The sequence below is a fragment of the Streptomyces olivoverticillatus genome (genome assembly GCF_014203555.1).
Lineage (GTDB): Bacteria > Actinomycetota > Actinomycetes > Streptomycetales > Streptomycetaceae > Streptomyces > Streptomyces olivoverticillatus.
The window spans coordinates 170544-227318 of record NZ_JACHJH010000007.1 but is presented as its reverse complement, the minus strand read 5'-3'; the positions used below and the strand labels follow the sequence as shown (position 1 = coordinate 227318).

Annotated in this window: 50 protein-coding genes (1 of these 50 cut by a window edge); 26 read left to right on the top strand and 24 right to left on the bottom strand. The window is 71.2% G+C overall.

The features are described from left to right. The 3 genes from pigE to FHS39_RS22720 form a co-directional block, all read left to right on the top strand. Window positions 1-1792: the 3' portion of a prodigiosin MAP biosynthesis aminotransferase PigE gene (gene pigE / locus FHS39_RS22730; RefSeq protein WP_221463096.1), read on the top strand. Its footprint begins 728 nt before the window's first position; only the last 1792 of its 2520 coding nucleotides appear in the window; its start codon lies off the left edge, out of view; it ends in the stop codon at window positions 1790-1792. Window positions 1793-1862: 70 nt separating this feature from the next. Then, window positions 1863-2135 carry an acyl carrier protein gene (locus tag FHS39_RS22725; protein WP_184351271.1) on the top strand — a complete coding sequence of 91 codons (273 nt, stop codon included), beginning with the start codon at window positions 1863-1865 and terminating at the stop codon, window positions 2133-2135. Then, window positions 2132-3373 carry a beta-ketoacyl-[acyl-carrier-protein] synthase family protein gene (locus FHS39_RS22720; protein ID WP_184351270.1) on the top strand — a complete coding sequence of 414 codons (1242 nt, stop codon included), beginning with the start codon at window positions 2132-2134 and terminating at the stop codon, window positions 3371-3373. The genes FHS39_RS22725 and FHS39_RS22720 overlap by 4 nt, the downstream gene beginning before the upstream one ends. A 69-nt stretch (window positions 3374-3442) precedes the next feature. Here the strand turns inward: FHS39_RS22720 and FHS39_RS22715 are convergent, their stop codons facing one another. From FHS39_RS22715 to FHS39_RS22700, 4 genes are all read right to left on the bottom strand, one after another. Further along, a complete protein-coding gene (locus tag FHS39_RS22715; RefSeq protein ID WP_246470422.1) occupies window positions 3443-3889 on the bottom strand; it encodes a hypothetical protein in 447 nt (148 codons plus the stop codon). A gap of 148 nt (window positions 3890-4037) precedes the next feature. Beyond that, the gene (locus tag FHS39_RS22710; RefSeq protein ID WP_184351268.1) at window positions 4038-5282 is read right to left on the bottom strand and encodes a GH25 family lysozyme; all 1245 of its coding nucleotides are present in this window, start codon (window positions 5280-5282) and stop codon (window positions 4038-4040) included. Then, on the bottom strand, window positions 5279-6184 hold the full coding sequence (locus FHS39_RS22705) for a hypothetical protein (RefSeq protein ID WP_184351267.1): 906 nt from the start codon (window positions 6182-6184) through the stop codon (window positions 5279-5281). The genes FHS39_RS22710 and FHS39_RS22705 overlap by 4 nt, the downstream gene beginning before the upstream one ends. 102 nt (window positions 6185-6286) lie before the next feature. Next, entirely contained in the window at window positions 6287-6652 is a 366-nt protein-coding gene (locus FHS39_RS22700; RefSeq protein WP_184351266.1) for a peptidase inhibitor family I36 protein, read from the bottom strand. A 221-nt stretch (window positions 6653-6873) separates the two neighbouring features. On the opposite strand from FHS39_RS22700, the gene FHS39_RS22695 reads away from it, so the two are divergent. Further along, on the top strand, window positions 6874-8070 hold the full coding sequence (locus FHS39_RS22695) for a sensor histidine kinase (RefSeq protein WP_221463095.1): 1197 nt from the start codon (window positions 6874-6876) through the stop codon (window positions 8068-8070). 10 nt (window positions 8071-8080) lie between these two features. Here the strand turns inward: FHS39_RS22695 and lysA are convergent, their stop codons facing one another. The 3 genes from lysA to FHS39_RS22680 all read right to left on the bottom strand — a co-directional run bounded on the left by lysA (window position 8081) and on the right by FHS39_RS22680 (window position 10876). Further along, a complete protein-coding gene (lysA, locus tag FHS39_RS22690) occupies window positions 8081-9427 on the bottom strand; it encodes a diaminopimelate decarboxylase (protein ID WP_425507809.1) in 1347 nt (448 codons plus the stop codon). Between the two features lie 32 nt (window positions 9428-9459). Next, on the bottom strand, window positions 9460-9819 hold the full coding sequence (locus FHS39_RS22685; protein WP_184351265.1) for an SAV_915 family protein: 360 nt from the start codon (window positions 9817-9819) through the stop codon (window positions 9460-9462). A 229-nt stretch (window positions 9820-10048) separates the two neighbouring features. Then, a complete protein-coding gene (locus FHS39_RS22680; protein WP_184351264.1) occupies window positions 10049-10876 on the bottom strand; it encodes a helix-turn-helix transcriptional regulator in 828 nt (275 codons plus the stop codon). 188 nt (window positions 10877-11064) lie between these two features. Between FHS39_RS22680 and FHS39_RS22675 the strand changes: the two genes are divergently transcribed. Both FHS39_RS22675 and FHS39_RS22670 read left to right on the top strand, forming a co-directional pair. Beyond that, window positions 11065-12750 carry an AMP-binding protein gene (locus FHS39_RS22675; RefSeq protein ID WP_184351302.1) on the top strand — a complete coding sequence of 562 codons (1686 nt, stop codon included), beginning with the start codon at window positions 11065-11067 and terminating at the stop codon, window positions 12748-12750. Continuing rightward, complete coding sequence (locus FHS39_RS22670; RefSeq protein WP_184351263.1) at window positions 12747-14390, top strand: AMP-binding protein; 1644 nt, start codon at window positions 12747-12749, stop codon at window positions 14388-14390. The genes FHS39_RS22675 and FHS39_RS22670 overlap by 4 nt, the downstream gene beginning before the upstream one ends. A 230-nt stretch (window positions 14391-14620) precedes the next feature. Here FHS39_RS22670 and FHS39_RS22665 read toward each other — a convergent pair whose 3' ends face one another. The 4 genes from FHS39_RS22665 to FHS39_RS22650 form a co-directional block, all read right to left on the bottom strand. Then, the gene (locus FHS39_RS22665; protein ID WP_184351301.1) at window positions 14621-15331 is read right to left on the bottom strand and encodes a hypothetical protein; all 711 of its coding nucleotides are present in this window, start codon (window positions 15329-15331) and stop codon (window positions 14621-14623) included. Between the two features lie 161 nt (window positions 15332-15492). Then, entirely contained in the window at window positions 15493-17199 is a 1707-nt protein-coding gene (gene gcl / locus FHS39_RS22660; protein WP_184351300.1) for a glyoxylate carboligase, read from the bottom strand. A gap of 14 nt (window positions 17200-17213) precedes the next feature. Next, entirely contained in the window at window positions 17214-18104 is an 891-nt protein-coding gene (locus FHS39_RS22655; RefSeq protein WP_425507808.1) for a 2-hydroxy-3-oxopropionate reductase, read from the bottom strand. A 32-nt stretch (window positions 18105-18136) separates the two neighbouring features. Further along, on the bottom strand, window positions 18137-18955 hold the full coding sequence (locus FHS39_RS22650; protein WP_343069689.1) for a TIM barrel protein: 819 nt from the start codon (window positions 18953-18955) through the stop codon (window positions 18137-18139). Window positions 18956-19084: 129 nt separating this feature from the next. On the opposite strand from FHS39_RS22650, the gene FHS39_RS22645 reads away from it, so the two are divergent. The 8 genes from FHS39_RS22645 to FHS39_RS22610 all read left to right on the top strand — a co-directional run bounded on the left by FHS39_RS22645 (window position 19085) and on the right by FHS39_RS22610 (window position 26169). After that, window positions 19085-19336, top strand: coding sequence for a thiamine-binding protein (locus tag FHS39_RS22645; protein WP_184351260.1), 252 nt, complete (start codon window positions 19085-19087; stop codon window positions 19334-19336). 44 nt (window positions 19337-19380) lie between these two features. Then, window positions 19381-19683 (top strand): helix-turn-helix domain-containing protein, encoded by a 303-nt coding sequence (locus FHS39_RS22640; protein ID WP_184351299.1) that lies wholly within the window; start codon window positions 19381-19383, stop codon window positions 19681-19683. A gap of 150 nt (window positions 19684-19833) precedes the next feature. Beyond that, window positions 19834-20349 (top strand): 2-oxo-4-hydroxy-4-carboxy-5-ureidoimidazoline decarboxylase, encoded by a 516-nt coding sequence (gene uraD / locus FHS39_RS22635; protein ID WP_184351298.1) that lies wholly within the window; start codon window positions 19834-19836, stop codon window positions 20347-20349. After that, window positions 20346-20708 carry a hydroxyisourate hydrolase gene (gene uraH / locus FHS39_RS22630; protein WP_184351259.1) on the top strand — a complete coding sequence of 121 codons (363 nt, stop codon included), beginning with the start codon at window positions 20346-20348 and terminating at the stop codon, window positions 20706-20708. The genes uraD and uraH overlap by 4 nt, the downstream gene beginning before the upstream one ends. A gap of 4 nt (window positions 20709-20712) precedes the next feature. Next, on the top strand, window positions 20713-21612 hold the full coding sequence (gene pucL / locus FHS39_RS22625; protein ID WP_184351258.1) for a factor-independent urate hydroxylase: 900 nt from the start codon (window positions 20713-20715) through the stop codon (window positions 21610-21612). A 51-nt stretch (window positions 21613-21663) separates the two neighbouring features. Continuing rightward, entirely contained in the window at window positions 21664-23043 is a 1380-nt protein-coding gene (locus FHS39_RS22620) for an 8-oxoguanine deaminase (protein WP_184351257.1), read from the top strand. A gap of 126 nt (window positions 23044-23169) precedes the next feature. Beyond that, window positions 23170-24567 (top strand): solute carrier family 23 protein, encoded by a 1398-nt coding sequence (locus FHS39_RS22615; protein ID WP_184351256.1) that lies wholly within the window; start codon window positions 23170-23172, stop codon window positions 24565-24567. A gap of 72 nt (window positions 24568-24639) precedes the next feature. Beyond that, window positions 24640-26169, top strand: a complete 1530-nt coding sequence (locus FHS39_RS22610) for a YfcC family protein (protein WP_221463124.1) — start codon at window positions 24640-24642, stop codon at window positions 26167-26169. 16 nt (window positions 26170-26185) lie between these two features. Here FHS39_RS22610 and aceB read toward each other — a convergent pair whose 3' ends face one another. Next, window positions 26186-27781 carry a malate synthase A gene (aceB, locus tag FHS39_RS22605; RefSeq protein WP_184351254.1) on the bottom strand — a complete coding sequence of 532 codons (1596 nt, stop codon included), beginning with the start codon at window positions 27779-27781 and terminating at the stop codon, window positions 26186-26188. 221 nt (window positions 27782-28002) lie between these two features. Further along, entirely contained in the window at window positions 28003-28644 is a 642-nt protein-coding gene (locus FHS39_RS22600) for a nucleotidyltransferase family protein (protein WP_246470409.1), read from the bottom strand. A gap of 158 nt (window positions 28645-28802) precedes the next feature. Between FHS39_RS22600 and FHS39_RS22595 the strand changes: the two genes are divergently transcribed. Beyond that, on the top strand, window positions 28803-29180 hold the full coding sequence (locus tag FHS39_RS22595; RefSeq protein WP_184351253.1) for a DUF5955 family protein: 378 nt from the start codon (window positions 28803-28805) through the stop codon (window positions 29178-29180). Between the two features lie 21 nt (window positions 29181-29201). Here FHS39_RS22595 and FHS39_RS22590 read toward each other — a convergent pair whose 3' ends face one another. Then, window positions 29202-29984, bottom strand: a complete 783-nt coding sequence (locus FHS39_RS22590) for an IclR family transcriptional regulator domain-containing protein (RefSeq protein ID WP_184351252.1) — start codon at window positions 29982-29984, stop codon at window positions 29202-29204. Window positions 29985-30184: 200 nt separating this feature from the next. Between FHS39_RS22590 and allB the strand changes: the two genes are divergently transcribed. Together allB and alc are read left to right on the top strand one after the other, a co-directional pair. Continuing rightward, on the top strand, window positions 30185-31522 hold the full coding sequence (gene allB / locus FHS39_RS22585; protein ID WP_184351251.1) for an allantoinase AllB: 1338 nt from the start codon (window positions 30185-30187) through the stop codon (window positions 31520-31522). Then, entirely contained in the window at window positions 31519-32667 is a 1149-nt protein-coding gene (gene alc, locus FHS39_RS22580) for an allantoicase (protein WP_184351250.1), read from the top strand. The genes allB and alc overlap by 4 nt, the downstream gene beginning before the upstream one ends. 7 nt (window positions 32668-32674) lie before the next feature. Here the strand turns inward: alc and FHS39_RS22575 are convergent, their stop codons facing one another. From FHS39_RS22575 to FHS39_RS22565, 3 genes are read right to left on the bottom strand one after another with little or no spacing between them, the layout of a single operon-like run. Beyond that, the gene (locus tag FHS39_RS22575; protein WP_184351249.1) at window positions 32675-33334 is read right to left on the bottom strand and encodes a thiaminase II/PqqC family protein; all 660 of its coding nucleotides are present in this window, start codon (window positions 33332-33334) and stop codon (window positions 32675-32677) included. Between the two features lie 25 nt (window positions 33335-33359). After that, window positions 33360-33500 carry a DUF6126 family protein gene (locus FHS39_RS22570; RefSeq protein WP_158705859.1) on the bottom strand — a complete coding sequence of 47 codons (141 nt, stop codon included), beginning with the start codon at window positions 33498-33500 and terminating at the stop codon, window positions 33360-33362. After that, the gene (locus FHS39_RS22565) at window positions 33497-34144 is read right to left on the bottom strand and encodes a helix-turn-helix domain-containing protein (RefSeq protein ID WP_045932723.1); all 648 of its coding nucleotides are present in this window, start codon (window positions 34142-34144) and stop codon (window positions 33497-33499) included. Before FHS39_RS22565 ends, FHS39_RS22570 begins: the two co-directional genes overlap by 4 nt. A gap of 189 nt (window positions 34145-34333) precedes the next feature. Here FHS39_RS22565 and FHS39_RS22560 point away from each other — a divergent pair, with 189 nt between their 5' ends. From FHS39_RS22560 to FHS39_RS22520, 9 genes are all read left to right on the top strand, one after another. Beyond that, window positions 34334-34756 carry a guanyl-specific ribonuclease gene (locus tag FHS39_RS22560; RefSeq protein WP_184351248.1) on the top strand — a complete coding sequence of 141 codons (423 nt, stop codon included), beginning with the start codon at window positions 34334-34336 and terminating at the stop codon, window positions 34754-34756. A 400-nt stretch (window positions 34757-35156) separates the two neighbouring features. Next, window positions 35157-35792 carry a bifunctional 4-hydroxy-2-oxoglutarate aldolase/2-dehydro-3-deoxy-phosphogluconate aldolase gene (locus FHS39_RS22555; protein ID WP_184351247.1) on the top strand — a complete coding sequence of 212 codons (636 nt, stop codon included), beginning with the start codon at window positions 35157-35159 and terminating at the stop codon, window positions 35790-35792. 128 nt (window positions 35793-35920) lie between these two features. Beyond that, complete coding sequence (locus FHS39_RS22550) at window positions 35921-37150, top strand: cytochrome P450 family protein (protein ID WP_184351246.1); 1230 nt, start codon at window positions 35921-35923, stop codon at window positions 37148-37150. A gap of 82 nt (window positions 37151-37232) precedes the next feature. Continuing rightward, entirely contained in the window at window positions 37233-37982 is a 750-nt protein-coding gene (locus tag FHS39_RS22545) for a UTRA domain-containing protein (protein ID WP_184351245.1), read from the top strand. Between the two features lie 221 nt (window positions 37983-38203). Further along, on the top strand, window positions 38204-39214 hold the full coding sequence (locus FHS39_RS22540) for a sugar ABC transporter substrate-binding protein (protein ID WP_484600450.1): 1011 nt from the start codon (window positions 38204-38206) through the stop codon (window positions 39212-39214). Beyond that, window positions 39211-40248: an ABC transporter permease gene (locus tag FHS39_RS22535; protein ID WP_045932718.1), complete on the top strand. Its 1038-nt coding sequence runs from the start codon at window positions 39211-39213 to the stop codon at window positions 40246-40248. Before FHS39_RS22540 ends, FHS39_RS22535 begins: the two co-directional genes overlap by 4 nt. Next, window positions 40215-41057 carry an ATP-binding cassette domain-containing protein gene (locus tag FHS39_RS22530; protein ID WP_045932717.1) on the top strand — a complete coding sequence of 281 codons (843 nt, stop codon included), beginning with the start codon at window positions 40215-40217 and terminating at the stop codon, window positions 41055-41057. The genes FHS39_RS22535 and FHS39_RS22530 overlap by 34 nt, the downstream gene beginning before the upstream one ends. A gap of 128 nt (window positions 41058-41185) precedes the next feature. Continuing rightward, window positions 41186-42307, top strand: a complete 1122-nt coding sequence (locus tag FHS39_RS22525) for an ROK family glucokinase (RefSeq protein ID WP_045932716.1) — start codon at window positions 41186-41188, stop codon at window positions 42305-42307. 5 nt (window positions 42308-42312) lie between these two features. Then, window positions 42313-42870: a hypothetical protein gene (locus tag FHS39_RS22520; protein ID WP_045932733.1), complete on the top strand. Its 558-nt coding sequence runs from the start codon at window positions 42313-42315 to the stop codon at window positions 42868-42870. Window positions 42871-43455: 585 nt separating this feature from the next. Here the strand turns inward: FHS39_RS22520 and FHS39_RS22510 are convergent. From FHS39_RS22510 to FHS39_RS22485, 7 genes are all read right to left on the bottom strand, one after another. Beyond that, window positions 43456-44937 (bottom strand): NsdA family TPR-like regulatory protein, encoded by a 1482-nt coding sequence (locus FHS39_RS22510; RefSeq protein WP_246470408.1) that lies wholly within the window; start codon window positions 44935-44937, stop codon window positions 43456-43458. A gap of 426 nt (window positions 44938-45363) precedes the next feature. Further along, window positions 45364-45894 (bottom strand): ATP-binding protein, encoded by a 531-nt coding sequence (locus FHS39_RS22505; protein ID WP_246470407.1) that lies wholly within the window; start codon window positions 45892-45894, stop codon window positions 45364-45366. 91 nt (window positions 45895-45985) lie between these two features. Then, the gene (locus tag FHS39_RS22500) at window positions 45986-46900 is read right to left on the bottom strand and encodes a hypothetical protein (RefSeq protein ID WP_184351244.1); all 915 of its coding nucleotides are present in this window, start codon (window positions 46898-46900) and stop codon (window positions 45986-45988) included. Between the two features lie 324 nt (window positions 46901-47224). Then, on the bottom strand, window positions 47225-53527 hold the full coding sequence (locus FHS39_RS22495) for a type I polyketide synthase (protein WP_184351243.1): 6303 nt from the start codon (window positions 53525-53527) through the stop codon (window positions 47225-47227). Between the two features lie 20 nt (window positions 53528-53547). Continuing rightward, entirely contained in the window at window positions 53548-54861 is a 1314-nt protein-coding gene (locus tag FHS39_RS22490) for a beta-ketoacyl synthase N-terminal-like domain-containing protein (RefSeq protein WP_184351242.1), read from the bottom strand. Window positions 54862-54882: 21 nt separating this feature from the next. Beyond that, window positions 54883-55092 (bottom strand): DUF5988 family protein, encoded by a 210-nt coding sequence (locus FHS39_RS25185; protein WP_158705858.1) that lies wholly within the window; start codon window positions 55090-55092, stop codon window positions 54883-54885. A gap of 192 nt (window positions 55093-55284) precedes the next feature. Continuing rightward, window positions 55285-55722, bottom strand: a complete 438-nt coding sequence (locus FHS39_RS22485; protein ID WP_184351241.1) for a hypothetical protein — start codon at window positions 55720-55722, stop codon at window positions 55285-55287. Window positions 55723-56775: the final 1053 nt, after the last annotated feature.

Here is a 56775-nt window from a genome sequence, read left to right as displayed (position 1 = left end):
GGTCGTGGTCGACGTGGCCCTGCCCCGCGACGTCCAGGAGCCGCCGCCACCCGGCAGCGACGTCCTGGTCATCGACGGCGGGCTGGTCAGCGCCACCGACGCGGTCACCGTCGGCGACGGCTCGCTGCCCTCACCGGGCCGCCAGCTCAACGGCTGCCTCGCGGAAACCATGGTGCTGGCGCTGGAGGGCCGCCCCGAGTCCTTCTCCCTCGGCCGCGAACTCGACCTGGAGCGCGTACGGACCATCGGCCGGCTGGCCGCCCGGCACGGCTTCCTGCCCACCCCGCTCGCCTCCTTCGGCCGCACCGTCCCGGACGCCGCGATCGAACGGCTCGCCCGCCACCACGGCCGCGGCGCGCACGGCCGCACCGAGGACGTCACCGCGCTCACCACCCGGCGGTTCCGCGAGCACGTCAACCCGCCCATGGCCCGGCTCTTCGCCGCCCACGGCCTGGACCGGGTCTTCACCAGCGCCAAGGGCACCACCCTCACCACCGCCGACGGCACCGACTACCTCGACTTCATCGCCGGGTACGGCTGCCTCAACCTGGGCCACAACCACCCGGAGGTCACCGCCAGGCTGCGCCGCTTCCTCGACGACGGCTCGCCGACCTTCATCCAGTACGTCTCCATGCCCGCCCAGACCGCCGAACTCGCCGAGCGGCTCACCGCTCTGGCCCCCGGCCGGCTCGGGCGCGTCTTCTTCGGCAACTCCGGCACGGAGGCCGTGGAGGCGGCCCTGAAACTGGCCCGCGCCGGAACCGGCCGCACCCGCCTCGTGTACGCGGAGAACAGCTACCACGGCAAGACCCTGGGCGCCCTGTCGGTGACCGGCCGTGACGCCCACCGCGGCCCCTTCGGACCGCTGCTGCCCGACACCGTCGCCGTGCCCTACGGCGACCTGACCGCGCTCGCCGAGGCCGTCGAGGGGGCGGCGGCCTTCATCGTCGAGCCGGTCCAGGGCGAGGGCGGCGTCGTGCTCCCGCCCGAGGGCTATCTGCGTGCGGCCCGCGAGCTGTGCCGCACGGCGGGCGCCGCCTTCGTCCTGGACGAGATCCAGACCGGCCTCGGACGCACCGGCGCCCTGTTCGCCGCCGACCACGACGGCCTCGACCCCGACATCCTGTGCCTGGCCAAGTCGCTCTCCGGCGGCCTCGTCCCGATCTCGGCGACGCTGTGCCGCGACGATCTGTGGGACGCCGCGTACGGGACCACCAACCGCTCCATGCTGCACTCCTCGACCTTCGGGGGCGGCAACTTCGCGGCCGCCGCCGGGCTGGCCACGCTGGACGTCCTCACCGAACGGGACCTGCCGGGCCACGCCCGCAAGGTCGGCGACCACCTGCGCGCCAGGCTGCGCGAGGCGACCGCCCCGTACGGCTTCGTCAAGGAGGTCCGTGGCATCGGCCTGATGACCGCCCTCGAATTCGACGGCGACTTCTCCGGCGCCGTCGGCTCGATCACCGACGAGGTGCTCACCCGCCTCCCCGGCGATCTGCACACGCTCGTGGACTGGCTGCCCGACGACCTGCGCAGCGCGCTGTCCGGCGTCGGCAAGGCCGTCGAGTCCACGCTGGGCGACCTGATGTGCCTGCGGTTCGTGGGCAGCCTGGCCCGCGACCACCGGATCCTCACCTTCGTCACCGCCAACCACAACCGCGTGCTGCGCATCCAGCCGCCGCTGATCCTCGAGACGGCGGAGGCGGATCGTTTCGCCGACAGCGTGGCGGCGGTGTGCGCCGGGCTCGCCCTCCACGCCGACCTGGCCGCCTGGCGGCCGTCGGCCGCCTGACACGACCACCTGACCATTCCCAGTCCGTACCGAAGTTCCGCACCGAAGCCACACCGAAAGGGCCAACACCATGACCAGCAGCACCGTCGAGCAGCAGATCACCGACTTCCTCGTCGACCGCCTCGGCCTGCTCCCCGAGGAAGTCACCCCGCAGGCCAGGCTCAAGGAGGACCTGGGCCTGGACTCGCTCGACATGGTCGAGCTCGTGACCATCGTCGAGAGCCGGCTGGGCTTATCCGTCGACGACGAGGCCGCCGAGTCCCTCCGCTCCCTGGGCGACGTGGTTTCGTACATAGAGGCACAGGAGCCGGCACCGGCCGCATCCGCCGAGGACGCGGCATGAGCGGCCACCGGGTCGTGGTCACCGGGCTCGGCCCGGTGACCTCCGTGGGGGTGGGGGCCAAGCGCTTCCACGTCGGCCAGTCGGAGGGCCGCAGCGGCGTCCGCACGATCAGCCGCTTCGACCCGGCCGGGCTCCCGGTCCGGATCGCCGCCGAGGTGGATCTTCCGCCGGAGCTCGAACTCTCCCGCCGCGACACCCGGGCCACCGACCGCTGCACCCAGCTCGCCTCCGTCGCCGCCACGTTGGCGCTGCAGGACAGCGGCCTCGACCTGGAAGCCGAGGACCGCAGCAGGATCGGCGTGGCCATCGGCTCGGGCGCGGGCGGCACGGAGACCACCGAGCACAACCTGCGAGCGTCCTTCGAGCGCGCCGACGGCCACAAGGGCCTGTCCGCCCGGTTCATCCCGTCGTCCATGGTCAACAGCGCCGCCGCCTGGGTCACCATCCAGTACGGTCTGACCGGCCCGAGCAGCGCGGCGGTGACCGCCTGTGCCTCCGGCGCGGACTCCCTCGTCGCCGCCCACCAGATGATCGCGACGGGCGAGGCCGACGTCGTCCTCGCGGGCGGCACCGAGGCGCCGCTGGCCTCCCGCATGGTGGGCGGCTTCGCCAAGATGCGGGCGCTGTCGACCCGCAACGACGAACCGGAGCGGGCCAGCCGCCCGTTCAGCGCCGACCGGGACGGCTTCGTCCTCGGGGAGGGCGCGGCCGTGCTCGTCCTGGAGTCCGCCGAGCACGCCGCGGCCCGCGGCGCCGTCCCGCTCGCCGAGTTCCGGGGCTACGGGCGCTCGTCCGACGCCTACCACGTCACCGCCCCCCGCCCGGACGGCACCGGCGCCGCCCGCGCGGTCACGGCGGCCCTGCGCTCGGCGCGGCTCGACGCGGCGGATGTCGGTTACGTCAACGCCCACGGCACGGGCACGACCTTCAACGACGCGGCGGAAGCCCAGGCCATCCGCCTGGCCCTGGGCGACGCCGCCGCCCGGGTGCCGGTCTCCGCCACCAAGTCGCTGACCGGCCACACGCTGGGCGCCTCGGGCGCCATCGAGGCGGTGGCGAGCGTCCAGGCCCTGATCCACAACCTGGTGCCCCCCACCGCCAACCTCGACGAGCCCGATGCGGAGCTGGGCCTGAACGTGGTGGGCGCGCACGGCCTGGAGACCGGGGTCGACGCCGTGCTGTCGAACTCCTTCGCGTTCGGCGGGCACAACGTGGTGCTCGCCTTCACCCGGGGATGACCGCCCACGACGGCGAGCGGGCCGGGACGCGTGTGCGTCCCGGCCCGCTCGCCGTCGTCCGTGGCGGACTCACGCCTGGTAGGTGATGTCCCAGTGGGTGGACTCACGGGCGTAGATGTTGCCCGCGGACGACTGGTACTGCGCGGCGCCGTCACCGCGCTGGCCGATGTACTTGAAGTTGCGCTTGATGTAGTCGGTGACGCAGGCCGTCGGGTTGACGTCGACCTTGTAGCCGTTCCAGTGACTCTTGGAGCCGGACGCATGGCCGGTCTCGGTGCCACCGGTGATGGTGATCGAGCAGCCGCTGGCCCTCTTGAACGTGATGATGCCGTTCACGGTCGAGACGTTGATCTGCTCGAACGAGGTGCAGTTGGAGTGGTTGCGGTTGGTGCAGTGACCGCTGGAGGTCCAGGAGATCCCGGCCGCACGGAGCCTGGCCTCCGCCTGGGACTGGGTGAGCTTGGCGACGGCGAGGGTGGACGAGGCGGGGGAGGAGGCGCGGGCGGTCTCGGCCATGGCCGGAGTCGCCAGGGCACCGGCGAGCAGAACGGTGCCACAGGCCGCCAGTACGGCGGTGGGAGCGAAGCGGGTCACAGTGGATTCCTCTCGTGGGTCCGACTGGTGTGGTGGTTCCGACGGAGATGCTGCGCGATCTCCCGCGTGTTCACGAGAGCAACGCCAGCCATGTATTGGGGCCGATGACGCCGTCGGCGGTGAGGTGGTTGGCGTTCTGGAAGGCGATGACGGCGTCGCGTGTGCCGCCGCCGAACTGTCCGTCGACGTTCAGGGACGAGCCGTGGGAGTTCAGCAGTGACTGCACGGCCTTCACGGCCGGGCCGCTCGCACCCGACTGCGTGGTGACGACCAGGGCCTTCCAGGTGTTGGGCCCGATGACGCCGTCGGCGGTAAGGTGGTTGGCGTTCTGGAAGGCGATGACGGCGTCGCGTGTGCCGCTGCCGAATTGCCCGTCGACGTTCAGGGACGAGCCGTGGGAGTTGAGCAGGTACTGCGCGGCGGTCACCTGGGGGCCGCTCTGCCCCTGCTGCACGGCGGGCCAGTCGGGCGTCGTCGGCGGGCTGTAGTCACCGTTCGCGAACTTCTTCAGGTCCTGCAGCGAGCCGTTGAAGACGTCCTGGTCGCCCGGGAAGGGGCCCTTCTCCGCGGTCTGCCAGATCGCGTAGCCGGACCAGCCGTGGGGAAGGGGGCGGGGCGAGCCGTTGAAGTTGGCTATCCACAGCGGCGACTTCTTCGCGAAGGCCGCGGTGTTGCCGGTGCACTTGGACCACCAGTCGGTCGTCGTGTAGATGACCGGGTACCGCCCGGTCCGGGCGTGGTAACGGTCGACGAAGGCGCCGATCCAGCCGACCATCTGGCTCTGCCCGAGCCCGTAGCAGGCCGGCGCCCCGTGCACCGGGCTGTACTCGATGTCGAGCGCGCCGGGCAGCGTCTTGCCGTCCTTCTTCCAGCCGCCGCCCTGGTTGACGAAGTTGTCGGCCTGCGCCGCGCCGCCGGAATTCTCGGGCCGCGCGAAGTGGTAGGCGCCTCGGAGGAGACCGGCGGCGGCCGATCCGTTGTACTGCTGGGAGAAGTACGCGTTCTTGTAGGTCAGCCCCTCGGTCGCCTTGACGTAGGCGAAGGAGGCGCCGCCGGAGCGTACGGCGGACCAGTTCACGTTCCCCTGGTAGGCGCTGACGTCCAGGCCGCGCAGGCCCGTCTTCACCTGCGGCGCGACGGATCTGGCGGTCAGGGCGGCCAGGCCGGAGCCGGCGTGGTGGGCGTCCTCGGCGGTGGCCGTCGCGCCGGGCGGCACCGGCTCGCCCGCATGGGCGGCACCGGGCTGGGCGAAGGCGATCAGGGCGAGCGCACCGGCCGACAGGGCCAGGCAGCGGCGGCTCGTGAGCGTGCTCAATGCAGGTCATTCCCTTCGTGGTCGAGGGACATCCGGTGTGCGGTGTCGAGCGCGTGGCGGCGCAGCTCGCGCAGGTGAGCGAGGTCGGTGCTCCGGGCGCCGCGCAGGACGCCGTTGCGCGCGTCCTTCTGCGCGGCTGTCACGGCTTCGGCGAGCCGGGCGCGGTTCTGGCAGGCGGCGTCCTGTACGGCCATGGCGCGCAGGTCCTTGCGGACCGTGGCGGTGGCTTTCGCGTCCCCGTGGACGCTCTCCAAGACCTTCACGGCGTGGGGCGCCATCGCGTCCAGGGTCGTCACCGGGTAGTGCGCGCTCCGCAGGCATTCGGCCCACGAGCGCTGGGCCGCCGTGAACCGTGAATCCTTCTCGACTTGCGTGACGACGTCGTAGGAGAGCGTCTCGAAGGTGTGACGGAGGGCTTTCCAGTCCTTGCCGTAGAGCTGGTCCTGCGCCGTGTTGTAGCAACTGTCCGTGCGGACGGCGATTTCTCCGCCCAGCGGAAGGGGGATCGACTTCTGGTGCGCTTCGGTGCCGAAGAGGGCGGTGTTTTCGCGGTCGGGCAGTTCCGGGTCAGGGGACGGTTCAGATTCCTCGGGCAGCAGATAGCCGTCCGCCGACGCTGCCGATTTTGTGAGGAGACCGTAGGGATTCGACTGGACATCGGGCTTCCAAGAACCGTTCGGCACGCGGTAGGTGATCCCTTTGTCGCGCATGCAGCCTTCGACGAGCCGGTCCTCTGCCTGACGCAGCGCGGTCTGCTTGTCTGGCGAGAAGTCGATTTCCGGGAACGGTACGGGAAGTGCTTCCGCCGTCTCCGGGGCGGTGGCCGACGGCTTGTCGTCGCTGCTGGACAGTGCCCAGGAGCCGAGCGCGGCGCCGGCCCCGGCCAGCACGACGGTCGGCACTACGAGCGTACGCAGGGCCTTCCGCACTGGCGCGTCCTTCCGTTGAGCGAGTTCGAGGGGCGGCGTGCACCAGTGCCCGATGCGCGCCGCCCGTCAGGCGGTTCAGGTGTGGCACCACCGGTTGCTCTGGACGCCTGTGCTGCGGTATTCGGGAATGGCGTTGAGGTTGGGGTATCCCTCGTTGACGCTCAGCGTGTGCTTGACGCCGGAGTAGTTCCTCCCCCCGTACAGGTATGCGGTGCACTGCTTGCCCGAATTCCAGAGAGACTTCACGTACCGGAACTTCCAGTAGCCCGTGAGGTCCTTGTTGTTCTGCTGCACCTTCGCCGGACTGCCGCCGTAGTTCTCCGATCCGAAGGCACACAGGTACGTGCTGGGGCAGCCGTCGGCATGGGCCGGGGCGACGGAGACGCCCACGCCGATGGAGGTGGCAACTCCCAGGGTTGCGGCCAGAGCTCGAATCCTCATGCTCTTCTCTTTTCTTTCGAGAGGGTCCCGACACAAAGGAAGTTACCGACGGCTGTATGCGCCCGGAATCCGGTGCGGGGTTGAACTGCTTTCTGATACCGGTGTGGTGGTGCAAGCGGCCCGTATCAACCCAACGGTTGACGAACACCTCGTGCGGAAGACGCCGCCTCAACCCTGCGGTGTAGTCGCGACGTTCCCGTGCGCTCTGGCAAGCTGCGCGGATGCGCAACGTCGCAGCGTCACCGGTCCGGCGGCAGGTCATCGACGCGGTCATCGCCGTATCCGTGGCCGCCGTGACGGTGGCCTTCGCCCGGCAGTACCACCCCGACGGCTGGCGCCGGTTCGACCAGTACGCCGTCCTGATCAGCCTTGCGGTCAGCCTCCCGCTGGCACTTCGCCGCCGCGTCCCGTGGACCGTGCTCCTGGTCTCCACCGCCGGGCTCACCGCCTACACGGCGGCCGGCTACCAGCCGTCGATCAACGCCTGGGGTCCGGTCCTGGCCTTCTACACCCTCGCCACCGTCCTGCCACCGCGCCGCGCGGCACTGGGCGCGCTGCTGGTCGGCGGCGTTCAGGAGTACGCGGTCGTCGCCGCCCATGTCGTCAGCATCTGGACGGCCACCGGGCAGACCCTGGTGGTGATGGGCCTGGCCTGGGCCTTCGGCACCAACGTCCGTCGTGTGCGCGACCGCAACGACCGACTCACCGAGCTCACCCGCCGCCTCCAGGTCGAACAGGCGGCTCGCGCCCGGCACGCCGTGACCGAGGAGCGATTACGCATCGCCCGCGAGCTCCACGACGTGGTGGCGCACCACCTCTCCGTGATCTCCATCCAGAGCGGCCTCGCCCGGTACGTCTTCGACTCCGCCCCCGACACCGCCCGCACCGCCCTGGACACCGTCGCCGACACCGCCCACCGGTCGCTGGAGGAGATGCGCGGACTCCTGCAGGTGCTGCGCGTCCCGCCCGATGGCGGCGACGCCTCCGGGACGTCCACGGGCGAGGCCGGCACGGGCCTGGCCAAACTGCCGGAGCTGACCGAGCGCGTGAGCGCCTCGGGCGTCCCCGTGGAGATCGAGACGACGGGCGCGGCACGCCCGCTGCCGCCGGGGCCGGACCTGTGTGCCTACCGGATCGTCCAGGAAGCCCTGACCAACACCCTCAAACACGCGGCCCCGACCCGGGCGAGGGTCTCCCTGGTCTACTCCGCGGACCTCCTCACGGTCCACGTCACGGACGAGGGCCCGTCACCAGCCCGGGGTGCCGCGACCGAGCGCGTCCCGGGCAGCGGCCAGGGCCTCGTCGGCATGCGCGAACGGGCCCACCTCTACGGCGGCACGTTCGAGGCGGGCCCGCAGCAGGGAACGGCAGGCTACGAGGTCCGCTTCACCCTGCCGCTCGGACCTGCCGCCCAGTGACCGGCAACGGTCACTCACCCACATCCCGGACCCGCAGATCCTCCAGCGTCTCCCGCCGTATCAGCAGGCGCGCGCGGCCCTCCGATACCGCCGCGACCGGCGGGCGGCCCACCAGGTTGTACGCCGAGGCCATGGACACGTGGTAGGCCCCGGACGCCGGTACGCCCAGGACGTCCCCCGGGCGGATGTCGCCCGGCAGCGCCACGTCCTCCGCGAGGACGTCACCGGCCTCGCAGTGGCGGCCCACGACCGTCATCGTGCGTTCCGGGACCGAGGAGGCGCGGCCCACGAGGCGGACCGTGTAGCGGACGCCGTACAGCGCCGGGCGCGGGTTGTCGCTCATGCCGCCGTCGACGGCGACGAAGAGGCGGTCGCCGGTGGATTTGACCGCGAGGACGCGGTAGAGGGCGACGCCCGCGGGGCCCGCTATCCAGCGGCCCGGTTCGACGGTGAGACGGGGGACGGGGAGGTCGGCGTGGGCGCAGCGGAGGGCGAGTTCGGAGGTGACGCGCAGTGCGTACGGGCGCGGGTCGAGGGCCTGGTCGCCGTCGCGGTAGGGAATGGCGAAGCCGCCGCCGAGGTCGAGTTCGGGGAAGGTGACGCCGTGCACGTCGCGCAGCCGGGAGAGCAGGCCGACGAGCCGGCGGACGGCGGTGACGTAGGGATCGACGGAGGCGATCTGGGAGCCGAGGTGGCAGTGCAGACCGACGAGTTCGAGGCGGGGCTGCCCCAGCACGCGCACCACCGCGTCCTCGGCTTCGCCACCCGCGATGGGCAGCCCGAACTTCTGGCCCTCGACGCCGGTGCGTACGGCCGTGTGGGCACCGGCGGCGATGCCCGGGACGACGCGGACGAGGACGCGCTGGCGGCTGCCGGGCGGGACCAGGGCGGCGAGGCGGGCGATTTCGCCGGTGCTGTCGATGACGATCCGGCCCACGCCGAGCCGCAGGGCGGTGGCGAGGTCGGCGGGGCTCTTGGCGTTGCCGTGCAGGACGATGCGGTCGGCGGGGAAGCCGGTGTGGGCGGCGAGTTCGAGCTCGCCGGCGGAGCAGACGTCCAGGTGCAGGCCCTCCTCGTCGAGCCAGCGGAGCATGGCGCGGCAGAGGAAGGCCTTGCCCGCGTAGGCGACGTCGGCGTCGGGGAGGGCGGAGCGCCAGGCGCGGGCGCGATTGCGGACCTCGTCCTCGTCGATGACGTAGCAGGGGGTGCCGAAGCGGTCGGCGAGCTCGGCGAGGGGGACGCCGCCGATGGCGGTGCCGCCGGAGCGCAGGGTGCGGGTGGAGGCGGGCCAGACGGAGGCGGGCCCGGGCTCTTCGGGGAGGGGAGGCAGCGCTATGGGGGCGAGGGGGAGAGACACCGGTGGTCTCCTTCGGGTGAAGTGGCGAGGAGTCAGCCGGGGAGGTTCACGGGCCGCACGGCGGGGGCGGTCAGCTGGGGATCGACGGAGACCAGGGTGATGCCGAGAGGGACGGCGAGGGCGCGTACGGCGGCGAGGGAGAGGCGTACGGACCGCTGGTCGGGGCCGAGGCAGTCGGCCAGCTGGCGCCCGGTGGTGAAGGCGACGGCCGTGCGGGTGCCGAGGGGGGTGCGGAAGATGCGGAGGGCGAATCCGCCGGTGGGGCAGGGACGGACGGGGACGTGGAAGGGGCGGGCGGGATGAGAGGGGTCGCCGTCGTCGGCCGGGACGGTGGTGACGGTCGTTGCGGCGGCGACCGCGGCGGCTTCGGCAGGGGTTCGGCATACGTGCATTTCGGCTGCCCTCGGGGGTGTGGGGTGGCGGCGGTGCGCTTTCACGCTATGCCCGGTGGGGGCGGTGCCGAGTGCGACCTTGACAGCACATTGACCCCTCTTCGAGCTCCCTTGACGGGGTGTTGACGTGCGGGCCTCCGCCGGTTCACTTCCCCCGCCCCGCCCCCCTTGATCCGCGCTGATGTGCGCCGTCGTCGAACGCCGGACGGGCTGGTTCCGGCCGCCGCCGTCACGGCAGCACCCCCGCCCTCCGTGCCGCGACCACCGCCTCCAGGCGGGTCCGCGCCCCGAGCTTGCGCATGCCCGACCGCAGGTAGCTCTTGACCGTCTCCGGGCGCAGGCCCAACCGCTCCGCGGTCCCCGCGTTGGTCGCGCCCGAGGCCACGCACGTGAGGACGTCGACCTCACGCGGCGACAGGGCGACCGTCGCCGCCCCCGCCCTCGCCCCCGCACCGGCGTCCGACGGCGTGCCCGACGCCCGCGCCAGCCGGGCGCACGCCGCCAGCAGCTCCTCCCGCAGCGCGGGATCCGTGACGCGCCGGGCGAGCGTCCGGAGTTCGCCGTGGGCCTCGCGGACCTCTTCCCAGACGGCGCCCGAGCCGGCGGACAGCAGCTGCCCGACCTCGTCTTGAACGGCCAGGTTCTGCTCCAGCTCGCGGGCCACGCCGACCGCGGCCGTCAGTGAGCGGTCGCCGAGGGCCAGCGGGCGGCGCAGGGCGCCGTAGAGGACGCCGCGCACCCGGCCCCGTACGACCACGGGCACGGCCAGCACCGAGCGCAGGCCCTCGGCCGCCACCGCGGCGTCGTACTCGTGGGTGATGGCGTGCGAGGAGCGGTAGTCGGTCACCGACAGCGGGCGGCCCAGCACGGCGGCCTTGCCGCCGAGGCCGGTGCCCGTGCGAATCGCGAGGCCCCGCAGGACCGTCGAGGTCGTGCCGGTCATGTCCGAGATGCGGAACTGCCGGGCGTCCGTGGACAGTCCGCCGAAGGCCACCGGCAGCCCGGCCTCCGTCCGCAGTCGTTGCAGCGCCGCCCGTATCCCGCCCGCATCACCCATGGCCGCCCCCGCTTCACCACGTCGAAGTTTTGGAAGAATCACAACAGGGGCTGGGGCCACTGCAACCTCGCGCTCCCCAGCCACCACTGCCACCCCCGTCCGGGGGTGGCCGGACGCGCAACACCGTCGCACGATGCTAACCAGCGGCTCGACGAAGCGCCCGGCAATCAGGAGGACATGTGACGGCAATGGACCCGACCGGCGCGGCCGGTCCCGCGAGCGAGTTCAAGGCGGCGCGGGACTTCCTGCTCGCGCACCGGGAGGACTGCGCCGCGGCTTACGAGGGATTCACCTGGCCCCGCCCGCAACGCTTCAACTGGGCGCTCGACTGGTTCGACGCGATCGCGCGCGGCAACGACCGCACCGCCTTGTGGATCGTCGAGGAGGACGGCGGCGAGGTCCGGCTCTCCTTCGACGCCCTGCGCCGCCGCTCCGACCGGGTCGCCAACTGGCTGCGCGCGCAGGGCGTCCGGGCAGGTGACCGCATCGTCGTCATGCTGGGCAACCAGACCGAGCTGTGGGAGACGGCGCTGGCGGCGATGAAGCTGCGCGCCGTCGTCATCCCCGCCACCCCGCTGCTGGGCCCCGCCGACCTCACCGACCGCATCGGCCGCGGCGAGGCCCGGCACGTGATCGTACGGGCGGCCGACACCGGCAAGTTCGCGCAGGTGCCGGGGGGTTACACCCGGATCGCGGTCGGCGGGACGGACGAGGCCGGCTGGCTCGCCTACGAGGACGCGTACGCCGCCGACGAGAGCTTCACCCCCGACGGGCCGACCGCCGCCGATGAAACCCTGCTTCTCTACTTCACCTCCGGCACCACCGCCCAGCCCAAGCTCGTCGAGCACAGCCACATCTCTTACCCCATCGGGCACTTGAGCACCATGTACTGGATCGGGCTGCTCCCCGGGGACGTCCACCTCAACATCTCCTCGCCCGGCTGGGCCAAGCACGCCTGGTCCAACCTCTTCGCCCCCTGGAACGCCGAAGCCACCGTCTTCGTCTTCAACTACCGACGCTTCGACGCCGCCCGCCTCATGGCCGAGATGGACCGCTGCGGCGTCACCTCCTTCTGCGCCCCGCCCACCGTGTGGCGGATGCTCATCCAGGCCGACCTGCGGGCGCTGCGCACGCCCCCGCGCGAGGCCGTCGCCGCGGGCGAACCCCTCAACCCCGAGGTCATCGAGGCCGTGCGGCGGGCGTGGGGCGTGACCATCCGCGACGGATTCGGGCAGACCGAGACCTCGGTCCAGGTGGCCAACACGCCCGGACAGCCGCTCAAGACGGGGTCGATGGGGCGGCCGGTGCCGGGCTTCCGCGTCGTCCTCCTCGACCCCGTCACCGGGGAGACCGCCGACGAGGGGGAGATCGCCCTCGATCTCTCCGAGCGGCCCGTCGGCCTGATGACCGGCTATGCGGGTGACCCCGGGCGCACCGCCGAGGCCATGGCGGGTGGCCACTACCGCACCGGCGACATCGCCTCCCGCGACGAAGACGGATATCTCACCTACATCGGGCGCGCCGATGACGTCTTCAAATCAAGTGATTACAAGATCAGCCCCTTCGAGCTGGAGAGCGCCCTCCTGGAGCACGAAGCCGTCGCCGAAGCCGCCGTCGTCCCCGCGCCCGACCCGCTGCGGCTGTCCGTGCCCAAGGCATACGTCGTCCTCGCCGAGGGCTGGGAGCCCGGCCCCGTGACCGCCAAGGCGATCTTCGCCCACTCCCGGGCCGTGCTCGCCCCCTACAAGCGCGTGCGCCGACTGGAGTTCGCCGAGCTGCCCAAGACCGTGTCCGGCAAGATCCGCCGGATCGCCCTGCGCGAGCACACCGCACAGGGCGGCGGAGACGAGTACCGAGAGGAAGACCACCGGTGAGCACACCCTCCCCCTCCTACGCGGCGGGCCCCACCGACACCCCGCTGCTCGACGACACCATCGGCGCCAACCTGGCCCGCACCGTCGAACGCTTCGGCGACCGCGATGCGCTCGTCGACGTCCACGGCGGGCGCCGGTGGACGTACGCGGAGTTCGGGCGCGCGGTCGAAGAGGTCGCGCTGGGTCTGCTCGCCAAGGGCGTGGCCAAGGGCGACCGGGTGGGCATCTGGGCCGTCAACTGCCCCGAGTGGGTCATGGTGCAGTACGCCACCGCCCGCATCGGCGCGATCATGGTCAACATCAACCCGGCCTACCGGGTGCACGAACTGGGCTACGTACTGCGCCAGGCGGAGATCAGCGTGCTCGTCTCCTCCACCGAACACCGCACCAGCGACTACCGCCGCATGATCGAGCAGGTGCGCTCCTCCTGTCCGGCGCTGCGCGACGTCGTCTACATCGACGACCCGACCTGGACCGGGCTGCTGCGGCTGGGCGCCGGCGTCCCGCCCGAGCGGCTGGCCGAGCGCGCGTCACGGCTGCGCAGCACCGACCCCGTCAACATCCAATTCACCTCGGGCACCACCGGCTTCGCCAAGGGCGCCACCCTCTCGCACCGCAACATCCTCAATAACGGCTACTTCGTGGGAGAGACCCTGGGCTACACCGAAGCGGACCGCATCGCCCTGCCCGTGCCCTTCTACCACTGCTTCGGCATGGTCATGGGCAATCTCGCCGCCACCAGCCACGGTGCCTGCGTGGTCATCCCGGCCCCGGCCTTCGACGCCACCGCCACCCTCCACGCCGTCGAACGCGAGCGCTGCACCTCGCTCTACGGCGTCCCCACCATGTTCATCGCCGAGCTGGGCCTGCCCGACTTCGCCACCTACGACCTGACCTCGCTGCGCACCGGCATCATGGCGGGCTCGCCGTGCCCGGCCGAGGTGATGAAGCGGGTCGTCGCCGAGATGCACATGGCCGAGGTCGCCATCTGCTACGGAATGACCGAGACCTCCCCGGTCTCCACCCAGACCCGGCGCGACGACGACCTCGACCGCCGCACCGGCACGGTCGGCCGGGTGCTCCCGCACATCGAGGTGAAGGTCACCGACCCGGCCACCGGCGCCACGGTCCCCCACGGCGAACCCGGCGAGCTGTGCACCCGCGGCTACTCGGTGATGCTGGGCTACTGGAACGAGCCGGAGCGCACCGCGGAGGCCGTCGACGCGGAGGGCTGGATGCACACCGGCGACCTCGCGCTGATGGACGAGGACGACTACGTGCAGATCGTCGGCCGCATCAAGGACATGATCATCAGAGGTGGCGAGAACGTCTACCCGCGGGAGATCGAGGAGTTCCTCTACTCCCACCCCAAGATCTCCGACGTGCAGGTCATCGGCGTGCCCGACGAGAGTTACGGCGAGGAGATCATGGCTTGCGTCATCCTGCGCGACCCCGCCGAGACCCTCACCCGCGACGAGCTGGCCCGCTACTGCCGCGGCCGGCTGGCCCACTACAAGGTGCCGAAGTACCTGCGGATCATGGAGGCGTTCCCCATGACCGTCAGCGGCAAGGTGCGCAAGGTGGAGCTGCGCCGCGAGGCGGCGGCGTCACTCGACCCGACAGTGCCCGTACGGTCGTAGGGACACGGCAGCGGGGCGGCCCTTCCCGGGCCGCCCCGCCATCCCCCGTGCCGTGAAACCCTTTTCCCCCCGTACATCCCCCGCTGTTTCCCCCGTGGATCCCCCCGTGGGCGGGTCCGCGCTCCCCCGTGCGTCCGCGGGCCCTTGCACAGTCTCCGCCCGAGCGAGCTCAACTCGCCATGAGCAACGGCTGTTTCAGAGCAAGAATTGAGCTTTGCGGGGCGCCCGGCTCAGCCCTGGCCGCGGCGCACCAGCTCGTCGGCCCAGTCGTTGAGGGCCTGCGGCGTGCCGGTCAGATCCATCACGAACAGCGGAAGCCGCAGGTCGTCCGCGCGGCAGCGCGCGTCGGGAGCGTAGCCCGCGAGGGAGAAGCAGACGCCGGTCACCGAGTCGAGCAGGCCGTACAGCCACAGGCATTCGATGTCGCGCAGGGTGGTGGGGAGAGTGGTCGGGTCCACCCGGGCCACGAGACCGGTGGCGCGCAGGTCCACCCCGGAGGCCGTGGGCGCGGGGCAGTTGCCCGGACGGCGTACGTCCGAGTAGCCGAGCCAGCGCAGATAGCGCTCGGCGGCCATCACCGCATCGCGCTCGGTGCGGATGGCGACCGGCCGGAAGGCGGGACGGCGCTGCACGACGCGCGGCCGACGCGGCGGCTGACCGTCGGGCGCGGCGCCGTCGCGCACCGGCTGGACGGGCAGGCGCACCACCGCCCCGCACGAGCAGCCGAACTCGGGCCGGGGCCACTGGCCCTGGCGGTCGCAGGCCGGGCAGCGGACCGCCACCCAGGAATCGCGCCAGGTGCGCTGGGCCATTAACTCGGGCTCGGCGTCCGGCAGTACGGGCAGGGTGAGCGGTGCGCCGCAGGCGCAAGGGAAGGTGGGCGGGGTGAAGGAGTGCTCCCGGCGGCACGTGGGGCAGTGCACCGGCACGCTCTTGGCCATCTTCGGCTCCAGCGAGGGGTCCGTAGGGGTTGTGGGGTACCCCATCGTCCACGATGTCGGCGCGGCCGGGGAGCGATTCGCCCAAGGCGTCAAGGGTCCGGGCGGCGGTGCCTCGGGGCGCGACGGGACGGTGGCACCGCCGCCCGGGGTCGGGGGCGCGGTCAGGGCAGCGGCTCGAACTCCTCGACCGCGTCGATGTCCGGACCGTGCGGCGTGTTCGCCTCGCGCTCGATCATGATCTCGACCAGCACCGGCCGGGAGGTCGACACGGCCTCCTTGCGGGCCCACTCGATGGCGGTCCGGATGTCCGCGGGGTCGGTGACGCGGCGCCCCGCGCAGCCGTACGCCTCCATGAGCTTGACGTTGTCGGTGCCGCTCTCGTCGTAGTGGATGTCGACCTGGTAGTTCATTCCGTAGCCGCGCGACGCCTGCCGGATCAGGCCCAGGTACTCGTTGTTGAGCATGATCAATACGAACGGCACGTCGTACTGCGCCGCGACGGCCAGCTCCTCGACGGTGTACTGGAAGCCGTAGTCGCCGACGATGCCCACCACTTCCGTCCCGCCGCGGCCCATGCCCTCCAGCGCCTTCTTGACGCCGATGGCGGCCGGGACCTCCCAGCCCAGCGGCCCGGCCTGGCCGCAGACCTGGTAGCGGCGGGGCAGATGGGCCTTCTGGTGCTGTCCGCCCCAGATCTGGTACAGGCCGATGGCGGTGACGAAGTAGGTGTCGGCGCCGAAGACTTCGTTGATCTCCTTGTAGACCCGCGGCGCCTTGACCGGGACCGCATCGAAGTCCTCGCGGCGGACGAGCGTCCGCTTCAGCTCCCGGCAGCGCTCGGTCCAGGGGCCGTAGTCGGGTGCCGACCCGCGGGCCTTGGCGGCGTCCAGCAGCGCCGCGAGGAAGAGCCGGGCGTCGGAGACGATGCCGAGGTCGGGTTCGATCACCTTGCCGAGCTGGGTGGGTTCGACGTCCACGTGGACGAAGGTGCGCTCGCCCCGGTAGACGGAGAGGTCGGCTCCGGTGTGCCGGTCGCCGAAGCGGGCGCCGACGGCGAGCACGAAGTCGGACTCCAGGAAGGAGGCGTTGGCATACCGCTGCGAGGTCTGGATGCCGGTGGTGCCCAGGTGCAGCTCGTGGTCGTCCTCGATGACGCCCTTGCCCATCAGCGTGACCTGGAACGGCACCCGCAGGTGCTCCACCAGCGCCCGCAGCTCGTCCGCCGCCTCGGCGAGGATCACCCCGCCCCCGGCCAGGACCAGCGGACGCCGTGCGGCCAGCAGCAGATCGAGGGCGGCCTCGACGCGCGGCGGGTGCGGCGGGGCGGTCCGCAGGGGCAGCGGGGCGTCCGTCGCGGCGTCGTAGCGGATCGTCTGCCGGGCGATGTCCAGCGGGATGTCGATGAGGACGGGCCCGGGCCGGCCCTCGCGGGCGATGCGGAACGCCTCGCGGAAGACCCAGGGGATCTGGGCGGCCTCCTTGATCTGCACCGCCCACTTGGTGACGGGCCGGGCGATCGAGACGATGTCGACCGCCTGGAAGGCCTCTTGGTGCAGCTTGCCGGAGACGGCCTGGCCGGTGATGCAGAGCATGGGGATGGAGTCGGCGAAGGCCGTGTACAGGCCGGTGACGAGGTTGGTGCCGCCCGGCCCGGAGGTGGCGATGGCCACGCCGACGCGGCCGTTGGTACGGGCCCAGCCGTCGGCCATGTGTGTCGCGCCCTCTTCGTGGCGGACGGTCAGGTGCTCGATGCCGCCGCACACCTCCATCGCCTTGTACAGCGGAAGGATCGCGGCGCCGGGGCAGCCGAAGGCGACGTCGACGCCCTCGTCCTTGAGGATGTGCACGGCCGCCTGCATGACGGGCATGGTGACGGCCCGCGTCACGAGGCCACCCCCGACAGCCGCTCGACGCCGCGCAGCAGCGCCGAGTGGTCCAGGTGGCCGTCGCCCTGCGCGCGCGCCGCCGCGATCAGCTGGGCCACGAGGCCGCCGACGGGCAGTGCGGCGCCCAGCGCGCGGGCGGCCGTGGTGACGATGCCCATGTCCTTGTGGTGCAGGTCGATCCGGAAGCCCGGGGGGAACGCGTGGCCGAGGAAGTTGTCCCGCTTGCGGGCGAGGACGGCCGACCCGGCGAGACCGCCGCCGAGCACGTCGAGGGCGGCGGCGAGGTCGACGCCGGCCTTCCGCAGGAAGACGACGGCTTCGGCGGCGGCCTGGAGGTGCACGGCGACGATCAGCTGGTTGGCGGCCTTCACGGTCTGGCCGGCGCCGTGCGGGCCGCAGCGCACGATGGTGGTGCCGAGCGCTGCGAAGAGCGGCCGGGCCTCGTCGAAGTCGCCCTCCCCGCCGCCGACCATGATCGACAGGCTGCCTTCGACGGCACCGGCCTCCCCGCCGGACACGGGCGCGTCCAGCACGCGGATGCGGCGGGGCGCGGCGGCCGCGGCGAGGGCGACGGAGGTCCGCGGGTCGACCGACGACATGTCGACGAGCAGGGTGCCGGGAGCCGCATGGGCGAGGATGCCGTCCTCGCCGTGGGCGACGGCCTCCACGTCGGGGGAGCCGGGGAGCATGGTGACGACGACGTCGGCGCCCCGGACGGCTTCGCGGACCGAGGCGGCGGCGGTTCCGCCGCTCGCCGCGAGCCGGTCGAGCTTGTGCGCCTCAAGGGTGTGACCGGTCACGGAGTACCCGGCCTTGAGCAGGTTTTCGGCCATGGGTGCCCCCATGATGCCGAGGCCTATCCAGGCGACGCGGGGAAGTGCGGACATGGGGGTCCTTTCCATCAAGGGTGGTCGAGCCATCAGAGGCGGTCGAGCCAGGCGAAGTCCGGGGGCCCGCCGCCGGGCGCCGTGTACTCCAGGCCGATCGGGCCCTCGTACCCGGCCTTCCTCAGGCGTCCCAGCAGTTCGCCCAGCGGCAGCGCCCCCGTGCCGGGGGCGCCACGGCCCGGGACGTCCGCGATCTGCACGTGCCCGGCCCGGGCCGCGTGGCGGTCGATGACCGCGGGCAGGTCCTCGCCGCCCATGGCCAGGTGGTAGAGGTCCATCAGGAAGCGCGCGTTGTCCAGGCCCGTCGTGGCGTTGACCTTGTCGGCCAGGGCGACGGCCTGCGCCGCGGTGGTGACCGGATAGCGCGCGGACTCCACCGCGTTGAGGGCCTCGATGAGCAGCATGGCCCCCACGCGGTCGGCGGCCTGCGCCGCGTACGCCAGGTTCTCCAGGGCGAGGCCGTCCTGGAGGCGGGGGTCTGCGCCCTGGATGCGGTTTCCGTGGAGCGCGTTGAGCGCCCGGCACCCGACGGAGTGGGCGAAGTCGGCGGCCACGGCGACGTTGGCCCGGAACCGCTCGGATTCCGCGCCCGGCAGCGACAGCGCGCCCCGGTCGGGCCCCGGCAACCGCCCGGCGTAGAAGTTCAGCCCGACCAGCTGTGTCCCGGCATCGGTCAACGCCTGGCGCAGGGCGGCCAGTTCGGCCTCGGGCGGCGTGGGGGAGTCCGGCCAGGGCCACCACAGCTCGACCTCGGTGAACCCGGCGGCCGCAGCGGCCGCGGGCCGCTCCAGCAGCGGCAGCCCGGTGAAGAGGATCGAGAGGTTGACGTCGAATCGGTGAGCTCGCGGCACGGCGAGTTCCTTCCGTGTTCCGTAATGCGGAAAACAACTTCCATTACTCGGAGGGGAGAGTGACGCCGGAGCTCCGGAGCTGTCAAGAGCCCCTGCCCGGGTGCGGCCCGCGCCCAGTACGTTGGCCGCGTGCGATTGAGAGTGGAGTTCACGACCGAACCGTTCGACCTCGACGAGCCCCCACGGCATGCGGTGGTGGCCCGCGAGGTGGTCCAGGGCGCAGGCCTGGACGCCGTCGAGGTGGGCCCGTTCGGCAATACCGTCGAAGGCCGCGCCGACGCCGTCCTCACCGCGCTCGACGAGCTGCTGCGCAGGTCGCTGGGGGCGGGGGCGACGCGGGTGTCGTTGCAGGTCAACGTGGTTGAGGGAGAGGGTGCGTGAGCGAGCACCCGTTCCGTGCGGCGGTCGCCCCGCTGGTGGCCGCCATGGGGGGCAGCCTCCTCGAACCGGAGCAGGCCGAAGCCGATGACGTGGTCCTCTCCTGGGAGGGCCGGCCGGTCGTCGCCGTGCGGCTGCCGCGGCTGTCCGACTCCCTGGACGGCATCCTCGCCGACCTCGAACGCCGCCACGGCATGCCGCTGGCGGACCTGGACCGCAAGACCAAACAGTCGGTGGTCCGCAATCTCGAGGCCCGCGGCGCCTTCACCCTCCGCCACGGCGTCGAAACCGTCGCGACGGCCCTGGGAGTCAGCCGCTTCACGGTCTACAACTACCTGAACCGGGAGTAGCCGGCCCTCCTTTTTCAACGCCCCTCCATTTTCAACAAACTGTTGACGCCGTGTTGCCGAAGGCGTTAGCTATGCGCAGCTCATCCGAGCGCCGTCCGAAGCGCCACGGAGGTTGCCGTGACTTCGAGTTCGACTTCTCCCGCGAGTGCCATGCCGGGGCTCGCCCGGTTCAATGCGGCCGACGGCGATGTGGCGCTGGCCCTGCTGCGGGAGGTCTGTGCCAGTGCCGCGTGGGCGAGGGAGATCCTCGCCCGGCGGCCGTACCCCGATGCCGAAGCGCTGCTCGGTGCCAGTGATGCCGCCGTGGCGGCACTGGGCACCGGCGACCTCGACGAGGCGGTGGCCGGGCATCCGCCGATCGGGCGGCCCGCACCGGGGGATCCGGTCTCCGCGCGCGAGCAGCGCGGCATGGCCGGGGCCCCCGCCGGGCTCAGAGCGGAGATGCTGGAGCTCAACCTGGCCTACCAGGAGAAGTTCGGGCACGTCTTCCTCATCTGCGCCACCGACCTCACCGCCGAACACCTGTATGACGCTATCCGTAACCGGATGGACAACACACCGGAACGCGAGCGCGAGATCGTTCGTGGGGAGTTGGGCAGAATCAACCGCCTCCGGCTGGCCCGGCTGGCCGTCCACCCCGTGAGCGAAGGAGCGACCCGGCCATGAGCACCCAGCCGACGAGCGCATCCGTCTCCACCCACGTCCTGGACACCGCGGCCGGACGCCCCGCCGCGGGGATCACCGTCGAGCTGGCCGTCCGGGACCGAGGCGACGGCGCATGGACCGCGGCCGGAGCCTCGAGCACCGACGCCGACGGCCGGTGCACGGATCTTCCGCCGCTCCCGGCGGGCGCCGTCCACGCGAGGCTTCGCTTCGAGGCCGAGACCTATCTGTCCCACGAGCCGGCCGACGGCGCAGCCTTCTTCCCGGAGGTGACGGTGGCCTTCGCCGTCGCACCGGGCGAGCACTACCACGTACCCCTGCTGCTCAGTCCGTTCGGCTACTCCGTATACCGAGGGAGCTAGCACCGTGATCCTTGGTCAGAACCAGTACGGCAAGGCCGAGAACCGCGTCGTCAGAATTGTCCGCGACGGCGCCACGCACCACATCAAGGACCTCAACGTCTCCGTCTCCCTCTCCGGCGACATGGACGAGGTCCATCTGTCCGGATCCAACGCCAACGTCCTGACCACGGACGCCACCAAGAACACCGTCTTCGCCTTCGCCAAGGAACACGGCATCGCCTCGGCCGAGCAGTTCGGCATTCACCTCGCCCGGCACTTCGTCACCAGCCGGCAGTCCATCACCACCGCCCGCATCCGGGTGGAGGAGTACGCCTGGGAACGCATCGAGACCCCCGGGCCCAAGCGCCACTCCTTCGTCCGCACGAACCAGGAGACGCGCACCGCGCAGATCACCTACGCCGGCGGGCCGGACGGCTGGCAGATCATCTCGGGGCTCAAGGACCTCGTCGTCATGAACTCCACCGACTCGGAGTTCCGCGGCTACGTCAAGGACCGCTACACCACGCTGCCCGAGACCGCCGACCGCATCCTCGCGACCGAAGTGCACGCCCGGTGGCGGCACTCCGGCACCGACGGAGCCGAACCGGAACCGGGCCACTGGGACCACTCCTACGCGCAGGTGCGGGAGCACCTGCTGCACGCCTTCGCCGAGACCTACTCCCTCTCCCTCCAGCAGACGCTCTACCAAATGGGCGCCCGCGTCATCGACAAGTGTCCCGGCATCGACGAAATCCGGCTCTCCCTCCCCAACAAGCACCACTTCCTCGCCGACTTGGAACCCTTCGGCCTCAAGAACGACAACGAGGTCTACTTCGCGGCCGACCGCCCCTACGGCCTCATCGAGGCGACCATCCTGCGCGACGGCGCCGAGGCCGGCATACCGGCGGACCTGACGAACCTTTGACACCCCACGGCCGTACACCCCGCGTCTGCACACCCCCAGAGGACACCGACCATGGCCGCACCCCCACCGCGCACCGTCATCGAGAACTGCGCCATCGCCACCGTCGACGCCGCCGGCACCGAACACGCCTCGGGCCACATCGTCATCGCGGGCAGCAGAATCGAATCCCTCGGCCCCGGGCCCGCCCCCGCACAGCCGCCCGGGGACGTCCGCCGCATCGACGGCAGCGGCCACCTGGCCACGCCCGGCCTGGTCAACACCCACCACCACTTCTACCAGTGGCTCACCCGCGGCCTCGCCCAGGACCACAGCCTCTTCGACTGGCTCGTCGCCCTCTACCCCGTCTGGGCCCGTATCGACGAGCCCATGGTCCACGCGGCCGCCCGCGGATCGCTCGCGATGATGGTGCGCGGCGGCGTCACCACCGCCATGGACCACCACTACGTCTTCCCCCGCGGCTCCGGCGACCTCCTGGGCGCCGAAATCCGCGCCGCCCGCGAACTCGGCGTCCGCTTCCACCCCACCCGCGGCTCGATGGACCTCGGCGCCTCCGACGGCGGCCTGCCCCCCGACTTCGCCGTGGAGAGCACCGAAGCCGCCCTCGCCGCCACCGAAGAGGCCATCGACACCCACCACGACCCGTCCCCCGACTCGATGCTGCGCATCGGCGTCGCGCCCTGCTCGCCCTTCTCCGTCACCACCGACCTGATGCGCGAGGCCGCCGTGCTCGCCCGCCGCAAGGGCGTACGGCTGCACACACACGGCTCGGAGACCGTGGAGGAGGAGCGCTTCTGCAAGGAGCGGTTCGGGATGGGCCCCACCGACTACTTCGAGTCCACCGGCTGGCTCGGCGACGACGTGTGGATGGCCCACTGCGTCCACATGAACGACTCCGACATCGACGCCTTCGCCCGCACCGGCACGGGCGTCGCCCACTGCCCCTCCTCCAACGCCCGGCTCGGCGCCGGCACCGCCCGCGTCCCCGCCATGCTCCGCGCGGGTGTCCCCGTCGGCCTCGGCGTCGACGGCACCGCCTCCAACGAGTCCGGCGAACTCCACACCGAGCTGCGCAACGCCCTGCTGATCCACCGGCTCTCGGGCGGCGAGAAGGCGCTGGACGTCCGCCGGGCGCTGCGGCTGGGCACGTACGGCGGCGCCCAAGTCCTCGGCCGGGCCGCGGACATCGGCTCGCTGGAGCCCGGCAAGCTCGCCGACCTCGTGCTGTGGAAGTTCGACGGGCTCGGCCACTCCACCATCGCCGACCCCGTCGCCGCCCTCGTGCTCGGCGCCCCCGCGCCCGTCACGCTCTCCCTCGTGGGCGGCCGTCCCGTGGTGGAGGAGGGCAGGCTCACGGGAGCCGACGAGGACGCCATCGCCCGCGAGGCGCGCACCGAGGCCCGGCGCCTGGCGCGCATCGCCGACGGGGGCTGATCCGGCCCGCCGGACGGCCACAGACCGCCGAGGGGGACGGCCCTCGGCCGGGCAGGACCGGGGAGCGGCCCCACGACGCGGCCGCGCCCCGGTCCGTTCTCCGCCCCACCGACAGGAGGAACCGCCGTGGCCGCAACGCCCGGGTTCACCGAGCGAGACGAACCCCCCGAGGAAGACGAACCACCCGCCGCACCCCCTGACGGCCCCCACCCCGTCGACCGCCTCCCCACGCCCGGCAGGCTCCTGGCCACCGGCTTCCAGCACGTGGCCGCCAGCTACGCCGGGGTCGTCGCCCCGCCCCTCGTCATCGGCGCGTACGTCGGGCTCTCCCCGGCCGAGCTCGCCTTCCTCGTCGGCGCGAGCCTCTTCACTGCCGGACTCGCCACGCTCCTGCAGACCGTCGGGTTCTGGAAGGTGGGCGTCCGGCTGCCGTTCGTCAACGGCGTCTCCTTCGCGGGCGTCGCCCCCATGCTCGCCATCGCCGACGCCCAGCACGACAAGCGCGACGCGCTGCCCGTCGTCCACGGCGCCGTCATGGTGGCCGGGGCGCTGGGCTTTCTGCTCGCCCCCTGGTTCTGCAAGCTCGTCCGCTTCTTCCCGCCCGTCGTCAGCGGCACGGTCATCACCCTCATCGGCCTCACCCTCCTCCCGGTCTCCTTCGGCTGGATCCAGGGCGGGCACCCCGAGCGGCCCGCGCCGCCGGTCAACCTCGCCCTCGCCGGGGCGACGCTGCTGATCGTGCTGGTCCTGCGGCGCCTGCTGAAGGGGTTCGGCCGGCAGATCGCGATCCTGCTCGGCCTGGTCGCGGGCACCCTCGTGGCGCTGCCCGCGGGAGCCGTGGACACCAGCGCCCTGCACCACGCCCACGCCGTCGGCTTCCCCACGCCCTTCCACTTCGGCCCGCCGCAGTTCACGGTGCCGGCCATCGTGTCGATGTGCGTGGTCATGCTGGTCTGCATGACCGAGAGCACCGCCGACATGCTGGCGCTCGGCGAGATCGTCGGCCGCAGGGCGGACGAGAAGGCCATCGCCGCCGGGCTGCGCGCGGACACTCTCGGATCCGCCGTCAGCCCGCTCTTCAACGGCTTCGCCAACAGCGCGTTCGCCCAGAACATCGGCCTGGTCGCCATCACCGGGGTGCGCAGCCGCTTCACGGTCGCGGCCGCCGGGCTGATGTTCGTCCTGCTCGGCCTGAGCCCGGCCTTCGCCTCGCTCATCGCCGTCGTCCCGCAGCCGGTCCTGGGCGGGGCGGGCATCGTCCTCTTCGGCACGGTCGCGGCCAGCGGCATCAACGTGCTGCTCACGGCGCGCCTGGAGCGGGGCGACAATCTGCTGATCGCCGCCACGTCCCTCGGCGTCGGCCTGATCCCGGTGGTGTCCAAGACCTTCTACGCCACCTCGGCAATCCCCGAGACCCTGAAGGTCATCCTGAACTCGGGCGTCAGCGCGGGCTGTCTGACGGCCGTTGTGCTCAACCTCGCCTTCCACCACACGGGCATCCGGCGCACCGTGCGTGGCGGCTAGGGGCAGCCACCGCAGTGGGCGAGAATCTGCACAAAAGTGCTGGAATTGTGCGGAGAGGGGTCCGCTGTGGGCCTGAAAGCCGAAGGGGAGCCCCCGGAGCAGCCTGCCGGGCCGGAGCGGCGCGGTTTCGTCTTCCCCAGCGCGCTGACCGTCCTCGCGGCCGTCACCGTCGTGGTCTGGGCCCTCGCCTTCGCCATCCCCTCGGGCGCCTACCGGCGCAATGCCGACGGCAACCCCATCGAGGGCACGTACCACCGGGAGGCGGCTCCCGGGGACTTCGTCCACCGCCTGGGCGAGCTGTTCCTCGCGCCCGTCAACGGCCTGTACGGGGTGCGGGACGCCAAGACCGGCCAGGTCGCGCCGGACGCCGTCGGCACGCTCTACGGAAGCGCCGGGGTCTTCCTCTTCGTGCTGGCCATCGGCACGTTCATCACCGTCGTCTTCGCCACCGGCGCCCTGGACCGCGGCATCGAACGGCTCGCCCACCGGCTGCGCGAGCGCGGCGCGCTGCTGATCGCCGGGATCATGACGGTCTTCTCGCTGCTCGGCACGGTCGAGGGCTTCGCCGAGGAGACGCTGGGCTTCTACGGGCTGATCGTGCCGCTGATGCTGGCGCTGGGCTACGACCGTATGGCCGCCACCGGCACGATCATCCTGGGCGCGGGCGTCGGCGTGCTCGCCTCCACCGTCAACCCCTTCGCCACCGGCGTGGCCTCCTCGGCGGCCGGGGTCTCCCTGGGCGAGGGCATCGCGCTGCGCTTCCTGATGTGGCTGGTGCTGACGGCCGTCACCATCACCTACGTCGTGCGGTACGCACACCGGGTGCGGACGGACCCCGGGCGCTCCCTGGTCGGCTTCCTGCCGGGCGACCGCGAGCTGGCCGCCGAGGCGGCCGCGGAGCCGCCCGAGCTGACGGGTCTGCAGAAGACGGTGCTGGCCACCGTGGTGCTGGTCTTCGCCTTCATGATCTTCTCCGTCATCCCCTGGGCGAGCGCTCTGACCGGCAAGGCGGATGCCACTCCGTACGGCTGGGAACTGGGCTGGTCCTTCGCGCAGTTGGCGGCGCTGTTCATCGTGGCGGCCGTGCTGGTCGGGCTGGTCGCCCGGCTGGGCGAGCAGCGGCTGAGCGCGACGGTGATCCAGGGCGCGGCGGACTTCATCGCGCCCGCGCTGGTGATCGTGCTGGCCCGCGGCGTGACCGTCATCATGAACAACGCCAAGGTCACGGACACCGTCCTGCACTCGATCGAGGGCGTGGTGTCCGGGACCCCGGCGGCGTTCTTCGGGGTCATGGTCTACGTCGTCAACCTGCCGCTGGCCTTCCTGATCCCTTCGACCTCGGGGCACGCGACGCTGGCGATGCCGATCCTCGCCCCCCTCGCCGACTTCGCGGGGGTCTCGCGCGCGGTGGTCGTCACGGCCTGGCAGTCAGCCAGCGGCTGGATGAACCTGTGGGTGCCGACGACCGCCGTCGTGATGGGCGGCGTCTCGCTGGCGAAGGTCGGCTACGACCGGTATCTGCGGTTCGTCTGGCCCCTGTTGGCCGTACTGGCGGTGCTGATCTGCGCCTTCGTCGCGATGGGCGCGGTCATGTCGTCGTAGCCGCCGCCAGGGCGGTTCAGTCCAGCAGCTCGTAGGCCGGCAGCGTCAGGAAGTCCGCGTACTCCTCGTCCAGGGCCACCTTCAGCAGGAGGTCGTGGGCCTGCCGCCAGGTGGCCGACCCGTCGTCCGCCGCGGCCAGTTCCTCCTGCGCGACCTCCCGCACCAGCGCCGCCGTCACCTTCTCCCCGGTGTCGAGGACCACCCCCGCGTTCACCCACTGCCAGAGCTGGGAGCGCGAGATCTCCGCGGTCGCCGCGTCCTCCATGAGGTTGAAGATGGCGACGGCGCCGATGCCGCGCAGCCAGGACTCGATGTACCGGATGCCGACCTGGACCGCGTTGCGCAGCCCGGCGGCCGTGGGCCGGGCGCCCAGGGTGTTCAGCGCGATGAGCTGCTCGGCCGTCACGTGGATGTCCTCGCGCAGCCGGTCCTTCTGGTGCGGGCGGTCGCCGAGGACCGCATCGAAGCAGGCCCGGGCGACGGGCACCAGGTCGGGGTGGGCGACCCAGGAGCCGTCGAAGCCGTCGCCCGCCTCGCGCGTCTTGTCGGCCCGGACCTTCTCCAGGGCGGCCTCGTTGACCTCGGGGTCCCGGCGCGAAGGGATGAACGCGGCCATCCCGCCGATGGCATGGGCCCCGCGCTTGTGGCAGGTGCGCACCAGCAGCTCCGTGTACGCGCGCATGAACGGCGCCGTCATCGTCACGGCGTTGCGGTCGGGCAGGACGAACCCGGACCCCGCGTCACGGAAGTTCTTGATGATGGAGAAGAGGTAGTCCCAGCGGCCCGCGTTGAGCCCGGAAGCGTGGTCGCGCAGCTCGTAGAGGATCTCCTCCATCTCGTAGGCGGCGGTGACGGTCTCGATGAGCACGGTGGCGCGGACCGTGCCCTGCGGCAGGCCGGCGTAGTCCTGGGCGAAGACGAAGACGTCGTTCCACAGCCGGGCTTCCAGGTGCGACTCGGTCTTGGGGAGGTAGAAGTACGGCCCCTTGCCGAGGTCGAGCAGCCGCTGGGCGTTGTGGAAGAAGTAGAGGCCGAAGTCGGCGAGGGCGCCGGGGACGGGGCGGCCGTCGACGGTGAGGTGGCGCTCGTCGAGGTGCCAGCCGCGGGGGCGCATCACGACGGTCGCGAGCTCTTCGGCGGGGCGCAGGGCGTACGTCCTGCCGCCGGAGGCGGTGAAGTCGATGCGGCGCTCGTAGGCGTCCTTCAGGTTGAGCTGGCCGCGGATGACGTTCTCCCAGGTGGGGGAGGAGGCGTCCTCGAAGTCGGCGAGCCATACGCGGGCGCCGGAGTTGAGGGCGTTGATCGTCATCTTGCGGTCGTCGGCGGGGCCGGTGATCTCCACGCGCCGGTCCTCCAGCGCGGGGGGCGCGGGCGCCACCCGCCACGCGGGGTCCTCGCGGAGGGCGGCGGTCGCGGCGGGGAAGCCGATCCTGCCGGTGCGGGCGATCTCGGCGCGGCGCTCGGCGCGCAGGGCGAGCAGTTCGTCGCGGCGCGGGGTGAACCGGCGGTGCAGGGCGGCGACGAAGGCGAGGGCCTCATCGGTCAGCACCTCCTCCTGCCGCTCGACGGGGCGGGCGACGACGGTGGGCGTGGACGGCGCGGGTGCGGACATGGGCGGGTCACACTCCTTCGGCGGGCGGTGCCCGGCGGCCGCCGGATCCCCGGCGAACGGCACGGGGTGCCGTGGCGCCCGGGACGCGGCCCGGGGCCGTACGGGGCGACGGACGCCGCTGACCAGTGGAGAATAGTTTCCTCATGGTGGAAGTTCAATGGTGTGTCGATGTCGAGAGACCCGCCCTGACCCTCGGTGCCACGGCGGCGCGCAGGGGCTGACTACCCATCGAGCAGGGGGAGATCCTCCGGGGTGTCGATGTCGTCGGGGGCGGCGATGTCCGAACACTCCACCAGGGCAACGGCGTCCGCATGCCGCCGCAGATAGCCGCGGGCACCCCGGTCGCCCTCCGCCGCCTGCGCGACGCCCTCCCAGTGCTCCCGCGCGAACAGCACCGGATGCCCGCGCTCCCCGCTGTACGCCGCCGACACCAGCCCCGCCCCGGCGCGGTGCGCCGCCAGCACCCGGGCCACCGCCGCCGCCCCGATGCGCGGCTGGTCCACCAGCATCACCAGCACCGCCGACACCTCGGGCTCCATGGCGGCGAGCGACGCGAGCCCGGCCCGCAGCGAGGAACCCATGCCGCCGGACCAGCCGGGATTGTCCACCGGCACCGCCTCCGGCACGGCCGCCAGCGCCGCCCGCACCTGAGCCGCGCCCGCCCCCAGCACCACGTGCACCGGCCCGCACCCGCCGTCGCCCAGAACGCGCACGGCGCGCTCGACGAGGGGCCTACCTCGGTACCGCAGCAGCGCCTTGGGCCGCCCCCCGAGCCGCCGCCCGCCCCCGGCCGCCAGCAGAAGGCCGGCGACCGGCGCCTGACCGGCGTCTGCGTCCGTCGCTTCCGTCATCACCCGTGCCATGGCCCCTGCATACCGCATGTACGAGCGCGCGTACGCCGAAAACGCGTTCGTCACCCGCACGGGAACATGCGGCCTGAATTTCGCTGTGCGTGTGGCGCGCCGCACGGAAAGTGGCGTTAACTGATCCGCGCGAGCGAGCGTGTGGGAGGGGGAGAGTCGTGGCGGAAGGCGCCGTAGTGGTGGAACACGAGCCCTTGGGTGTTTTCGAACGGGAGCCGGATCCCAGAGTGAGCGAGCTGAGCGCGGCCGTGGCCCGGCTGCGCCGGGCGCTGGCCGGGCACCCCGCCCTCTTACCCGACCGGGACGCCGCCGAGGACGAGCTGGCCGCGCTGGACGCGATGGCCCGCACGGGCGACCCGGACGTCTCCCGGCTGCGCAGCTCACTGCTGTTGGTGGCGGGCGCCGTCGGCTCGGTCAGCGCCCTGGCCACCGCCCTCGGAGAAGTCCGCGCGGCGGTCGACCGCTTCGGCGAGCTGCCCGGTGCGGACGAGAGCGCGGATGATGCGGAAGTGCCCCGCCCCCGAGAGGGCGCCTGACGTCGCTCGGCCTGACGCCGCTCAGGCGGAGCCCGCCGCCAGTGCCTGCGAGAGCTGCGAGGCGACCTCCTGCAGCAGCGGCACGATCCGCTCCGTGGCGGCCTCCGTGACCCGCCCCGCCGGACCCGAAATCGAAATGGCCGCCGAGGTGGGGGAGTCGGGCACCGGCACCGCCAGGCAGCGCACCCCGATCTCCTGCTCGTTGTCGTCCATCGCGAAGCCGCTCTCCCGCACCCGGGCAAGCTCCCGCAGGAAGCCGTCGGCCGTGGTGATGGTCTTGTCCGTCGCGGCGGGCATGCCCGTACGGGCCAGCAGCGCACGGACCTCGTCGTCGGGGGACTGTGCGAGCAGCGCCTTGCCGACGCCCGTGGAGTGCGGCAGCACCCGCCGCCCGACCTCGGTGAACATCCGCACCGAGTGCCGCGAGGGCACCTGGGCCACGTAGACGACCTCGTCACCGTCGAGCAGCGCCATGTTGGCGGTCTCGCCCGTCTCCTCCACCAGGCGCGCCAGATGCGGACGGGCCCAGGTGCCGAGCAGCCGGGAGGCGCTCTCGCCCAGCCGGATCAGCCGGGGGCCGAGCGCATAGCGCCGGTTGGGCTGCTGGCGTACGTACCCGCAGGCGACCAGCGTGCGCATCAGGCGGTGGATGGTGGGCAGCGGCAGCCCGCTGGCCGTGGCGAGCTCGCTCAGTCCGACTTCGCCGCCCGCGTCCGCCATGCGCTCCAGCAGGTCGAAGGCGCGCTCGAGGGACTGGACGCCTCCACTGGTCGAGGCGGTTCGGGGCTCGGCGGACGGGGGCACGGCGCTCCTTACGGGTCTGGGGTGGGAGCAGCCTACCGGCCGTCGGCGGGCCCGTACGCCGGTTTCTACTGCGTGAAATATGCCTTCCGATTCGCGAAAGGGCCTTGACGTGCACGTGGCGTGTGAGAAAACTGCGGGCAGCGCCATTCAACAGAACGTTGAAATCGCTTTCGCCCCGCAGCGGGCGGGAAGGGACGGCCGTGCCCGAGGTGGAGCTGCTGTTGCGCTCGAGACGGGTCGTGACGCCGGAGGGCGTGCGCGCCGCCTCCGTCGCCGTCGCCGGAGGCCGGATCGCGGCCCTGCTGCCGCACTCGGCGCAAGCGCCGCCCGGAGCGGCCGTGGCGGACTTCGGGGATGACGCGCTGCTCCCCGGCCTCGTCGACACGCACGTCCATGTGAACGACCCCGGCCGCACCGAGTGGGAGGGCTTCCACACCGCCACCCGCGCCGCGGCCGCCGGAGGCGTCACCACGCTCGTCGACATGCCGCTCAACAGCCTGCCGCCCACCACGACCGTGCCGAACCTGCACGTCAAACAGGCCGTGGCAGGCCCCAAGGCCCATGTGGACGTCGGCTTTTGGGGCGGCGCGCTGCCCACCAACCGGGCGGACCTTCGGCCCTTGCACGAGGCGGGGGTCTTCGGCTTCAAGGCGTTCCTCTCCCCGTCCGGCGTCGAGGAGTTCCCGCCGCTCGGACCGCGCGAACTGGAGGCCGCGGCCCGGGAGATAGCCGGTTTCGGGGGCCTGCTCATCGTGCACGCCGAGGACCCCGGCCGGCTGGACGCCGCCCCGGCGGCCGAAGGCCCGCGCTACGCGGGCTTCCTCGCCTCCCGCCCGCGCACGGCCGAGAACGAGGCCATAGACGCGCTCATCGCGCTCGCCCGGCGGCTGGAGGTGCGCATCCACATCCTGCACCTGTCGTCGGCCGACGCCCTGCCCGCGATCGCCGCGGCGAAGGCGGACGGCGTGCCGGTCACCGCCGAGACCTGCCCGCACTTCCTCACTCTCACGGCCGAGGAAGTCCCGGACGGAGCCACCGAGTTCAAGTGCTGCCCGCCCATCCGGGAAGCCGCCAACCAGGACGCGCTGTGGGCGGGGCTGGCCGCCGGGACCGTCGACTGCGTCGTCTCCGACCACTCGCCCTGCACCACCGACCTCAAGGTCCCCGACTTCGGGCGGGCCTGGGGCGGCATCTCCTCCCTCCAGCTCGGGCTGCCCGTGCTGTGGACCGAGGCCCGGCGGCGCGGGCACACCCTCCACGACGTGGCCCGCTGGACCGCCACCGCCCCGGCCGCCCTCGCGAGCCTCGGCTGCAAGGGGGCCATCGCCCCGGGCCGCGACGCCGACTTCGCCGTCCTCGCCCCCGACGAGACCTTCACCGTCGATGCGGCCGCCCTCCACCACCGCAACCCCGTCACCGCCTACGCGGGCCGGACCCTGCACGGCGTCGTACGGTCCTCCTGGCTGCGCGGCCGCAAGATCGCCGACCGGGGCACCCCCCTCGCCGGGCCCGTCGGCCGACTCCTGGAGCGTGCATGAGCACCCATGTCATATCCGGCACCCCTTCCTTCAACGGTTCCTTCACCGGCGACGCCCGCCCGTATCCCGGCGGCGACCCCTACGCCGACTACCGGACCGCCGACTTCCCCTTCACCCGCCTGCCCGATCTCGCCGACCGGCGGCTGGGCGCCGCGGTGCTCGCCGCCAACGACGAGTTCTTCGCCGAGCGCGAGAACCTGCTCACCCCCGGCCCCGCCCGCTTCGACCCGGAGGCCTTCGGGCACAAGGGCAAGATCATGGACGGCTGGGAGACCCGGCGGCGCCGCGGCGCCGACGCCTGCACCCCGCACCCCGCCGCCGAGGACCACGACTGGGCGCTGATCCGCCTCGGCGTCCCCGGCGTCGTACGGGGCGTGGTCGTCGACACCGCCCACTTCCGCGGCAACTACCCCCATGCCGTCGGCATCGAGGGCATCCGGATGCCGGGCACCCCCTCGCCCGAGGAACTGCTCGCGGACGGCGTCGCCTGGACCGTCCTCGTGCCGCGCACGCGCATCGGCGGCCACGCGGCCAACGGCTTCACCGTCGACTCCGCCGAGTGCTTCACCCACCTGCGGCTCAGCCAGTACCCCGACGGCGGCATCGCCCGGCTGCGCGTGCACGGCGAGGCCGCCCCCGACCCCGCCTGGCTCGCGGCGCTGGGCACCTTCGACCTCGCCGCGCTGGAGAACGGCGGCCACGCCGAGGACGCCTCCGACCGCTTCTACTCCTCCCCGGCCAACGGCATCCACCCCGGCCGCTCCCGCAAGATGGACGACGGCTGGGAGACCCGCCGCCGCCGCGACCGGGGCCACGACTGGGTGCGCTACCGCCTCGCCGGGCAGTCCGTGCCCCGCGCCGTCGAGATCGACACGGGCTGCTACAAGGGCAACGCCGCGGGCTGGGCCGAGCTGTGGGGCCTCGACGCCACCACCGGCGCGGACCCGGGGGACCACACCACCGGCTGGACCCCCCTGCTGCCGCGCACCCGCCTCCAGCCGGACGCGGTGCACCGCTTCACCCTGACCGGCGCTCCGGCGGCCACACACGTGAGGCTGGACATCTACCCGGACGGCGGCGTCGCCCGGCTGCGCGTCCACGGCTCGTTGACGAAGGAGGGGGAGCGGCGGCTGCGGGGCGCGTGAGCCGTCGTCAGCCCGCCAGCGTCTTCCAGAACATCAGCTCGTACTCCTGGAGCAGCCGGCCGTAGCGATGCGCCGGCGGCTCGCGCAGCCCGCCGTCCGCCAGCCCCTCCCGCACCGCGGCCAGCGCCGCCTCGCCGACCGCGGGGTCGGGCTCGGCGAAGAAGTCGAAGAAGCCGCACGCCCGGTCGTCGAAGCCGTAGTGCTCGCGCAGCGCCCGGCCGACGGCCGCGCAGTAGCCGCCCCAGGCGGCGAAGTTGGCGGTCAGCGCCACCACCACGTCCGCGGGCCCGGCGCCCAGCGCCAGCCAGGCGACGTACGCCGGATAGGCCTGGCACCCGGCCCGTGGTTCGTAGGCCTGCACCGCCTCCTCGTCCAGGCCGCAGGCCGCCGTCAGTGCACCGAGCTCCTCCAGCGCCAGGCTCTCGCCCTGGGCGAGGCCGGTGAAGAAGGCGGCAGCGGCAGGCCGGCCGTCCGACGCCCGCTCCGCCAGGTGCAGGAAGCTGCGGCGGTCGCCGTCGATGATGTGGTGCTGCTCCAGGGCGAAGGCCGCGACGGCCTCGCGGGGCGCCTCGCCGGAGGCGAGGAGCGGCACCAGAGGATTGGCTGCGGCGTCGGGTGCCAGCTGCCGGATGGCATCGGCGAGGACGTCCTCGGCGGTACGGGCCATGAGCGCCAGCGTAGCCAGCGCGCGGCTACTTCGCCCCCGCCAGATAGAAGATGAGGAAGAAGAAGGCGACGATGAAGTGGACGGCGACGAGGTAGATGAAGACCCGGACCGTCATGCCCATCGGGGCCCGGTCCTCTTCCACGAACTGCTTGGCGTTCTCGCTCACGGCATTCCCCTCCGGTTCGCCGCGGCGTCGCCCAGGCACAGCCCGGCCGCGCCGCTCTGCATCAATGTGTGGATGAACAGCAGGTCCGCCCCTCCCGCCGACACGGCCGCGATGCGGTGCGGGGTGAGGGAGTCGAAGTGGGCGGCGTCGCCGGGGCCGAGCAGATGGGAGCTCTCGCCCAGCGTGAGCCGCAACCGGCCGTCCGTGACGTACAGCCACTCCTCGCCCGGGTGCACGCGGACCAGTTCCTCCTGGCCGCCGCGCCCCGGCGGTACGTGCAGCCGCAGCGCCTGCATGGCCCGGCCCGACGCCCCGGCCTGCCAGTACGTCCAGCCGCCCGCCTCCTGGGCCTCCATCCGGTCCGCCCGCACGATGGGATCGCGTTCGGCGGGCACCTCGCCCAGCAGGTCGGATACCGTGGTTCCGTAGATGCGCGCCAGGGCCAGCAGCATCGGCAGCGACGGCGTGCGGCGGCCGGTCTCCAGCCGCGACAGGTGCGCGGGCGACAGCCCGGCCCGGGCCGCAGCGGCCTCCAGCGTCAGCCCGCTGCTCCTGCGCAGGGCGCGCAGCTGCGGGGCCATCGAGGGCAGTTCGGTCTCCGGGCCGGCGGCCGCGGGCCCGGATTCTTCGGGTGGCGACGTCATGCTTCCGGTATAGGCCGCTGCATGCCTCTCGGGCAAGAAAATTGCCTCTGAGGCAAAGAACCGGTTCTCCGAGATTCCGGTACCGGCGAGGTTTGGATCACCGCACCCCCTTCTCACCTGGGTAAACGTCAGGGAAACATTAAGGTTTAGCGTTGACATGACAGGTGCATGCCTTGTCATGCTGGGGTCATGACAACCCCCCATCGTCTGGTGCGCTTCGGCGCGCTCGCTGCCCTGGCCTCGACGCTCCTGCTCGGCACCCCCGCCGTGGCCGCCACCCACGCCACCGCCGCGCCCGCCGCCGTGCGGACGGTCAACCTGGAGTCCACCGGTAGCGTCTGCTACTCGGAGCTGCCCTCGCAGGCCCACGACACGCTGACCCTCATCGACCAGGGCGGCCCCTTCCCGTACTCGCGGGACGGGATCGTCTTCACCAACCGTGAAGGCGCCCTGCCGCAGCAGTCGCGCAGCTACTACCACGAGTACACGGTCATCACCCCGGGCGCGCCGACCCGCGGCACCCGCCGGATCATCGCCGGCCAGGGGGACCACGAGGACTACTACACCGCCGACCACTACCAGACCTTCGACAAGGTCGACTTCGGCTGCTGAACCGTCCGCTGACCGGCTGCCGGTCGCTGTGACCACCGTGAGTCCCGCCGTCCTCCGCGACGGCGGGACTTCCTTCTTTTGTGTCGGGGGAGGGCGCTCCGCCGCACAACCGGGCCGATTGTCAGTGGCTCCCGTTAACGTTTCCGGATAAGGACGTTCGGGGAGGCACTCGGTGATGTCAGTGGCATCGATGATCAAGTCGCTCCGCTCCGGGGGCGCCGCTTTCGCCGCCCGCCACCCCGCGCCCGAGCCCCATACGTTCTCAAGTGCCCTCGGGCGCCGGGGCCTTGCCCGCACGCGGCGCCGCGCACCGCTGAGGGCGCCGGGCGGCCCTCGCGCACACCGTGGGCGTACGGACGACACCGCTGACACCGCACACCGAGAAGGGCGGCGAACTGCCGTGTACCGCTGGGAGATCACCCGAGCCGCGCTGGCGCAGCGCATCGTGGCCCTCGTCCGTGGCGACAGCTACGACCAGGCCACGGTGACGGCCGGCACCCTGCTCTCCGCCGGGATCACGACCCTGGAGATATCCCTCACCACACCCTTCGCCCTGGAGGCGATCGCCACCTTGACCCGCGAGGTCGGCGAGGAGGCGGTCATCGGGGCGGGCGCGGTGCTCGACGGGCCGTCCGCGCGGATGGCGGTCGAAGCCGGGGCGCGCTTCCTGGCCTCGCCCGGCCTGGACCCCGCCGTGATCCGCACCGGCCACCGCTACGGCGTCCCCGTCTTCCCGGGCGTCGCCACCCCGGCCGAGATCCTCCGCGCCCTGGAGCTGGGGGCGGACGCGCTCAAACTCTTCCCCGCCGCCGCCCGGCATCCGGACTGGGTCGGCGAGATCCGGGCGGAGCTGCCGCAGGCGGCGCTGGTGCCCAGCGGCGGCATCAGCGTCGACAGCGCCCCCGACTGGATCGCAGCCGGGGCCGTGGCCTGCGGCATGGGTGCCGAACTCTCCGACGGCGACCGCGATTCGGTCGCCAAGCGGGCCGGTGAGCTGCTCGGCCGCCTGGCGGACGCGGAGCCGCACGGCGGGTAGCGGGCGCGGTGCCCGGCACGCTCGTACCGCGGCCCGCGCCGGGGGCATCCGGAGTATTTCATTCCGTTGGACACCGGTCGGCACCGTCCCATTACTGTGTGAACTTCGAACACTTGGGGGGTATGACCATGGGGACCACAGCAGGCGCACCGGACGGGATCCGTGAGGCGGACGGCATCGTCGATCTGGCCGCCATGGGCGGGGAGTTCGCCCGCGACCCGTACAACGTCTACGCCACGCTGCGCGAGCGGGGCCCGGTGCACCGGGTGCGGATGCCCGAAGGCGCCGTGTGCTGGCTGGTCGTGGGCCACGAGGAAGTGCGCGCCGCGCTCACCGACCCCCGGCTGGCTAAGGACTGGCAGAACGCCGCGGAGGGCTTCGGGCTCGCGCCCATCGCCTCCGGCCCGCACATGCTGATCGTCGACCAGCCGCAGCACACGCGGCTGCGCAAGCTCGTCACCAAGGAGTTCACCCCGCGCCGCGTGGAGTCGATGGCGCCGCGGGTGCAGCAGATGACCGACGACCTGCTCGACGCGATGCTGGCGAGCCCCGGCCGCCGTGCCGACCTCGTCGAAGCCCTGTCCTTCCCGCTGCCCATGAGCGTCATCTGCGAGCTGCTGGGCGTGCCGGACCTCGACCAGGAGGCGTTCCGCGACTGGTCCAACACGGCCGTCGGCTCCGCCCCGCCGCAGGAGAAGATGACCGCGGCCACGGAGGTGGCCGCCTACCTCGCCGAGCTGGTCGCCGCCAAGCGGGAGCGCCCCGGCGACGACCTGCTCAGCGCCCTCATTCGCACCACCGACGAGGACGGCGACAGGCTCTCGCCCGAAGAGCTGCTGGGCATGGCCTGGATCCTCCTGGTCGCGGGCCATGAGACCACCGTGAACCTGATATCCAACGGCGTGCTGGCGCTGCTGCGCCACCCGGAGCAACTGGCCGCCCTCCGTGCGGACTTCGGGCTGCTCGACAACGCGGTGGAGGAGATGCTGCGCTACGACGGTCCGGTCGAGACCTCCACGTACCGCTTCACCACCGAGCCGGTGGAGATCGGCGGCACCGTGGTGCCCGGTGGCGGAGAGCTGGTGCTGGTCGCCCTCTCGGACGCCGACCGCGACCCGGCGCGCTTCGCCGAGCCCGACCGCTTCGACATCCGCCGTGACGCCCGCGGGCACGTCGCCTTCGGGCACGGCATCCACTACTGCCTGGGCGCACCGCTGGCCCGGCTGGAGGCGAAGATCGCGATCCGCTCGCTGCTGGAGCGGTGCCCCGGTCTCGCACTGGACGCGCACCCCGACTCGCTGACCTGGCGGGAGGGGCTCCTGATCCGCGGCCCGCACCGGCTCCCGGTCCGCTTCTAGCAAAGTCTTCGAGGCGGTTCCATGTCCGGACAATCGAACCTCCGGACTTCCCGTCATCTGGTCGCGGGGCTACGCTCCCTTCGTGGCGACGCACCAACCCCTCCAGTTCACCCTCGACCGCAGCAGTCCGGTCCCGCTCTACTTCCAGCTGTCCCAGCAGCTCGAAGCCGCCATCGAGCGGGGTGAGCTCGCCCCCGGCAGCCTGCTCGGCAACGAGATCGACCTGGCCGGGCGGCTGGGGCTGTCCCGGCCCACCGTGCGGCAGGCCATCCAGTCGCTCGTCGACAAGGGGCTGCTCGTGCGCCGCCGCGGCGTGGGCACGCAGGTCGTGCACAGCCAGATCAAGCGCCCGCTGGAGCTGAGCAGCCTCTACGACGACCTGGAGACGGCGGGCCAGAAGCCCGCCACCCGGGTGCTGCGCCATGTCGTCGAGCCCGCCACCGCGCCCGTCGCCGCCGCCCTGGGAATCGCCGAGGGCGCCGACGTCGTGCTCGTCGAGCGGCTGCGCCTCTCGCACGGCGAACCCATGGCCCACCTGCGCAACCACCTCCCGGTCGGCCTCCTGGACCTGGAGGGCGACGTGCTCTCGCAGACCGGCCTCTACCGGCTGATGCGCATGGCCGGCATCACCCTGCACAGCGCCCGTCAGGCCGTCGGCGCCCGCGCGGCCACCGCCGCGGAGGGCGAGCTGCTGGCGGAGCCGGAGGGCGCGCCGCTGCTGACGATGGAGCGGACGACCTTCGACGACACGGGGCGCGCGGTGGAGCTCGGCTCCCACCTCTACCGGGCCTCGCGCTACTCCTTCGACTTCCAGCTGCTGGCGCGCCCCTGAGCCTCGCAGAAGTGGCCCCACAGAAGTAAGAATGTTCGGACAAAGTCTTGACGGAGTGTGGTGTCCGCCACTAGAACTCCCCCCACATGACAGCAGCCCTCAGCCGTACCGCCGACGCCCCGGCCGACAGCGGTGACGGATGGTGACGGATACTTGGGCGGTTGGGCCCGCTGGACCGGGTCCGGTCGCACCGTGAAAGACAGCGAGAAGGGCAAGTCCTCGTGGCAAGGGTTCGGACAGGCGTACGTGCGGTGAGCGCCGTGCTGGCAGCGGTGCTCGGCGCCACACTGGCGGGGTGCAGCAGCACGGGCGGCAAGCGCGCCGAGGAGCGGGCCGCCAAGGCCGCCCAGGGTCGCGCGGCGGTCGACACCCCCCGGTGGACCTTCGCGATGGTCACCCACTCGGGCGATGGCGACAACTTCTGGGACATCGTCCAGAAGGGCGCCAAGCAGGCGGCCGTCAAGGACAACATCAACTTCCTCTATGCGCACGACGCCGAGGGGAACAAGCAGGCGCAGAGCGTCCAGGCCATGATCGACCAGAAGGTCGACGGCCTGATCGTCACGCTCGCCAAGCCCGACGCCATGAAGGACGTCGTGGCGAAGGCCACGAAGGCCGGCATCCCGGTGATCACGGTGAACTCGGGCTCCGACAAGTCCAAGGAGTTCGGCGCCCTCACCCACATCGGCCAGGACGAGGTCATCGCCGGCGAGGCCGTCGGCGAGCAGCTCAACAAGCGCGGCAAGAAGAAGGCCGTCTGCGTCCTCCACGAGCAGGGCAACGTCGGTCACGAGCAGCGCTGCGAGGGCGTGAAGAAGACCTTCAAGGGCGATGTGCAGAACCTCTACGTCGAGGGCACCAACATGCCCGGCGTGCAGTCGTCGATCGAGGCCAAGCTCCAGTCCGACAAGGACATCGACGCCGTCGTCACCCTCGGTGCCCCCTTCGCGCCCACGGCCGTGAAGGCCGCCGATCAGGCCGGCAGCAAGGCCGAGGTCGACACCTTCGACCTCAACGCCGCGGTCGCGGAGGAACTCCAGAAGGGCACCCTGGGCTTCGCCGTCGACCAGGACCCCTACCTCCAGGGCTACGAGGCCGTGGACCTGCTCTGGCTCTACCACTACAACCGCGACATGCTCGGCGGCGGCCGCCCGGTCCTCACCGGCCCGCAGATCGTCACCAAGGACGACGCCAAGACACTCGCCGAATACGCCAAGCGGGGGACCCGATGACCGCCACCGCCCCGGAGGCCGACGAGCGGCTGGTCGGCCAGGGCCATGTGCGCCGCCTGCTCGGCCGCCCCGAGCTGGGCGCGGTCGTCGGCGCGGCCGCCGTCTTCGTCTTCTTCTCCGTCGTCGCGGAGCCCTTCCTGCAGGCGTCCAGCCTCTCCACCGTCCTGTACGCGTCCTCGACGATCGGCATCATGGCCGTCCCGGTGGCCCTGCTGATGATCGGCGGCGAGTTCGACCTCTCCGCCGGCGTCATGGTCACGACCTCGGCGCTGGTCTCGTCGATGTTCAGCTACCAGATGACGGCCAACGTCTGGGTCGGCGTCGGCGTCTCGCTCCTCGTCACCCTGGCCGTCGGCTTCTTCAACGGCTTCATGCTCACCCGCACCAAGCTGCCCAGCTTCATCATCACGCTGGGTACGTTCCTGATGCTGACGGGCCTCAACCTGGGCTTCACCAAGCTCATCAGCGGCACGGTCTCCACCAAGACCATCGGTGACATGGAGGGCTTCGACTCCGCCCGGACCCTCTTCGCCTCCCACCTCACGATCGGCGGCGTCGACCTCCAGGTCACCATCCTGTGGTGGCTCGGCCTCGTCGCCCTCGCCACCTGGATCCTGCTGCGCACCCGCGCCGGCAACTGGATCTTCGCGGTGGGCGGCGGCGCGGACGCGGCCCGGGCGGTGGGCGTCCCGGTCAACAAGACCAAGATCGGCCTCTATATGGCCGTCGCCTTCTGCGCCTGGATCTCCGGCCAGCACCTGCTGATGTCGTACGACGTCGTGCAGTCCGGCGAGGGCGTCGGCAACGAATTCCTCTACATCATCGCGGCGGTCATCGGCGGCTGCCTGATGACCGGCGGCTACGGCTCGGCGATCGGCTCGGCGGTCGGCGCCTTCATCTTCGGCATGACCAGCAAGGGCATCGTCTACGCCCAGTGGAACCCGGACTGGTTCAAGTTCTTCCTGGGCGCGATGCTGCTCCTGGCGACCCTGCTGAACGCATGGGTCCGCAAGCGCGCGGAGGCGAGCAAGTGAACGACGACGCGGCGAACGACGACGCGGCACTGGTCAGGCTGACCGACGTCAGCAAGTTCTACGGGAACATCCGCGCCCTCGAAGGGGTCTCCCTGGAGGTCCACGCGGGCGAGATCACCTGTGTGCTCGGCGACAACGGCGCGGGCAAGTCCACCCTCATCAAGATCATTGCGGGCCTGCACCAGCACGACGCGGGCACCTTCGCGATCGACGGCGAGGAGACGCGGCTCGCCTCCCCCCGCGAGGCCCTGGACCGCGGCATCGCCACGGTCTACCAGGACCTGGCGGTCGTCCCGCTCATGCCGGTCTGGCGGAACTTCTTCCTCGGCTCGGAGCCGACGACCGGCGCGGGGCCCTTCAAGCGCCTCGACGTGCGGAAGATGCGCGAGACGACCCGGGCGGAGCTGCTGCGCATGGGGATCGACCTGCGCGACGTCGACCAGCCCATCGGCACGCTGTCCGGCGGCGAGCGCCAGTGCGTGGCGATCGCCCGCGCGGTGTACTTCGGGGCGAAGGTCCTGGTCCTCGACGAGCCCACGGCCGCGCTCGGCGTCAAGCAGTCTGGCGTCGTGCTCAAGTACGTCGCCGCGGCCCGCGACGCCGGTCTCGGCGTGGTCTTGATCACGCACAATCCGCACCATGCGTATCTGGTCGGTGACCGATTCGTACTGCTCAAGCGCGGGGCGATGGCGGGCAGCCACGCAAAGTCCGAGATCGCGCTGGACGAGCTGACCCGGCAGATGGCCGGTGGCTCGGAGCTCGACCAGCTCAGCCACGAGCTGGAACGGGCCACCTCCGGCGAGGGATGACGGGTACGGGCCGGGCCGGGGGCCCGGCCCACCGTTGTGCAGGGCGACCCGCCCGTGAGGCACAATCGGCCAGGACCGTATCCACCGAGGCCCGGCCTCACGAGACCAGCGCAGGGGCAACGACCGGGATGAGCATGTACCGCGAGCGTGTCTACCGGAGCTCGGCCAGAGCGACCGTCCTGCGCACGGTCGGCCCGCGCGAGCGCCGCTCGCACCTCACGGCTCCCCGTGTCCCCACCGTCGGCATCGACATCGGCGGCACGAAGGTCATGGCCGGGGTCGTCGACGCCGACGGCAACATCCTCGAGAAGCTCCGCACCGAGACCCCGGACAAGTCCAAGAGCCCCAAGGTCGTCGAGGACACCATCGTCGAGCTGGTCCTGGACCTCTCCGACCGCCACGATGTGCACGCCGTCGGCATCGGCGCCGCCGGCTGGGTCGACGCCGAGCGCAACCGTGTCCTGTTCGCCCCCCACCTGTCCTGGCGCAACGAACCGCTGCGCGACCGCCTCGCGGGCCGCCTCGCTGTCCCCGTCATGGTCGACAACGACGCCAACACCGCCGCCTGGGCCGAGTGGCGCTTCGGAGCCGGCCGCGGCGAGGACCACCTGGTCATGATCACCCTCGGCACCGGCATCGGCGGCGCCATCCTGGAGGACGGCCAGGTCAAGCGGGGCAAGTTCGGCGTCGCGGGCGAGTTCGGCCATATGCAGGTCGTCCCCGGCGGCCACCGCTGCCCCTGCGGCAACCGCGGCTGCTGGGAGCAGTACAGCTCCGGCAACGCCCTCGTCCGCGAGGCCCGTGAGCTGGCGGCGGCCGAGTCGCCCGTCGCGTACGGGATCATCGACCGCGTCGGCGGCAACGTCCACGAGATCACCGGCCCGCTGATCACCGAGCTGGCCCGCGCGGGCGACGCCATGTGCGTCGAGCTCCTGCAGGACATCGGCCAGTGGCTGGGCGTCGGCATCGCCAACCTCGCCGCCGCCCTCGACCCCTCCTGCTTCGTCATCGGCGGCGGCGTCAGCGCCGCCGACGACCTGCTCATCGGCCCCGCCCGGGACGCCTTCCGCCGCCACCTCACCGGCCGCGGCTACCGCCCGGAGGCCCGGATCGTCAAGGCCCAGCTGGGCCCGGAGGCCGGCATGGTGGGCGCCGCGGACCTGGCCCGGCTCGTCGCCCGCCGCTTCCGCCGCGCCAACCGCCGTCGCGTCGAGCGCTACGAGAAGTACGCACAGGCGGGCCGCGGGTGATCACCATGGAGCATCCCGAGCAGACGGCCGTGCCCGAAGAACCGCAGGCGGCCCCGGTCCGCCGCCGCTGGCTCAAGGCCGTCATCGTCTTCCTGCTGATCACCATCCCGGCGGGCTACCTCTACATCTCCGCGATGCAGAGCCGCGGCGGCGGCGAGGACAAGCAGGAGCAGGCTGCCTCCGGGGGCCTGGAGGCGGGCTGGCCGGACCGGCTGCAGCGGCGCATCTACGAGGTGACGGTGCCGCCCTACGCCGAGGACGTCGCCCACTACGAGACCAACTCGTGGAAGGCGAGCTCGCTGTACCTGCAGTTCACCACCACTCGCGAGAAGTTCGACAAGTGGCTGAACGACGTGGGCGCGGGCGCCTCCGAGCTCAAGGACGGCGATGTGACCATCGACGACGACGAGGCGTCGGAGGTGGGCTGGAAGTTCGCCCACGGTCACCACTGGGCGGGCGTGGTCCGTGATCAGGACAAGCCCAAGCCCTCCCTGGAGATCACAGCAAACCTGGACGATCCGGACCACCCCCGGGTGTTCGTCGTCTCGACGACCACCCCCTGAAACGAACGTCCGCACCCGGCGGATAGCGTGGCGCCCGACGAGGCCCCGCCGGAATGCTCGGCGGGCAGGTCGGTGATGGTGCAGACGGTCTCACTGGACCACTTCTTCGCCTGTACGGCGGCCTCTGCGCCGGCGGACCGCGGAATGCACGAAGACCCGGCTGCCGTCAGGGCGTCTTGCGCCGCGCAGGCACTTGCCGTCCACCGCGATCGCCCGGCCTCTTGGGCGCACCGGATCGGCCTGGGCGGCAGCCCGGTGGGCCCGGCGCTGTTCATGCTCCTGGCCGCCGTCGGGCATCAGCGGCGCGGGAGATGCGCGCTCGTCGGGGAGCAGGGACTTCAGGCAGGCGAACCCGGCCGCGCCGAGCTCGGCCGGATCGAGGGCGCCCCGGCACGTTGCGCAGGGTCTTCTCGCTCGGCACCCGGTGGCGGCCCAGGAGCGGGTGGCAGGGCAGGCCGAGGGCGGCCAGTCCCTCGGGCGTTGCGCGCCGGCACCACTCCGCTGCCGCGGTGATCGAGTCGTGGCCCGCGGGTGTCATCGGGCAAGCCGGCAAACGTCGGGACCCTGCATCCGACCCGGGGCGATTCACTGTGCGGCTGTTCCGGTCACACGCCCGGCGACCTGCGCAGACGCAAAATCATTTCGCTTTGCAACAGCCCTGGGGGGAGAGGTCGGAGCAGCTGACGGATACCCTTCGCACTGGCGCTCCTGAAGCCGTTCCTCGAATTCCTGTGCAGCTGACACCAGTCGGTACGGTTCGAGCCGACGCCGGAAGGCACCCAGATACTCTGCGCAAATGTTCGAGCGTAGTCCGCAGAGCAGGTCAATCGCCTTCACCGCGGTGTGGCATGCCTGTTCCACCTCACGCGCGGAGACCTGGGCGGTGGCGAGCAACAGTATGTCGATGGCACGCCGCCGCACCCGGGTTTCCGGATGCCCGGCCAGCGCACGCTCGGCCCACTCCGCGGCAGGTTTCGGCTGCGCCAGGTCGTGATGGCAGTGCGCCAACTCATCGGCCAGATACGCTTTGTCGAAGTGGGAGATCCATTCCGGATCCTCCTCCTTGTTCGCCTCTGCCAGCGTCTTCACCGCCTTCTCGGCGGCCAGTTGACATGCCCGAGCGTCTCCGAGCAGCGCGTGCCCGCGCGCCTCGGCCGCATAGAACAGCGACCGGGAGGTGGCGGTGACATGCCCACGTGCTCCTTCCTGGGCGACCTTCGCCAGCTGGACGATCTCCCGGGGGCTCCCGAGGAACGCAACGAGATGGCTTATTCCGGCTGCCAGCACGTAGCCGCCGTAGGCCCGGTCGTCGGCAGCCTGCGCGAGGCGCAGGGCCTGGATGTAGTAGCGCTGGGCCAGTCCAAGCCGACCGATGTCGACCGCCATGTATCCCGCCAGCTCCGTCAACTGCGCTGCTGCTGCGTAAAGTTGACGCCCCGTCGTCCTACTGTAAAAGCCCGCGAGCAGCACGGAGACAACGCTGTCGAGGTAGTGCACGACGACCGGTCGGATATGGCCGCTGCCGAACCGGTGATCGAGCTCTGCCATGGCCCGGGTCGCGCTCCTGACGGCCGTCACGTCCGCTGCGCCCACCCGTGGCCCGCTGTTGCGGGTGATCAGCGGGTCCGGCTCGCTGATCAGCCAGTCGCGGCTGGGCTCGACGAGCGCGGAGGCCGGTCGCGTCGCGCCACTCACCAGACCGCGCTCGGCAGCGTCGTTACGCCATAGCTCGCATACCTGCTCCAGGGCCTCCTGTGCGGTGGATGCGAAGTGCAGTCCGACATCGGAACCCGGGTTGGCGCTTCCCATACCGATTTCCTCGACCGACACCGTACGGCCGAGCTTGCGGCTCAGCGCCTCCGCGACGATCTCGGGGGTCTGGCCTCGCGGTTGCTGGCCACGAATCCAACGCCCGACGGAAGTTTTGTCGTACCGCAGATCGAGTCCGTGCTCGGCCCCGAACAGGTTGATGCGGCGGGCCAATCCGGCATTGGAAACTCCCGCTTCCTGCATCAGTTCCTGAAGACGTTCGTTCGGGTGGCGTGTAACAAGTAGTCGGGCCGCCATAATTGTTTCCTCCTCAAGCAGTCTCCATTACCGTCAAGCCACTTGTTTGTGTGTCGATGCGCGGCTTTGCCAATATTATTCCGACATACACTGGCGAAATATGCAAAACTCTTCAAATTTTACCTGGCTTTCAGGCCCGACCTGGTCACGGAGTGTCAGGATTCCTGACTGTTGACTTTGCGCTCGCGCGCTCACCGCCAGCTGCCCCGCGCGGCCCACCTGGGTCAACTCGATTCCGCTTCAGAAACTCGTGGCACTATCGGATTATCGAGACACCGTTGGATCGCCGCCGTCACGGTCCGGGATTGTGCCTGCCCTCTACGACAAAGCGCCGACGGCCGGGGCGCAACGGTCGCGACGAGGGGCTGGTGGCGACCTCAACGGCCCTGGCCGTCGGCTGTCCTTGTCCGAACGGGAAGCCGGCGGTTACTGTCCTGGCCTGAACCCGTGCCGGGCGCTTCGGGCCAGGGGAACCGTGGCCCATACCGTGCAGTCGCCCTCCGCCCCGAAGTGCCGTCCCCACCCTCGGGCCGATCCTGCGACAAGTGCGAGTCCGCGGCCGTGGTCGTTGGCGTCCTTGGCGCGGTTCGCCCAGGGGATGGACCATGTTCCGCCCTGGTTGCGGACTTCCAGGTGGAGCAAGTCGCCCGACCTCCACATCCGGCATGTGACGCGGGGGCTCCGAGTGTGCTGAATGGCGTTGGTGAGCAACTCCGACAGCACCAGTTGGACGGCGTACCGCCGGTCCTCGTCCCGGATCCGCTGGGCATCCAGCCAGAGCAACGCAAGCCGTCGACAGACGGGGACGGTTCGGGTCAGCGGAGGTGTGCTGAACACGAGAGGGGCCCCCGGCGGCCGTTGACGCAGCCGGGCCAGCGCCTCCTCGGCGTCGGGCCAGTCGGTGATCTGTTGGGCCGTGAGCTCGATCTCGTCGGCGTGCGTGGTGATGGGCATCATGGGGACCTCTCCTGTACTGACCGCTTCTCCGGCGGGCCGAGGCGGGGATGACGGCGCCGACGGCCCGCCGGAGAAGGAGTTGTGCGCTACCTCAGTTGAGGCAGCCTGGGACCAGAGTCGGGCTGCCGGAGCAGTTGCTCGGAAGGTTGTTGAGCACTCCGGTGAGCAGCAGGGAGACAGTGCCGCCGTCGTTCCGGATGCCACCCGGGACGGTGCTGGACTTGTTGTCCGTCACGGCGTCCAGCGCCAGCTTCACCGTGCCGCCGACGGTGGCGATGCCACCCCCGGAGGAGGTCGTCCCGGTGGCCGAGTTGGAGCCGAGACTGGACAGGTCACCGGTGATGTTGCCGCCGTTGTTGAGGATGCCGCCCCCGTTGCCGCCCGTGGTGGTGTTGCCGTCGACGCTGCTCGCACGCAGGTTGGCGGTGGCGGCCGCGATGCTGTTGAAGAGGCCGCCGCCGCCCGTGGCCGCCGTGTTGCCGGTGATGCGGCTGGCGGTGGCGTTGAGTGTGCCGGTGTTGGCGATGCCGCCGCCGCTGCCGCCGGCGACGTTCTTCGTGATCTGGGCGGCGTTGAGCGTGAGTGTGCCGGCGTTGGTGATGGCGCCGCCGTCGCCGGTGGCAGTGCCGCCGGTGAGGGTGACGGTCCCGAGGGTGAGCTGGCCGCCCGGGGCGACGTCGAAGATGCGGAAGAGTTGGGTGGCTGTGGTACTGCGGGTGATGGTGGCGCCGAGTCCGTCGATGTGGATGTCCCCGGTGATCTGCGGCAGGCCGAGTTCAGCGGGTACCGAAACCGGGCTGGTGAGGGAGTAGGTGCAGCCGTTGGTCAGCATCAGGTCGCCGCTGCCGGCCGTGTTGGCGTTCGTGATCGCGGTGACCAGGTCCGTGACGGAGCAGGGGACGACCACGGGCTGCGCCGACGCCGGCGTTGCCGTCACGAGTGCCGTTGCGACCAGGCCCACCGACCCGAAGGCGGCGGCCAGCTGGAATTTCCTGCGAGGGTTCATGACCTCTCCTGTCGCACGCAAAATTACGTGGCTCCAGCGAGACTCGTCTTCCTCTTTTCCGGATATCTTGCGCATTCTTCCGAGAATCGAGGTGATGGCCTACTTGGCCTTTCTGTCTCGCTTTATCTCATTGAAGCAAGGCAGTCATTCGTTCGGAAGTCGCAAGCGAGACGCGCTAGTTGGAGAGAGATGCTCCGCAGGAGCGAAAGAATATCAGCCAAAGAATACCGAGTGTATTTGGTTCCATGTTTTTGGGCGCACGTACGGTCCGGGTGGTGAACCGTTTCTCAACCACCCGGACCCGGCACATCGCGGTCAGTTCTGCTACTGCGTGGCCATCGGCATGCCCATGAGCTCGGCCAGGCCCTCGGCGAGCGCTGCCAGCGTCGGATGCTGCCACACGAAGTTGCTGGCGAGCTTGACCTGCAGGGTGGATTCAAGGCGGCCCCGAAGTTCCATGGCCAGCAGGGAGTCGAAGCCCAGGGCCTTCAACGGGGTCTGCGGATCGATGGCGTTGCCGCCCAGCCGGAGAACAGTTCTGACGTGCTTGGCGACGTACGCCTCCAGGACGTTCCTGCGGGCCGGCCCGGCAGGAATGGCGGCAAGCCGGGAGCGGAAGTCGTCCTTGTCCTCCTGCACGGTGGTCGGATGAGCAGTGCTGCCGAGAAGCAGCTGGAAGAACGAGGAAGAGCGCCCCGCCACCGGTACCCAGGTGTCCGGGGTGCCGGGAATCACCCCGGTCTGCACCCGTCGATGTGCCAGCAGGGCCTGCAGAGCCCGCAGCCCCTCCTCCGTGCGGATCGTCCGGTAGCCGCGGTCGGCGAAGCCGGTGGCCACCCCGGTCTCTCCCCATGGGCCCCAGTTGACGGCGAGGGTCGGCATTCCCCGGGCCGAACGCCAGGCGGCGAACGCGTCCAGCCAGGAATTCGCGGCCGCATACACCCCCTGGCCGGGATTGCCCAACAGGGAGGCCATCGACGAGAACACCACGAACCAGTCCGGCGAGTGCTCCGCCGTGGCCAGGTGGAGCTGCCACGCGCCGGTCACCTTGGGTGCCCACACCCGACGCAGCTGGTCGTCGCGGATGTTGGTGATCGCGGCGTCGTCCAGGGTCATGGCAGAGTGGACGACACCCCGCAACGGCAGACCGTCGGCACCCGCCGCGGCGATCAGACGGCCGGCGGTACCCGGCTCGGCGACATCGCCCAGCACCACCGTGACCCTGGTGCCGCCCGTGGCCAACTCGCTGAGAACTCTGGACGTTTCGGGTGAGGGACCGGTACGGCCGTTGAGTACCAGATGGGTGGCACCCTGCTCGGCCAGCCAGCGAGCGGTCTCCAGGCCGACACCCCGGAGACCACCGGTGATGATGTATGCCCCGTCCCGCCGCACGGTGAGTGGTCCCTCGGGCAGCACGGCGGACGCATCGCCGCTGTTCGGTACGGTCAGTACGAGCTTGCCGATGTGTCCCGCGCCGGCCATCAGCCGAAACGCGTCGGTCGCTGCTGACAGCGGAAAGGTGGTGCAGTGCAGCGGTTTGAGCCGCCCGTGAGAGAACTCCGTGAGGACGTCCCGCAACAACTGGTCGAAGATCTCGGGGCGGCATTGTTGCAGCTCGATGAGGTCGACCGTGCCCATGGTGATGTTGTGGCGGAACGGCTTCAGACCCAGTGGGGTGTCGGAGATGATGTCGCGGACCCCGAGTTCCACGAAGCGGCCGAACGGGCGCAGGCACTCCAGGCCGGCCTGGATCGCGGCACCGGAGAGCGAGTTGAGCACGACGTCGACACCTTCGCCGCCAGTCGCCTCCCGCACTTCGTCGCGGAAGGCCAGTGACCGGGAGTCCATCACCTGGGTGATGCCCAAGGCGCGCAGGTAGCGCCGTTTCTCCTCGCTGCCTGCGGTGGCCAGCACCTCGGCGCCCAGCAGCCGTGCGACGGCGATGGCGGCCAGGCCGGTCCCGCCGGTGGCCGAGTGGATCAGAACCCGTTCCCCCCTGCCGAGACGGCCGACGTGGTGCAGGGCATACCAGGCGGTGAGGAAGGCGACGGGGATGCCGGCCGCGGCAACCGCGTCCAACGAGGCAGGGATTCGCGCCACGGTGGCCTCGGGAACCGTGAGGTACGAGCCGAACGCGCCGCCTCTCAGGTCGATGGCGAGTACCCGGTCCCCGACGCAGAGACGGTCGACGCCCTCTCCGACGGCGGCGACTTCGCCCGCGCATTCGAAGCCGATCCGGTAGCGGATGTCCCCGTCTCCGGGGAGCAGGCCCATGGCGGTGAGAACGTCGCGGAAGTTCAGCCCCGCCGCAGCCACTCGTACTTCGACCTCGCCGACTCCCGGTCGGCGCCGCCCCGTCGCGGCGAGTTCCAGGCTCTCCAGGTCACCGGAGCTTCCCACCCGCAGCCGGAAGCCGTCCTCGCCGTGGCGCACCGTGCAGGCGGCGGCCCGGGTACGCTCGGCTGCCGTCACGGGGGCGTAGTCGAGCCGGGCGGCATAGCGCCTGTCACCGCGCAGGGCGATCTCGTCCTCGGCGCCGTCGGCCAGGAGTTCCCCGGCGACTTGCGCCCACTCGGTGTCGGCCGGGTCGGCGTCCACCAGGGTTGCCTTCAGGCCGGGGTGCTCCAGGGCCAGGACGCGCATCAGTCCCCGCAGCGCACCGGGCCCGGGATCGACGGTGTCCCCGGACTCCACGACACGCGCGCCGCGGGTGACCGTGAACAGCCTCGGCGGGTCGGTGAATGCGGCGGTGACCGCCTGGGCGATGCCCAGCAGCCGCCGAGTGCGCCGGAGGGAGCCGTCCGGGTCCACGCTCGGCCCCGGCCCGCAGACTGTCACCACGGCCCGCGGCGCCTCGGGAAGCGACGCCAGCCGGTCGGTGAAGAACTCCCGGCACTCCTCGAGTTCCCCGTCGCAGAGAGCCGTGTCCCACACCTCGGAGCGGGCGCCGGCCTCCGTCAAGGCGTCGGCCAGGGGCCGCACAGATCCGTCCCCCTCGCCGATGATCAGCAAGTTCCCCGGCCGGTGGGACGGCGCCGACGCGCGGCGCGGGGCCTGGTGCCATCCGGCCTCGAGGAACCACTGGTCGGCCTCGGTGACTTGCGGCGCGTTGTGGCGGGTGAACTGCAGGCCGTCGATCGCCAGCAGCGGCTTGCCCATCTCGTCGAGGAGGCGGACCTGCCCGACGACGGCGTCCTCCGTGACGTCCACCAGCTGGGCGTGGCAGTAGGCCGCGGTGGAGGGGTCGCCGAGCAGTCGTACCGCTCGCATGCCCACGGGCAGCACCAGCCCACTGTCGCCCCCGTCGCCGATCAGCTTGGCGATGACGAGTTGTGCGCACTGGTCGACCAGCACCGGATGGACACGGAACGGGGTTTCCGGATTCCGGGCGGTTTCGGGCAGGTGAACCCGGGCCCAGAAGCTGTCGCCCGGGCTTGAGACCCGCAGCTCCTTGATCCCGTTGAACGCCGGGCCGTGTTCGAGGCCACGAGCCCGCAGACTTCGATAGAGGTCTGCCGGGTCGAGCGCGAGCGGATGGTGCATCGCCATGGTGGCCACGGATGCCGGGTGCAGCTCGGCCGGCATCGGCAAGCGGCGCAGCCTGGCGGTGGCCAGCAGGTCCCATTCCCCGTTGGCGCCGCGCCCGAAGATCTCGCAGTTGGCGCTGTCCGGAGTGTTGAGGGTCACCGTGGTGCTGACCTCGGTCCGCTCCGTCAGCCGGAGCAGTTCGTGGAAGCGCAGGTCGCTGACCTCCAGCCGCTCGGGCATCTCGTCGAACGTCTCACAAGCGACGGTCAGTGCAAGGGCGTAGTGAGCGGCGCCGGGGAAGACCGGAGTGCCCTGGACCCGGTGGTCCGCGAGCCACGGGAGCAGCGCCGTGCCGGCGTCGCCGTGCCAGCAGTGGCGCAGTGGCTCGCCGGGCACCTCGGTGCGCTGCCCCGGCAGGGGACTCGGCGCGGGGCCGGACACGGCCTCGGCAGGGAGCACGGGGACATCGACCCAGTGGTGCTTCCGGTCGAACGTGATGGTGGGTGCCTCCACCAGGTTTCCGTCCTCGTACAGCGTCGACCAGTCCACGGTGACTCCGACGCAGTGCAGGGCGGCCAACTGGCGTCGGAACGCGGTCGGTTCGTGCTCGTCACGCCGCAGCGTGGGCAGTACGACGGGGTCGTCGACCAGGCCGGTCAGGCTCTGGCCGATGGAGTGGGTGACGACCGGATGCGGGGCGATCTCGACGAACACTTGGTGGCGGTCGGCCGCCGCGGCGGCCACAGCCGGCCCGAACCGGACCGGTCGGCGCAGGTTGGCGCACCAGTAGTCGGCGTCGAAGCCGGGGACACCGTGGGGATCGTCCAGCACCGTCGAGTAGAACGGAATCTCCGGTCGGTGACTTTCCAGGGCGCCGCACGCGGCCCTGAGCTCGTCAAGGAGCGACTCCACCTGAGGAGAGTGCGAGGCGACGTCGACGGACACCGGGGATGCCGGAATGCCTCGCTTCTGCCAGTCGTCGAGCAGGCGGGCCACCTCCCGGGCATCGCCCGCCACGACCGTGGACTCGGGGGACGCGAGGACGGCCACCGTGACCGAGCCGGTGCCGGCGAGTTCCGCCTCCACCGCGTCGGCGGCCAGCCCCACCGTCGCCATGGCGCCGCGGCCGGCGATCCGGCTGAGGAGTGCCGAGCGCCGGCAGATCACCCTCGCGCCATCTGCCAGGGACAGCGCCCCGGCCACCACGGCGGCCGACACCTCGCCCATGGAATGGCCGATCACCCCGGCCGGCTCCACTCCGTGGGCGCGCCAGGCGGCCGCCAACGCCGTCTGGAGGGCGAACAGCACCGGTTGGACGGTGCCGCAGCCGCTCACCGGAGTGCCGTTGCGCACGATCTCCAGGACCGAGAAGCCGGACTCGGCGGCGATCAGTTCGTCGGCCTCCGCCAGCGCGGCGGCGAAGGCGGGTTCACTTTCGAGCAGGCCGCGCCCCATCCCCGGCCACTGGGACCCCTGACCGGAGAAGACCCATACCGGCCGCCGCGAGACTTCGGCGCCGACGGCCCCGGTGACCACGTGCGGGTGTTCCTGTCCCGCGGCGAAGGTGCGCAGGGCGTCGACGAGTTCGCGGCGACGGGAGGCCGTCACCCCGAGCCGTCCGCGGCCCGCGCTGCGACGCACGGCGAGGGTGTGGGCAATGTCGCGGAGCGGCACGCGGGCGCCGCCGTCCTCGAGCCAGTCGGCGAGACGCCGGGCGGCGGTGGGCAGGACGGCGGGTGATCCCGCCGCCATGAGAAAGACGTCCGGTGTCGAGCGTGCCGTTCGCCGCGGGCTCGGCACCCGTGGCCGCGCCGGCGTGCTCGGCGCCTGCTCCAGCACCGCGTGGGCGTTGGTTCCGGAGAAACCGAACGAGGAGACGGCGGCCAGCCGGGGCGCGGTGCCCACCGGCCAACGGGTCAGCCCGGTGGGAACGAAGAAGCGCGTGCCTTCGGCATGGATGGCGGGGTTCCAACGGCTGAAGTGTGCATTGGGGGGAACCATTCCACGGCGCAGACAGAGCACGGCCTTGATCAAACCGGTCACTCCGGCGGCCGGTTCCAGATGCCCCAGGTTGGTCTTGAGCGAGGTCAGTGCGCATCGGCCCGGGCCGCTGCCGTATACCTGAGTCAGGCTGGCGAACTCCGCCGGGTCCCCGACCGGGGTGCCGGTGCCATGTGTCTCGATCATGCCCACGTCGTGCGGTTCGACCGCGGAACGGGCCAGTGCCTCCCGGAAAAGCAGCTCCTGAGCGGCGGCGGAAGGTGCGGCCAGACCGTCGGACCGGCCGTCCTGGTTGACAGCGGAACCGCGTACCACGGCGAGGACGCGGTCGCCGTCCTGCACCGCGTCGGGCAGGCGCTTGAGCACGACGATTCCGCATCCCTCGCCGCGGACGAACCCGTCGGCGGCGGCATCGAAGGTGTGACAGCGCCCGGTCGACGACAACATGCCCATCCTGGCGAACGACCGCGTGGTCCGGAGGCCGAGTACGAGGCTGACGCCGCCCGCGAGCGCCAGATCGCACTCGCCGGCGCGCAGTGCCTGGCAGGCGAGGTGGACGGCGACCAGCGACGACGAGCAGGCGGTGTCCAGTGACAGACACGGGCCGCGCAGCCCCAGCAGATAGGAGATCCGGCCGGCGGCGACGCAATGCCCGTTGGTCAGGATCGAGCCTTCGAGCTCCTGGGGATGCCCGGCGAGCCGGTCCATGTAGTCGGTGTAGCTCAGCCCGGTGAAGACGCCGGTGTCTGTACCGTTCAGCAGATCCGGCACGATCCCGGCGTGCTCAAGCGCCTCCCAGGCCACCTCGAGCAGCAGCCGGTGCTGCGGATCCAGAACGTCCGCCTCACGACCCGAGACGCCGAAGAACTCGGCGTCGAACCCGGTCACGTCGCTCAGGAATCCGCCCCGCGAGGGCGTGGGCAACCCGGGCCACAAGGTCGTCCGCGCACGTGGCGGCATCCCGACCGCGTCACGTCCTTCGGCGAGCAAACTCCACAGCGAACGCGGTGAGTTGACATTGCCCGGAAGCCGGCAGCCCATGCCTACCACGGCGATGTGCTCCGACTGTTCACTGGGCGCGGTGGTGTGCTGGCTCATCGGGTGCTCCGTACGCTTGGCTAGACGGCTTCCGGACTTCCCAGCAGAATCACGTTCTTGACTCCGCCGAGCTGATAGTTGAAGGTCAAGGCGTAGTCGAAGTCGAGCGGTCGGGTGCGGATCCCCGGAACAGGGTCGAAGGACAGGCCGTCCGCGGGCTGTTCGCAGTTGGTGGTGGGACACACCTCGCCGTGCTCCATCATCAGCAGCGTCAGTGCGACGCCGAGACAGCCCGCGGGTGCTCCGTTGTGGCCGAAGCAGGCCTCCTGAGAGGTCATCAGTACCGATGAGCCGGAGCCGTACAACTCCGTGATCGCATTGGTCTCGAAGGCGGTGACGACAGGGTTCCCGTCGCTCCCGCCGTGGACGTACGGCACCTGATCGATCCGCCACCGCTCACCGAGGCATTTGCGCACCGCGGCCACCAGTTCCGTTCCGGAGTCATCACAGGCCAGCGGGTTCGCCAGGCCGTCACGGCCCATCGCGGTGGCGAGGACCTGGCCGTGGACCCGGACACCGCGCCGCTCCGCGTGCTCTCGGCTCTCCAGGATCACTGTCGCCGACCCCTCGCCGTGGTTGATGCACTTGGCGCGTCGGTCATACGGCCGCATGAGTTCGTCGAACGACGGCACGAACTCGGGCATGCCATCCGAGCGGACGTTCTCGTAGGCCTGTTGCGCACCCCGCAGCAGGCGCTGGATGTTCTCGATCAGCCCCATGTCGAACACATCGACTCCGGTCACGGCTGCGACATCCACCTCGCCACTTCTGATCAGCCGCTGGGCGTTGCCGATCTGTACGGCTGAGGAGGCGCAGCCGCAGGAGACCGTGTAGATCGGGCCCTTGGAGCGGGTCAGAGCGCTCTGCACCAGAGCCACGTCGGATGGCGTCACGGCCTGTTGCGCGGCGACGAACAGCTCCATCGCCTCCAGCGCCGTGGTCTTCCCGGCGTCCGCCCGAAGCACCGAAAGATAGCTGTCGACGTTGGCGTCCACACCGCCGCGTCCGACGAGCAGGGCCGCCTCTCGCAGATCGCCTGCGCGGAAATCGAGTTCGGCGTCCGCACAGGCTTCCACCAGGGAGACGAGGCTGAAGCGGTGCGCGTTGGTGTAGTGGTGGGAGAAGAACGACGGGATCTCGCTGAGGCGTTGGTCGAACATCTCGGTCGTCAGATGGACCGCTCCGTAGCAGACCTCGTCCGGCGTGATACAGGAGACACCGTTGGCGGCGATGTCCCAGACTTCGGCCGCGGTGCATACGGGTTCGAGCCTGCCGGGCAGGCAGAACCCCATGCCAGTGACCACGGCATCCCGCGCCGTGTTTGAAGCGCTCATCGTGGACTCCTAGAACATGTCTTACTCTGCAATGAATGTGCGGTAGCACCAGCCGTATACAGGGATCTGCTCGCCGGCCATTTCCAGGTACTGACCCGTGAACTCGAAGTGCTCGTAGCCGTTGCCCAGGGGGACCTTGACCCGGTCCAGATCCGTCGCTGGCGGGGTATTCCACAGGGGCGGAGTCCCAGGTGGTCCGCCGATGAGTACCACGTATGTGTGTCTGGACATGGTGTGCCTTTCGGTGGGCAGGCGGCCCCCTCGGTGTGCCGTCCCTGCTATTGCATGAATTACCCTAAGATCGCGTGGTGTTGGTCAGGTAGGGAGGCGGAGTGACGGAGTACGTGCGTGGTGAATTTGCCCCGACGTGCCGGGGCCATGGCGCCGACCGCGAGCCGCATTCGGGCGGATGCCGCACCGCGATCACGACCCGACCTGCGCCGACGCCGAAGAGGAGGGTGCGGGCAGCGCGTCCGTGAGGGGCAGCAGGACGGTACGGGCGAGTTCGTCCGCGGCGACGGCCGCACCCTGAAGGGTGCGCACCGGATGACCGACCAGCGGCATCCGGGCTGCGGCATTCCAGAGGAAGTCGGACGTGGAGCGCCGGGCGGAAGCCGTCCGGCGCTGGATGAGAGCGGACTCCCCAGCCGCGTCCTGAAGGTCGCAAACCAACAGGTCGGTGTGGAGCCGGCTGGCCGCGTCGTGCACCTGGATGAGGTCGGCCTGGGCCGCATGCCCGGTCATGACCAGCCAGCCGGTACCGACCAGGGTGACCAACGTGTTGGCCGCCATCCCGGCCAGCAGCCAGCGTGGTTGCCGTCGGCGGGCACTGTCGGGCCTGCCATATCGTGTACCCGTCATTCCAGACTCCCTCGACGGCGGTCACTGGCGCCCCGTTGTGGTTCACTCCGGCGCGAGCATTGGGCGCATACCGCCCACCGGGTCGATTGCGCCTGGAACGTGCGTACAACCATCCGTGAAATGCGGTAACTCGAATCCCGTCGGCAGTGACAAGACGCCATTGCTGGTGTTTTGACCTGCCGGTCCACTCAAGAGACGCCAATGGGCGCCGAATCCCTCGGTCCCGGTGACGTGATCGCTCTTGGCTCGGTTCGGATCTGGGGCGATGGGGGGCGGAGTCAAACTATCCCACCAGAAAGCCCGCCGAGTAGAGTGAATCGGTAGTGATGGCGCGCGGGAATCAGCAGAGGGGTGGCGAATCATGCTTTTCATAGTGATGCGTGTGTGCCGCGGTGGCGCCGCCGTTTCAAGATCCTCTCGGTAGTCCGAGGATGCTGAAGGGGCGGTCCATGGATCGGCCGGCCCAGCGGGTGGCTTCGGTGATGCCGGCACGGCTCCCGGCACCAGGACACGGGCACAGCCGACACGAGCGTCGAATGCGGGCGGCAGACCGTCCGGGATGGCAGACGTGACCAGCAACGGAGCTCCGGATCAGACGACTGCCCCTGCCCGGTGGACGGGGCACACCAAGGTCAAGACGACCAAGAGGCGGTACGTCAAGCCGGACGTGGAGGACTTGCGTTCAGCGGCGGAAACCTGGGGCGGTATGACGAGCGTCCGACCCCGGCCGGTGAGACATTGTGGGATGTGGGAGCGTGAGCGGGTGAGTGAGAGTACGCCGAACACCCTGCAATACCGCTCTGACGGGCCGGAAGGCGCCCCGGTCCTGGTCCTGGGCCCGGCCCTCGGTACTACATGGCACAGGTGGGCGAAACCGTCTTCTGGCGTCCACGTGGTCCAGATCGGGAGCGTTTGAGCGAGTTCGGATCTTGTCGTCCAGGCCCGTCAATGCTGTTGGTGACTCGGGCGTGACAGATGTTGCCCCCGTCGGCTAGTTCGGCGGGGGTTCTGTCTTCCCGGGCCGATGGCGCGGCGCTGGTCGGCTGCGGTTTG

What these genes read in the sequence shown, in the direction of transcription:
- FHS39_RS22725 (WP_184351271.1), top strand. Translation starts at nt 1,863, where the DNA reads ATGACCAGCAGCACCGTCGAGCAGCAGATCACCGACTTCCTCGTCGAC.
- FHS39_RS22720 (WP_184351270.1), top strand. Translation starts at nt 2,132, where the DNA reads ATGAGCGGCCACCGGGTCGTGGTCACCGGGCTCGGCCCGGTGACCTCC.
- FHS39_RS22715 (WP_246470422.1), bottom strand. Translation starts at nt 3,889, where the DNA reads ATGGCCGAGACCGCCCGCGCCTCCTCCCCCGCCTCGTCCACCCTCGCC.
- FHS39_RS22700 (WP_184351266.1), bottom strand. Translation starts at nt 6,652, where the DNA reads ATGAGGATTCGAGCTCTGGCCGCAACCCTGGGAGTTGCCACCTCCATC.
- FHS39_RS22695 (WP_221463095.1), top strand. Translation starts at nt 6,874, where the DNA reads ATGCGCAACGTCGCAGCGTCACCGGTCCGGCGGCAGGTCATCGACGCG.
- FHS39_RS22685 (WP_184351265.1), bottom strand. Translation starts at nt 9,819, where the DNA reads ATGCACGTATGCCGAACCCCTGCCGAAGCCGCCGCGGTCGCCGCCGCA.
- FHS39_RS22680 (WP_184351264.1), bottom strand. Translation starts at nt 10,876, where the DNA reads ATGGGTGATGCGGGCGGGATACGGGCGGCGCTGCAACGACTGCGGACG.
- FHS39_RS22675 (WP_184351302.1), top strand. Translation starts at nt 11,065, where the DNA reads ATGGACCCGACCGGCGCGGCCGGTCCCGCGAGCGAGTTCAAGGCGGCG.
- FHS39_RS22665 (WP_184351301.1), bottom strand. Translation starts at nt 15,331, where the DNA reads ATGGCCAAGAGCGTGCCGGTGCACTGCCCCACGTGCCGCCGGGAGCAC.
- gcl (WP_184351300.1), bottom strand. Translation starts at nt 17,199, where the DNA reads ATGCCCGTCATGCAGGCGGCCGTGCACATCCTCAAGGACGAGGGCGTC.
- FHS39_RS22655 (WP_425507808.1), bottom strand. Translation starts at nt 18,104, where the DNA reads ATGTCCGCACTTCCCCGCGTCGCCTGGATAGGCCTCGGCATCATGGGG.
- FHS39_RS22640 (WP_184351299.1), top strand. Translation starts at nt 19,381, where the DNA reads ATGGGGGGCAGCCTCCTCGAACCGGAGCAGGCCGAAGCCGATGACGTG.
- uraD (WP_184351298.1), top strand. Translation starts at nt 19,834, where the DNA reads ATGCCGGGGCTCGCCCGGTTCAATGCGGCCGACGGCGATGTGGCGCTG.
- uraH (WP_184351259.1), top strand. Translation starts at nt 20,346, where the DNA reads ATGAGCACCCAGCCGACGAGCGCATCCGTCTCCACCCACGTCCTGGAC.
- FHS39_RS22620 (WP_184351257.1), top strand. Translation starts at nt 21,664, where the DNA reads ATGGCCGCACCCCCACCGCGCACCGTCATCGAGAACTGCGCCATCGCC.
- aceB (WP_184351254.1), bottom strand. Translation starts at nt 27,781, where the DNA reads ATGTCCGCACCCGCGCCGTCCACGCCCACCGTCGTCGCCCGCCCCGTC.
- FHS39_RS22600 (WP_246470409.1), bottom strand. Translation starts at nt 28,644, where the DNA reads ATGGCACGGGTGATGACGGAAGCGACGGACGCAGACGCCGGTCAGGCG.
- alc (WP_184351250.1), top strand. Translation starts at nt 31,519, where the DNA reads ATGAGCACCCATGTCATATCCGGCACCCCTTCCTTCAACGGTTCCTTC.
- FHS39_RS22575 (WP_184351249.1), bottom strand. Translation starts at nt 33,334, where the DNA reads ATGGCCCGTACCGCCGAGGACGTCCTCGCCGATGCCATCCGGCAGCTG.
- FHS39_RS22565 (WP_045932723.1), bottom strand. Translation starts at nt 34,144, where the DNA reads ATGACGTCGCCACCCGAAGAATCCGGGCCCGCGGCCGCCGGCCCGGAG.
- FHS39_RS22560 (WP_184351248.1), top strand. Translation starts at nt 34,334, where the DNA reads ATGACAACCCCCCATCGTCTGGTGCGCTTCGGCGCGCTCGCTGCCCTG.
- FHS39_RS22550 (WP_184351246.1), top strand. Translation starts at nt 35,921, where the DNA reads ATGGGGACCACAGCAGGCGCACCGGACGGGATCCGTGAGGCGGACGGC.
- FHS39_RS22535 (WP_045932718.1), top strand. Translation starts at nt 39,211, where the DNA reads ATGACCGCCACCGCCCCGGAGGCCGACGAGCGGCTGGTCGGCCAGGGC.
- FHS39_RS22530 (WP_045932717.1), top strand. Translation starts at nt 40,215, where the DNA reads ATGGGTCCGCAAGCGCGCGGAGGCGAGCAAGTGAACGACGACGCGGCG.
- FHS39_RS22525 (WP_045932716.1), top strand. Translation starts at nt 41,186, where the DNA reads ATGAGCATGTACCGCGAGCGTGTCTACCGGAGCTCGGCCAGAGCGACC.
- FHS39_RS22520 (WP_045932733.1), top strand. Translation starts at nt 42,313, where the DNA reads ATGGAGCATCCCGAGCAGACGGCCGTGCCCGAAGAACCGCAGGCGGCC.
- FHS39_RS22510 (WP_246470408.1), bottom strand. Translation starts at nt 44,937, where the DNA reads ATGGCGGCCCGACTACTTGTTACACGCCACCCGAACGAACGTCTTCAG.
- FHS39_RS22505 (WP_246470407.1), bottom strand. Translation starts at nt 45,894, where the DNA reads ATGATGCCCATCACCACGCACGCCGACGAGATCGAGCTCACGGCCCAA.
- FHS39_RS22500 (WP_184351244.1), bottom strand. Translation starts at nt 46,900, where the DNA reads ATGAACCCTCGCAGGAAATTCCAGCTGGCCGCCGCCTTCGGGTCGGTG.
- FHS39_RS22495 (WP_184351243.1), bottom strand. Translation starts at nt 53,527, where the DNA reads ATGAGCCAGCACACCACCGCGCCCAGTGAACAGTCGGAGCACATCGCC.
- FHS39_RS22490 (WP_184351242.1), bottom strand. Translation starts at nt 54,861, where the DNA reads ATGAGCGCTTCAAACACGGCGCGGGATGCCGTGGTCACTGGCATGGGG.
- FHS39_RS25185 (WP_158705858.1), bottom strand. Translation starts at nt 55,092, where the DNA reads ATGTCCAGACACACATACGTGGTACTCATCGGCGGACCACCTGGGACT.
- FHS39_RS22485 (WP_184351241.1), bottom strand. Translation starts at nt 55,722, where the DNA reads ATGACGGGTACACGATATGGCAGGCCCGACAGTGCCCGCCGACGGCAA.